47 protein-coding genes, 10 pseudogenes and 1 other annotated feature (1 of these 58 running past the window's edge) are annotated in these 56864 nt (G+C 59.9%); of the genes and pseudogenes, 29 read left to right on the top strand and 28 right to left on the bottom strand.

The genetic code is table 11. From position 1 onward, the window contains the following. Window positions 1–1389, top strand: partial view of a phage integrase family protein gene (locus ABQJ48_RS13680; protein ID WP_367838543.1) — the 3' portion only. The gene continues 381 nt to the left of window position 1, outside the view; only the last 1389 of its 1770 coding nucleotides appear in the window; its start codon lies off the left edge, out of view; it ends in the stop codon at window positions 1387–1389. A gap of 535 nt (window positions 1390–1924) precedes the next feature. On the opposite strand, the gene ABQJ48_RS13675 is transcribed toward ABQJ48_RS13680, so the two are convergent. The 3 genes from ABQJ48_RS13675 to ABQJ48_RS13665 form a co-directional block, all read right to left on the bottom strand. After that, window positions 1925–2704, bottom strand: coding sequence for a hypothetical protein (locus tag ABQJ48_RS13675; RefSeq protein WP_367838542.1), 780 nt, complete (start codon window positions 2702–2704; stop codon window positions 1925–1927). Next, complete coding sequence (locus ABQJ48_RS13670; protein WP_367838541.1) at window positions 2667–4031, bottom strand: MFS transporter; 1365 nt, start codon at window positions 4029–4031, stop codon at window positions 2667–2669. Before ABQJ48_RS13670 ends, ABQJ48_RS13675 begins: the two co-directional genes overlap by 38 nt. Window positions 4032–4191: 160 nt before the next feature. Further along, window positions 4192–5007: an IclR family transcriptional regulator gene (locus ABQJ48_RS13665; protein WP_367838540.1), complete on the bottom strand. Its 816-nt coding sequence runs from the start codon at window positions 5005–5007 to the stop codon at window positions 4192–4194. A gap of 268 nt (window positions 5008–5275) precedes the next feature. On the opposite strand from ABQJ48_RS13665, the pseudogene ABQJ48_RS13660 reads away from it, so the two are divergent. Further along, window positions 5276–5980, top strand: a pseudogene (locus ABQJ48_RS13660) (IS30 family transposase); the annotation flags it as partial. A 126-nt stretch (window positions 5981–6106) separates the two neighbouring features. Here ABQJ48_RS13660 and ABQJ48_RS13655 read toward each other — a convergent pair. Together ABQJ48_RS13655 and ABQJ48_RS13650 are read right to left on the bottom strand one after the other, a co-directional pair. Further along, on the bottom strand, window positions 6107–6865 hold the full coding sequence (locus tag ABQJ48_RS13655) for a reverse transcriptase domain-containing protein (protein WP_367838539.1): 759 nt from the start codon (window positions 6863–6865) through the stop codon (window positions 6107–6109). Window positions 6866–7139: 274 nt separating this feature from the next. Next, a pseudogene (locus tag ABQJ48_RS13650) lies at window positions 7140–7382 on the bottom strand (IS110 family transposase); the annotation flags it as partial. Window positions 7383–7402: 20 nt separating this feature from the next. Between ABQJ48_RS13650 and ABQJ48_RS13645 the strand changes: the two are divergent. Continuing rightward, window positions 7403–7579 (top strand): annotated as a pseudogene (locus tag ABQJ48_RS13645) (Rid family hydrolase); the annotation flags it as partial. Between the two features lie 327 nt (window positions 7580–7906). After that, window positions 7907–8368: an ABC transporter permease subunit gene (locus tag ABQJ48_RS13640; protein ID WP_367838538.1), complete on the top strand. Its 462-nt coding sequence runs from the start codon at window positions 7907–7909 to the stop codon at window positions 8366–8368. A gap of 140 nt (window positions 8369–8508) precedes the next feature. Here ABQJ48_RS13640 and ABQJ48_RS13635 read toward each other — a convergent pair whose 3' ends face one another. Continuing rightward, window positions 8509–9582 carry a LysR family transcriptional regulator gene (locus tag ABQJ48_RS13635; RefSeq protein WP_367838537.1) on the bottom strand — a complete coding sequence of 358 codons (1074 nt, stop codon included), beginning with the start codon at window positions 9580–9582 and terminating at the stop codon, window positions 8509–8511. 63 nt (window positions 9583–9645) lie between these two features. On the opposite strand from ABQJ48_RS13635, the gene ABQJ48_RS13630 reads away from it, so the two are divergent. The 4 genes from ABQJ48_RS13630 to ABQJ48_RS13615 all read left to right on the top strand — a co-directional run bounded on the left by ABQJ48_RS13630 (window position 9646) and on the right by ABQJ48_RS13615 (window position 15076). Beyond that, window positions 9646–11001, top strand: coding sequence for an MFS transporter (locus ABQJ48_RS13630; protein ID WP_367838536.1), 1356 nt, complete (start codon window positions 9646–9648; stop codon window positions 10999–11001). Window positions 11002–11029: 28 nt separating this feature from the next. After that, the gene (locus ABQJ48_RS13625; RefSeq protein WP_367838535.1) at window positions 11030–12445 is read left to right on the top strand and encodes a lyase family protein; all 1416 of its coding nucleotides are present in this window, start codon (window positions 11030–11032) and stop codon (window positions 12443–12445) included. Between the two features lie 21 nt (window positions 12446–12466). After that, complete coding sequence (locus ABQJ48_RS13620) at window positions 12467–13975, top strand: aspartate ammonia-lyase (RefSeq protein WP_367838705.1); 1509 nt, start codon at window positions 12467–12469, stop codon at window positions 13973–13975. Between the two features lie 381 nt (window positions 13976–14356). Next, window positions 14357–15076, top strand: a complete 720-nt coding sequence (locus ABQJ48_RS13615) for an IS6 family transposase (RefSeq protein WP_367838534.1) — start codon at window positions 14357–14359, stop codon at window positions 15074–15076. 68 nt (window positions 15077–15144) lie between these two features. Here the strand turns inward: ABQJ48_RS13615 and ABQJ48_RS13610 are convergent, their stop codons facing one another. From ABQJ48_RS13610 to ABQJ48_RS13600, 3 genes are all read right to left on the bottom strand, one after another. Then, window positions 15145–16881 carry a ClcB-like voltage-gated chloride channel protein gene (locus tag ABQJ48_RS13610; protein ID WP_367838533.1) on the bottom strand — a complete coding sequence of 579 codons (1737 nt, stop codon included), beginning with the start codon at window positions 16879–16881 and terminating at the stop codon, window positions 15145–15147. Between the two features lie 53 nt (window positions 16882–16934). Beyond that, the gene (locus tag ABQJ48_RS13605; protein WP_367838532.1) at window positions 16935–17669 is read right to left on the bottom strand and encodes a GntR family transcriptional regulator; all 735 of its coding nucleotides are present in this window, start codon (window positions 17667–17669) and stop codon (window positions 16935–16937) included. Between the two features lie 268 nt (window positions 17670–17937). Continuing rightward, entirely contained in the window at window positions 17938–18909 is a 972-nt protein-coding gene (locus ABQJ48_RS13600; protein WP_367838531.1) for a hydroxyacid dehydrogenase, read from the bottom strand. A 227-nt stretch (window positions 18910–19136) separates the two neighbouring features. Here ABQJ48_RS13600 and ABQJ48_RS13595 point away from each other — a divergent pair, with 227 nt between their 5' ends. From ABQJ48_RS13595 to ABQJ48_RS13585, 3 genes are all read left to right on the top strand, one after another. Beyond that, window positions 19137–20330: a mandelate racemase/muconate lactonizing enzyme family protein gene (locus ABQJ48_RS13595; protein WP_367838530.1), complete on the top strand. Its 1194-nt coding sequence runs from the start codon at window positions 19137–19139 to the stop codon at window positions 20328–20330. A gap of 89 nt (window positions 20331–20419) precedes the next feature. Further along, the gene (locus tag ABQJ48_RS13590) at window positions 20420–21733 is read left to right on the top strand and encodes an MFS transporter (protein ID WP_367838529.1); all 1314 of its coding nucleotides are present in this window, start codon (window positions 20420–20422) and stop codon (window positions 21731–21733) included. Between the two features lie 172 nt (window positions 21734–21905). After that, window positions 21906–23609, top strand: a complete 1704-nt coding sequence (locus ABQJ48_RS13585) for a methyl-accepting chemotaxis protein (protein WP_367838528.1) — start codon at window positions 21906–21908, stop codon at window positions 23607–23609. Between the two features lie 140 nt (window positions 23610–23749). Here ABQJ48_RS13585 and ABQJ48_RS13580 read toward each other — a convergent pair. Then, window positions 23750–24467: pseudogene (locus tag ABQJ48_RS13580) on the bottom strand (IS6 family transposase). 343 nt (window positions 24468–24810) lie between these two features. On the opposite strand from ABQJ48_RS13580, the gene ABQJ48_RS13575 reads away from it, so the two are divergent. The 3 genes and pseudogenes from ABQJ48_RS13575 to ABQJ48_RS13565 all read left to right on the top strand — a co-directional run bounded on the left by ABQJ48_RS13575 (window position 24811) and on the right by ABQJ48_RS13565 (window position 27181). Continuing rightward, window positions 24811–25707: a GntR family transcriptional regulator gene (locus ABQJ48_RS13575; protein WP_367838527.1), complete on the top strand. Its 897-nt coding sequence runs from the start codon at window positions 24811–24813 to the stop codon at window positions 25705–25707. Between the two features lie 149 nt (window positions 25708–25856). Further along, a pseudogene (locus tag ABQJ48_RS13570) lies at window positions 25857–26943 on the top strand (IS630 family transposase). Then, window positions 26940–27181, top strand: a pseudogene (locus tag ABQJ48_RS13565) (DUF6429 family protein). Before ABQJ48_RS13570 ends, ABQJ48_RS13565 begins: the two co-directional pseudogenes overlap by 4 nt. 25 nt (window positions 27182–27206) lie before the next feature. Here ABQJ48_RS13565 and ABQJ48_RS13560 read toward each other — a convergent pair. Continuing rightward, window positions 27207–27701, bottom strand: coding sequence for an aconitase X swivel domain-containing protein (locus ABQJ48_RS13560; RefSeq protein ID WP_367838526.1), 495 nt, complete (start codon window positions 27699–27701; stop codon window positions 27207–27209). Beyond that, entirely contained in the window at window positions 27698–28933 is a 1236-nt protein-coding gene (locus ABQJ48_RS13555) for an aconitase X (protein WP_367838525.1), read from the bottom strand. Before ABQJ48_RS13555 ends, ABQJ48_RS13560 begins: the two co-directional genes overlap by 4 nt. 492 nt (window positions 28934–29425) lie before the next feature. On the opposite strand from ABQJ48_RS13555, the gene ABQJ48_RS13550 reads away from it, so the two are divergent. Both ABQJ48_RS13550 and ABQJ48_RS13545 read left to right on the top strand, forming a co-directional pair. After that, the gene (locus ABQJ48_RS13550) at window positions 29426–29983 is read left to right on the top strand and encodes an SLC13 family permease (RefSeq protein ID WP_367838524.1); all 558 of its coding nucleotides are present in this window, start codon (window positions 29426–29428) and stop codon (window positions 29981–29983) included. Then, entirely contained in the window at window positions 29980–30699 is a 720-nt protein-coding gene (locus tag ABQJ48_RS13545) for an IS6 family transposase (RefSeq protein ID WP_367838523.1), read from the top strand. The genes ABQJ48_RS13550 and ABQJ48_RS13545 overlap by 4 nt, the downstream gene beginning before the upstream one ends. Before the next feature lie 53 nt (window positions 30700–30752). Here ABQJ48_RS13545 and ABQJ48_RS13540 read toward each other — a convergent pair. Then, a pseudogene (locus ABQJ48_RS13540) lies at window positions 30753–30864 on the bottom strand (IS6 family transposase); the annotation flags it as partial. Between the two features lie 128 nt (window positions 30865–30992). Here ABQJ48_RS13540 and ABQJ48_RS13535 point away from each other — a divergent pair. Next, window positions 30993–31232, top strand: a pseudogene (locus ABQJ48_RS13535) (IS6 family transposase); the annotation flags it as partial. A gap of 229 nt (window positions 31233–31461) precedes the next feature. On the opposite strand, the gene ABQJ48_RS13530 reads toward ABQJ48_RS13535, so the two are convergent. Next, window positions 31462–32699, bottom strand: a protein-coding gene (locus ABQJ48_RS13530; protein WP_367838522.1) for an IS3 family transposase whose coding sequence is annotated in 2 segments (ribosomal slippage) — window positions 31462–32408 and window positions 32408–32699 — 1239 coding nt in all. Because the reading frame shifts where the segments join, the coding sequence is not laid out codon by codon here. Next, window positions 32302–32418: a sequence feature (AL1L pseudoknot), on the bottom strand. Its footprint overlaps the gene before it by 117 nt. Before the next feature lie 353 nt (window positions 32700–33052). Between ABQJ48_RS13530 and ABQJ48_RS13525 the strand changes: the two genes are divergently transcribed. The 3 genes from ABQJ48_RS13525 (at window position 33053) to ABQJ48_RS13515 (ending at window position 36116) form a co-directional block, all read left to right on the top strand. After that, window positions 33053–34018 (top strand): acetaldehyde dehydrogenase (acetylating), encoded by a 966-nt coding sequence (locus ABQJ48_RS13525; RefSeq protein ID WP_367838521.1) that lies wholly within the window; start codon window positions 33053–33055, stop codon window positions 34016–34018. A 19-nt stretch (window positions 34019–34037) separates the two neighbouring features. Further along, a complete protein-coding gene (dmpG, locus tag ABQJ48_RS13520) occupies window positions 34038–35081 on the top strand; it encodes a 4-hydroxy-2-oxovalerate aldolase (protein WP_473094136.1) in 1044 nt (347 codons plus the stop codon). Window positions 35082–35159: 78 nt separating this feature from the next. Then, window positions 35160–36116 (top strand): transcriptional regulator GcvA, encoded by a 957-nt coding sequence (locus ABQJ48_RS13515; RefSeq protein ID WP_367838520.1) that lies wholly within the window; start codon window positions 35160–35162, stop codon window positions 36114–36116. A 55-nt stretch (window positions 36117–36171) separates the two neighbouring features. Here the strand turns inward: ABQJ48_RS13515 and ABQJ48_RS13510 are convergent, their stop codons facing one another. From ABQJ48_RS13510 to ABQJ48_RS13460, 11 genes are all read right to left on the bottom strand, one after another. Continuing rightward, window positions 36172–37200: a branched-chain amino acid ABC transporter permease gene (locus ABQJ48_RS13510; protein ID WP_367838519.1), complete on the bottom strand. Its 1029-nt coding sequence runs from the start codon at window positions 37198–37200 to the stop codon at window positions 36172–36174. A 12-nt stretch (window positions 37201–37212) separates the two neighbouring features. Beyond that, complete coding sequence (locus ABQJ48_RS13505) at window positions 37213–38091, bottom strand: branched-chain amino acid ABC transporter permease (RefSeq protein ID WP_367838518.1); 879 nt, start codon at window positions 38089–38091, stop codon at window positions 37213–37215. Between the two features lie 14 nt (window positions 38092–38105). Then, window positions 38106–38864, bottom strand: coding sequence for an ABC transporter ATP-binding protein (locus ABQJ48_RS13500; RefSeq protein WP_367838517.1), 759 nt, complete (start codon window positions 38862–38864; stop codon window positions 38106–38108). Next, entirely contained in the window at window positions 38864–39634 is a 771-nt protein-coding gene (locus tag ABQJ48_RS13495; RefSeq protein ID WP_367838516.1) for an ABC transporter ATP-binding protein, read from the bottom strand. Before ABQJ48_RS13495 ends, ABQJ48_RS13500 begins: the two co-directional genes overlap by 1 nt. A gap of 98 nt (window positions 39635–39732) precedes the next feature. Beyond that, on the bottom strand, window positions 39733–40587 hold the full coding sequence (locus tag ABQJ48_RS13490) for a phytanoyl-CoA dioxygenase family protein (RefSeq protein WP_367838515.1): 855 nt from the start codon (window positions 40585–40587) through the stop codon (window positions 39733–39735). 61 nt (window positions 40588–40648) lie between these two features. Then, entirely contained in the window at window positions 40649–41878 is a 1230-nt protein-coding gene (locus ABQJ48_RS13485) for a CaiB/BaiF CoA transferase family protein (RefSeq protein WP_367838514.1), read from the bottom strand. A 23-nt stretch (window positions 41879–41901) separates the two neighbouring features. Then, window positions 41902–42681: an enoyl-CoA hydratase/isomerase family protein gene (locus ABQJ48_RS13480; RefSeq protein WP_367838513.1), complete on the bottom strand. Its 780-nt coding sequence runs from the start codon at window positions 42679–42681 to the stop codon at window positions 41902–41904. Between the two features lie 78 nt (window positions 42682–42759). After that, entirely contained in the window at window positions 42760–43536 is a 777-nt protein-coding gene (locus tag ABQJ48_RS13475; RefSeq protein ID WP_367838512.1) for an SDR family NAD(P)-dependent oxidoreductase, read from the bottom strand. A 56-nt stretch (window positions 43537–43592) separates the two neighbouring features. After that, window positions 43593–44510, bottom strand: a complete 918-nt coding sequence (locus ABQJ48_RS13470; protein WP_367838511.1) for an amidohydrolase family protein — start codon at window positions 44508–44510, stop codon at window positions 43593–43595. Window positions 44511–44572: 62 nt separating this feature from the next. Continuing rightward, complete coding sequence (locus ABQJ48_RS13465) at window positions 44573–45781, bottom strand: ABC transporter substrate-binding protein (RefSeq protein ID WP_367838510.1); 1209 nt, start codon at window positions 45779–45781, stop codon at window positions 44573–44575. A gap of 129 nt (window positions 45782–45910) precedes the next feature. Next, window positions 45911–47056: an alpha-hydroxy acid oxidase gene (locus tag ABQJ48_RS13460; RefSeq protein ID WP_367838509.1), complete on the bottom strand. Its 1146-nt coding sequence runs from the start codon at window positions 47054–47056 to the stop codon at window positions 45911–45913. 267 nt (window positions 47057–47323) lie between these two features. Between ABQJ48_RS13460 and ABQJ48_RS37840 the strand changes: the two genes are divergently transcribed. Further along, complete coding sequence (locus tag ABQJ48_RS37840) at window positions 47324–47605, top strand: LysR family transcriptional regulator (protein WP_473094135.1); 282 nt, start codon at window positions 47324–47326, stop codon at window positions 47603–47605. Here ABQJ48_RS37840 and ABQJ48_RS13450 read toward each other — a convergent pair. After that, window positions 47529–48239 (bottom strand): annotated as a pseudogene (locus ABQJ48_RS13450) (IS6 family transposase). The gene ABQJ48_RS37840 and the pseudogene ABQJ48_RS13450 sit on opposite strands and share 77 nt — an antisense overlap. 60 nt (window positions 48240–48299) lie before the next feature. Then, window positions 48300–48554, bottom strand: a complete 255-nt coding sequence (locus tag ABQJ48_RS13445; protein WP_367838508.1) for a reverse transcriptase N-terminal domain-containing protein — start codon at window positions 48552–48554, stop codon at window positions 48300–48302. 31 nt (window positions 48555–48585) lie between these two features. Between ABQJ48_RS13445 and ABQJ48_RS13440 the strand changes: the two are divergent. Next, window positions 48586–48717 (top strand): annotated as a pseudogene (locus ABQJ48_RS13440) (IS6 family transposase); the annotation flags it as partial. A gap of 110 nt (window positions 48718–48827) precedes the next feature. Here ABQJ48_RS13440 and ABQJ48_RS13435 read toward each other — a convergent pair. Next, entirely contained in the window at window positions 48828–49601 is a 774-nt protein-coding gene (locus tag ABQJ48_RS13435) for a GntR family transcriptional regulator (protein WP_367838507.1), read from the bottom strand. 171 nt (window positions 49602–49772) lie between these two features. On the opposite strand from ABQJ48_RS13435, the gene ABQJ48_RS13430 reads away from it, so the two are divergent. From ABQJ48_RS13430 to ABQJ48_RS13400, 7 genes are read left to right on the top strand one after another with little or no spacing between them, the layout of a single operon-like run. After that, window positions 49773–50117 (top strand): NIPSNAP family protein, encoded by a 345-nt coding sequence (locus ABQJ48_RS13430; protein WP_367838506.1) that lies wholly within the window; start codon window positions 49773–49775, stop codon window positions 50115–50117. A gap of 17 nt (window positions 50118–50134) precedes the next feature. Then, entirely contained in the window at window positions 50135–51274 is a 1140-nt protein-coding gene (locus ABQJ48_RS13425) for a mandelate racemase/muconate lactonizing enzyme family protein (protein WP_367838505.1), read from the top strand. After that, window positions 51271–52299, top strand: a complete 1029-nt coding sequence (locus ABQJ48_RS13420; RefSeq protein WP_367838504.1) for a hydroxyacid dehydrogenase — start codon at window positions 51271–51273, stop codon at window positions 52297–52299. The genes ABQJ48_RS13425 and ABQJ48_RS13420 overlap by 4 nt, the downstream gene beginning before the upstream one ends. After that, complete coding sequence (locus tag ABQJ48_RS13415; protein WP_367838503.1) at window positions 52296–53450, top strand: mandelate racemase/muconate lactonizing enzyme family protein; 1155 nt, start codon at window positions 52296–52298, stop codon at window positions 53448–53450. The genes ABQJ48_RS13420 and ABQJ48_RS13415 overlap by 4 nt, the downstream gene beginning before the upstream one ends. Before the next feature lie 48 nt (window positions 53451–53498). Continuing rightward, window positions 53499–54482: a Bug family tripartite tricarboxylate transporter substrate binding protein gene (locus ABQJ48_RS13410; protein WP_367838502.1), complete on the top strand. Its 984-nt coding sequence runs from the start codon at window positions 53499–53501 to the stop codon at window positions 54480–54482. Window positions 54483–54523: 41 nt separating this feature from the next. Then, window positions 54524–54991, top strand: a complete 468-nt coding sequence (locus tag ABQJ48_RS13405) for a tripartite tricarboxylate transporter TctB family protein (protein ID WP_367838501.1) — start codon at window positions 54524–54526, stop codon at window positions 54989–54991. Between the two features lie 3 nt (window positions 54992–54994). Further along, the gene (locus ABQJ48_RS13400; protein WP_367838500.1) at window positions 54995–56572 is read left to right on the top strand and encodes a tripartite tricarboxylate transporter permease; all 1578 of its coding nucleotides are present in this window, start codon (window positions 54995–54997) and stop codon (window positions 56570–56572) included. Window positions 56573–56864: the final 292 nt, after the last annotated feature.

Genomic DNA, 56864 nt, shown 5'->3' with positions numbered 1-56864 from the left:
ATCGGCACGCTCGGAGAACTGCTGCTCGTCATGCCGCGCCGCCAGCGCTGGTGGGCGACGGTCAAGGGGCTCGGCGCCACCGGCGCACGCGGGGCCGCCGCGTTCGTCGCGGCGCACCCGGACCTCAGCAGGCGTGCCGCAGCACTCGTCGAGCGAGACCGCACCGAAGACCAGTTACTCGCGCCGTGGTCGCTGGCCGCGCTGCCCGCCGCGCTCGACGGCTCGCAGGGGCGCTTCCGCGCGCCGCCGCAGACGTGCGGGCTCGACGCGACGAACGATGTCGAGGCGATCCACGCGTGGCTCGCGCTGCACGAGGCGCCGCAGACCGCGCGCGCGTACCGCCGCGAGGCGGAGCGGCTGCTGCTGTGGGCCCTCGTCGAGCGCCGCGCCCCGCTCTCGTCACTGACGACCGACGACGCGATCGCCTACCGGGCGTTCCTGCGGCGGCCGGCCCCCGCCGCGCGCTGGACGGGACCGCCGCGGCCGCGCCGCTCGGTCGAGTGGCGGCCGTTCGCGAGGGGCCTGACGGCGCGCTCGGCGGCCTATGCACTGGCCGTGCTGCGCGCGCTCTTCGCGTGGCTCGTGGGACAGCACTACGTGGTCCTCAACCCGTTCGCCGGCGTCACGGTGCGCGGCGGCACCCCGCGTACCCCGTTCGACGCGGCACGCGCGCTCACCGGCCGCGAGTGGACGAGCGTGCGTGCCATCGCCGACCGGCTCGAACGCAGCGGCTGGCCGGCGCCGGCCGCGCAGCGCCTGCGCTTCGTGCTGGATTTCGGCTATGCAACCGGGCTGCGTGCGCACGAGCTGGTGGCCGCGACGCTTGGCGACATAGCGGCCGATGCGCGTGGCATGGGGTGGCTCACGGTGACCGGCAAGGGCGCGAAGCCGGGGCGCGTCGCGCTGCCGCCACTCGCCCGCGACGCGCTGCGTTCGTATCTGAAGGCACGCGGCCTGCCGGTCACGCGTTCGCGTTGGCAGCCGGCCACGCCGCTGGTCGGTGCCCTCGTGAAAGCACACGATGCGCGGCCGCCGGAGGCACCGGGCCGCCCGGGCCCCGGCATCAGCGCGACGCGGCTGCGGCAGGTGCTGGGGGCATTTTTTGAGGCGGCGGCCGGGCGCATCGAAGCGCGCGACCCGGCGCTCGCCCAGAAACTGCGGCACGCAAGCCCGCACTGGCTGCGGCATACGCACGCGACCCACGCGCTGGACGCGGGGGTCGAACTCGTCGCGGTGCGCGACAACCTGCGTCATGCGTCGGTTGCGACGACCTCGACTTACCTGCACGGGGAAGAGGCCAGACGCGCCCGCCAGTTTGGCGCGGCGTTCCGGCGTCGGCCAGCGCGGCCGGCTTCAACCCGTGAGCCCGCATCGCGCCCTGCCCGGTAGCCGCACTCCGCGACGCGACGAACTGGCGGCAACAGCCCAGTCACCTGCGCCATCGGTGAACGGCACGGCACCCGCGCATGCCGGGCGTGCCGATACCGACTTTTCCAACTCTGGCCGGACCACGTGATGAGCGTCCGGCACCCCGGTCTGGATTCGACGCCGGGGACTTTCTTCCTCCCACCCCTACCGCCACGCCTTGGCGACCGGACTGGCATGAACAGAGGTGACCGTTGCAAACGCACGGCGGCCCTTCGCTGTCCGGCGGCCGGCCAGTCCTCGGCCTGAGCCGTCATTGGAATAGGCTGGGTTCTAGGTCAGCAATGCGGCAGAGTGCTGACTGTCACAGCGTCAGGCAGGCGGACGGCAGCTTTCTCCATAGGTGAACTCACACTCCCGACCCAAAGCGGACCGCCGCATAAATTGACCGAATGACCGTTACAGACATTGTCACGGACATACGATGCGACGTCTCGCCTCGGCCGGACCGCTTCCCTCTCTGAATTATTCCAGGCATCAGATGCCCTTGTGCAGTTACCTAACTGTAATGGCAGACGAAGACGAGGTCGTATAAATCGAACAAATCAGGATTGGTCCGGGCCGCCTTGCTCGCCTTCATGATCGCCCGGTCAAGCGAGCCATTATCGAGCGACTCCACGAGAAGCAGTCCCGCGAATTCACCTTCTGAACTTCGCCGCATCGACTTTTCCTGCGTGGCAATGGCTGTCGCCTCGTTTTTCACGGCCATGATCTGCGCGTTCACCATCCAGTCTTCTTTCGCGAGCGCATCGACGATTGCCTGCCCTTGCAGGGCCGTCAGGCATTCCGGTAATGCGTCTTCAAATCTTGCGATGGCGAGGTGACCGCCGTGTCCGCCTGAGTTCGCACCTTGGGCGAGGATGGTTCCACCGCCTCTGCGAAACTGCTCGAGCGTCGGCATGATCCGGCGTGTCCACGCAGTGGGGTTATTCAACCGTTCCAGATAGCCAGAACTCCCCATCACGTCCGCGCTGTCCAGTTCGTACAGCATCACGTACTCCGAGGGTCGGCTGTTGCGTCGCTTGAAGACTCGCCCTGACCGAAAACCCGGTATGCCTACACGTTCAAAAATGTGCTCCCGGGTGAGCCAGTGCATATAGTCAGTTTCCGATTCGGAAGCGATCGTGCTCCAGATCGCGAGTAGGCCAGTGTTTTCGTTGTCCATTTGTGTTTGCTCCATCTGCTGTCGAGTGCTTAAAGGCTGTGCTTCTTCCAGTGCAAAGCGAAGGCGCAGCGCGAGATCAGTAAGTCGCCTGCCCGGAGACACGTTGATGCTCACCGGTGATCTCGGCCGCTGAGTCGAGGCGGTTCATGTCGATGCCCGCGGTCTCTGGCCCGATAGCAATCATGCAGAACGACAGGATATTGAGCGCGCCGACCAATGCGACGAGCGGCCACGGGGAGCCGTTGGCAAGGTGTAACAACCACGCGGCGACCACCGGAATCGGGCCGCCAGCGAACAGGCTCGCACCGGTGAATGCGAGGGCCGAACCGGAATAGCGAACATTGGTGGGAAACGCCTCAGCGAACGCGACCGGTTGTATCCCCGTTTGGACCTGCGTGAATGCCATGAAAAGCCCCATGGCTATCGCCATCGGGACGAAGCTTCGAGTCGCCAGGACCTGAAAATAAAACAGCATGATCACAAAGGTCGCGGCGGACGCGAACAGCAATGCGCGCTTACGGCCAATCCGGTCACTCAGCAGGCCACCAAAGATCGAACCTGCGATGGCACAGGCATTGGCGATCATCAGCAACATGAAGCCAGTCTGCTTGGGCACGCCGAGCGTATTCGTCAGATAGCTCAAGGTGAACACGACAGCAAGATAGAAAAGTGCAGTCGGTCCGCAGAAAAACAGCATCATGCGAATGATCGTCTTGTAGTGAAGACGGAACGCATCCCTTAAAGGGCTTCCGACTTTGGCAACAGCGGACTGCTGCATCTTGACGAAGGCCGGCGTCTCCGCCACGCGCAGTCGGATGTAAATGCCGACGAACACTAGCACGAAGCTCAGCACAAACGGAATTCGCCAGCCATAGCTGATGAAAGCACCCGCGCTCATCGTTGAGGAAAGTAGCAGAAGCACCGCGTTAGCAACTATCTGGCTCAGCGGAGCGCACATGCCGATCAGACCGGAGTATTTGCCTCGGCGGTCTGCTGGAGCATGCTCTAGCGCCATCAGTTGGCCACCAGTAGACTCGCCGCCAAGTGCGAAACCCTGAATAATGCGGAGAATGACAAGCAGCAGAGGCGCATAAACACCAATCTGCGCATACGTCGGCAGCAAACCCATCAGTACCGACGTCAGACCCATCACCGACACCGTACCGAGCATGAGGTTGCGACGTCCAATCTTGTCGCCAAAGTATCCGCAGATGATCGCGCCGAGTGGACGCGCGGCCAGTCCGACGCTGAAAGTTGCCAACGAAGCAAGCATGGCGGAACTCGAATCCATCGCAGGGAAGAACAGCTTTGGTAACACGGTGGCCGCGACTGATCCGTACAGCGTAAAGTCAAACCATTCAAGCGCGGTGCCAAGCGTGGCAGCGCTCACCGCCCTGTTCGCCATGGAATGTGAGTTAGGTTGCTCTGAAACATCGTTCATGCGTGTCTCCTGTCTTAAAAAGAGTCTGTACCGCGCTCGCGTCAATCGCTTATTTTAATTTCTACTACTAAGTATCAAATCTGAGGCATTGGCGAATTTAAATTCGCCACGTCGCTGCATCAAGTTACGACGGATAATGTCCAGCAATAAACGCCTTGGCTTAGCGTTCGGCGCTTGCTGTGCGGCCAGCGCCTTGCAGCGCTTGTTTAAGCATGGGTGACACACCGCTTGCATCGGACAATTCAGTCGCCGTCGCCAGGAGCGCCGGAGCGAGCTCTTTCATTCTCTCTTCTGTCAGCCGTGACATTGGTCCGGCGATGATCAGGATTGCGCGCACTTCGCCATTGCTCATATGCACCGGCGTAGCCATAGAACTCATGGCCGGTAGAAACATGTCTTGCGTCGTTGCGTACCCCTTCTTGCGCGCGAGCTCGATCATTGGCAGCAGCGCTTTGAACGTGGTCGGAGCAAGCGGACCAAAGTCTGATGGCATGCCAAACCCCTGCTTTGACACAAGCCGAATGGCATCTTCTTCGCTCTTGCCAGCAAGCCAGATCATTCCAGCTGCGCTGCATGAAAGCGTCACCGGCCGGCCCATCTCAGGGTCGTAGCGGATGCCTTGTCGCGCGCCTTGCGCCTTGGCAACGTAAATCAGCTGCTCGCCGTCGACGATTGCAAGCCGGACCAATTCGCCCGAGGTAGCCGCAAGTCGTTCCAGAATGGGTTGGGCGACGTCAACGACCCCACCTGCGCTGAGAAATCGCAGTCCCAGCGAAGGAAGTTTCATGGTCAGCGAAAATTCGCCGCGCCGTTCGTCTTTGCGCACATAACCCTGCTCGACCAGATCCGCAAGAAGACGATGAGTAGCGCTGATCGGCAGATTGAGCTTGGCGGAAAGTTCTGAAAGCGTCTTGCCTTCTGGCGCACTGGCGAGCTCTTCCAGTACACGGAGGATGCGGTCAGCTACAGCACTCATGATGATTACCCGACTTCAGTCATTCGACGTGAGAGTCATGATAGTGGAAAGTCTTTCCAAAAAGCAAATACTTTTCAAAATCCCTCCATGAGGCCTTGTTTCCTCCGAGGAATAGTGGAGAAATAGTTACGAAAAGGAGTCAGCGTCCGGTGTCAGTGGGCGGATTCAACCGGTGGATGCAACACACTTAAGACTGCACAAGCAGCTGGGAGTGTTGCAAATGAAATAGCGACGGCGGATTTATTACAGCGAGAAGCAGAAAGCGCTGATGTGGGAACGTTGACGGAAGGGAGAATCTCTCCAGAAGATCGCGCAGCTTTTTGACCGGAACCACTCGTCAGTGCAAGGGATTCTGGCTGAGACAGGCGGGATCCAGCCACCACAGAGGCATCGATCGAGATTGGCGTTGACGCTGGCTGAGCGCGAAGAGATATCGCGGGCGCTTGTGGCTGACGACTCGATCCAGTCGATCGCCATGCGACTGGATCGAGCTCCCTCCACGATATGCCGGGAGATCAAGCGTAACAGCGGACCAGATGGCTACCGGGCAAGCCACGCCGATCAGCTTGCCTGGGCTCGGGCACAGCGTCCCAAAGCCTGTAAACTGGTTGAACACCGAACGCTGGCGCACATCGTGGCAGGCAAGCTCCAGTTGCAGTGGTCACCGCAGCAGATTGCCGGATGGCTCAGGCGTGCGTACCCAGACAACGAGGACTACCACGTGTCCCACGAGACCATCTATCGCAGTCTCTTCATACAGGCCCGTGGCGCCTTGAAGAAGGAATTGCTGGAACACTTGCGGCGCACCCGCGTCATGCGTCGTTCGCGCCACCACACGCAGAAGACTGACGATCACGGCAGAATTCGCGACACGGTATCGATCAGCGAACGCCCTGCGACCGTTGAAGACCGGGCCGTACCGGGCCACTGGGAAGGTGATCTGCTGTGCGGTAGTGGCAGCAGCCAGATTGCAATGGTCAACCTCAAGACCGCGCTCAGCCATCATCTCTATATGAACGCCTCTAGGTGAGTAGCCCACGGGAATCGCACCCGCAGGCCCTCGCAGAACCGGACGTGAATCTCTCTATTCATCCGGCTCCTATTGCCCACCGTGTTGCGCCAGAATCCAGTGAGCGAACAGGCCCGGCCGCTGATGTCTTATCTTGACCACCAGCTCCCGTGCCCGACTCACTTTATGCTTTAGGCGCTTGTATTTCCTGCGCACCCACCGCACCAGATACTGATCCAACGAATCGAACACCGCGTACAACGCCGAACGATAGAAGCGGCCGTAGTATTGCAGCCACCCTTTGAGGACAGGGTTGATCTCCTGGGCCAAGTCCGTCAAGTCCACGGTGTGTCGGCAATGCAGTCGCCATCGACGCACTGTCTGGCGAATGACTTTGGCTGCCGTCGGGCTGATCGCAGGCAGGAAGCTCACGAACACCGAACCGGCGCGCGATCTTGCGAACCGCGGTCGGAAGCAGAAGCCCAGGAAGTCACACTGATGAACGCTAAAGCGCTCCCTCCGGTTGTCATCGCGACAGTAGACAACTTTCGTCTTCTGCGGATGCAAGGCAAGTGAGCACTGCGCCATCCGCTGCTCCAGAGCTGCCTTAAGCGCCTCCGCCTCCGCCAAGGTGCGACAGTGGCAAACTACATCATCGGCATAACGTTCGAACGGCACACCCGGGTAGTTGCGGCGCATCCATTCGTCGAACACGTAGTGCAGAAACAGATTGGCCAGCAGCGGACTGATGACCCCGCCTTGCGGCGTGCCAGCGTCCCGCTGCTGCGTGGTGCCGTCCGGCAGACTGACCGGCGCCCGAAGCCACCGCTCAATGTACAGAAGCGTCAACCGCTGCGCTCGCATTCGTAGCACACTATGAACGCCTCCCGTTTGAGGCGGTTTTTCGTGTGTTCCGACGGACAGGATAGGTTGCAGCTCTATATCCGGCCCACTATGAAATCCGCTGACTCACACCTCATTCCTCAAGCGAGCTCGAAGCTCGAGAGATGATTCAGGTTTAGCGAGTCCCGGTCCGACCTGTGTTGTCATCACATACGATTGCCAGCGCAACCTTTCGAGGTGTCATCTTGTAAAAGGTGATTCTCTACTGCGCGGGTGTCAGTCAGACAGGCTTCACGCTCACGTAACCCCTGTCATACGGCCTGTCGTGCGCCAGGATGGCCCAGATCATCCGGGCCATCTTGTTGGCCTGCGCCACAATCGCCACATTTAGTGGTCGCCGCTTTTTGAGCTGCTCGATCCATGGCCCCGGATCTTTCGCGTGGAAGAGCACACTGCGTGCGCCGTGAATCAGCAACGTACGCAGATACGTGTCGCCACGCCTGCTGATTCCCAGCAACTGGACCCCTTAGCGCGACACAACCGACGCAGCTGCTGTCGGCACAGATCTGGCTGCAAGATATCGATCGAGATTTCGCAGGCATGAATGCCGCGTGGGAAGCCTGGATTCCACACGATGCGGTGCCCACACGCGCGACCTGCGAAGCAAAGCTCGCGGCCCCGGATATCCGCGTGGAAATCATCGTGACCGCCGCGCTTTGATCGTCTGGGGCGAAACATCCAAACGCTGGTGTCGCGTTGTGCGAAACTGCCGTTTCGTCGTCGACGATCAGCGTCGCGACCGTCAACGCGCTCCTGCTCTTCTGCTGGCTGTCGACCGGTCGCGGCTCGATCCCGCTGCGTTTCCTGCCGCCTCCCGGGTGACGCGCTAAACCAGTTCTGGGTCGTGAGCACTCGCGGCTACATGGACGCGACGCCCGGGCAGTACCTGTGGGGCGAGCCTGCAGCGGATCCTCGTCGCGCTTGCGACGTCGATCAGGACCGCAATGTCGTCCGGCCTGCTGATCGGCCGCAGCCGGAACGCCCGGTGTGCTCGATCCGCTAATCGAATTCTACCGGCCCATTCCGCCGCTCGCCTGCTTGCCGTTGATTGTGATCTTGTTCGACATCGACGAGTTCGGAAAGGTGCTCCTCGCCTATCTAGCGATCTTCGCGCCGATCGCGATATCGACGGCGAACGGCGGGTGCAACGTTGACACCACGAACTTCCGCGCAACCCAAGCGCTCGGTGCGACCGGCCGGCAGACAATCTGCCAGGTCGTGCTGCCCCACGCGCTGCCCCGACATCCTGTCCGGGATACGAATCGGCCTCGGCGTCGGTTGGTCTACGCTCGTGGCGGCGGAGCTTGTCGCCGCGGCGCGCGGCCTCCGCTTCATGGTGAAGTCGCAACACCTCCCCACCGACGTCATCCTTGTTGGCATTTTGGTCGGACATCGCGACTGCGAGCGCTTCACCGGCGCCTCGTCCCCTGGTGCGAGAAAGGCAACTGATACGGGCGCGGCGGGCCTTCACAATCTGGCGCGGCAAAACCCTCGAAATGGGCTTGAGTGGCGTGGATGAATCAGCGTCCGATGACGAATGATCCGGGTGGGTCAATTCTCAGTGAACATCAACACGGCGCGGGACGAAGTTAGCTCTCCGTCGGGACGAACTGTTGTAGTTTGAAATGTGAGCTTAGCAATGTCCACAAGGATTCCTTTACCATCCCGGCAATATCCTTGGATAGAGCAGGAAACTCACCGCGCCTACCGACCAGAAATATCGAACGCGCCGAGTTTCCGATCTCGATCGGGATGAGCTCGATGTTGTCAACGAATCGGGCCCCGGTCTGCAGCAGGCACGTCGGTGTAGTAATGGCCCAACCCAGCCCCTGGGCCACTAGCATCGTCAATGTATCGGCATGATCGACCTCAAGTCTTCTCGGAGGACTGAGCTCGTTGTATCTCAGGATTCTCTCTACACGGATGCCAAGCGTCGAGGTACGCCTGAAACTAATGAATGGGACGTCCGCAAGCATTCGAAGTGTAGTGGACCGCCCGTCGCAGCTCGCATCCCGGCTTGCGATGGCGACAAAGTGCTCCTCGTAAAGAAGCTGGTGATCAAAGACAGGGTTGTCGACGAATGCGTTCGTCGAAATGATCAGGTCGAGTTCACGATTGACCAATGCTTCTTCCTGAGCGATCGCCATGCCGATCTGCACCGACAGCCCGCTCGTTCGCTCGACCAGTTGCTTGATGAGCGACGGGCCGATGGTATTGGCCACGGAATCTATCATCCCGATGCGCAAGTACGCACGCTCGTTCTTCGATGCCTCCGTTGCGTGAGCCTTTAACTGCCGCGCAAGCGCAATCAGCGGCGCTGCATTCTGCGTCACGTAAAGGCCGCCGGATGTCAACGAAAGCGGACGTCGCGCGCGGTCGATCAACACCAGGCCGAGGGACTGCTCAAGCTGTGCAATGCCCTGGGAGACGGCGGATTGGCTGATTCCGAATGCCGTTGCCGCCGCCGACATGCTCCCCATGGAGGCCGTCGTCAGGAATAAGTCAAGTTGGTAAAGGTCGACCGGCCGGTCCTGTTGCTTGCTCACGCCTTCTTCACCGCTTTTGTTCCGGCCGCGAACGCATGGAGGGGTCGCATGAATCGGGTTTTGGAAAAGTGGCCATAAGAATTCCTTATTCAGCGCCTGCCGCGTGACGCGCTTCATGAGCGAACCTAGAATTGCGAACACAATTCTACACATGACGACCAAAAAAGGAGACCACTGACCATGAATATGTCCCCACCGGGAAGCTACGAGACGACGGCGACCCTCGCGCCATCCTCCATTGCGTTTGAAGATGCACCCCTCACCGCTTTTCATAGGCGCGTAACGTTCGCTGGGACAGGCGGACAGTTCAGCGACGGCTTCGTACTCGGCATCATCGGCATCGCGCTCACCATTGCCACGCCGCAACTGCATTTGAATTCGGTCTGGCTTGGAACCCTGGGCGCGGCATCGTTGGCGGGCCTCTTCGCGGGTAGCCTGTTCGCCGGGCCATTCGTTGACCGTGTCGGCCGCCGCACGCTGTTCAACTATGACATGGCGCTCTTCGCCATCATCTCGCTCGCCCAGTTCTGGGTCACCAGCCCGGCGCAACTTTTGGTCCTGCGTCTGCTGCTCGGCATCACGCTCGGATTCGACTACGTAGTGAGCAAGGCGCTGGTGGTCGAATATTCCCCTCGCCGCTTACGCGGGCGACTGCTCAGTTGGCTCGCTATTGCATGGGCGCTCGGTTACACGAGTGCCTACGTGGTCGGCTATCTGCTGAAGGACCGCGGCCCCGATGTCTGGCGTCTGATGCTGCTTTCCAGCGCTGTGCCATCTGCCGTTGTGTTCCTGTTTCGTGTCGGGATTCCCGAGTCGCCGCTGTGGCTGCAGCGCAAGGGGCGAACCAGGGAAGCGCTCGCGATCATTCACAACAATATAGGTCCGAACGTCTTTCTGAGTGTTCCTGCGGAGCCCGCGCGGCAAGCCGCCAACACCACCCCGAAGACTGAAAGCCTGATCTCGGCGAAGTGGCGACTGCGGCTTTTTATCGCGTGTTTCTTTTACATGTGTCTCGTCATTCCGTACTTTTCGCTTGGCACCTTTTCGCCGATGGTGTTCGACTCGCTGCACATCAAGGACAAGTTTCTTGCCGGCCTCATCTACAACATCTTCCTGCTGCTCGGCACTGTCGCTGGGGCGTTGGTCGTGGACCGAATCAGCCGGCGTGCTTTCCTGCTGCATGGCTTCTTTGTTTCCGCGATCGTGCTCGCATGCCTGTCGGTGGGCGCCCATTTGCCGGGCAGCGTGGTCGTCGGCCTGTTCGCGGTATTTGCCTGCGTACTGAGTGGGGCAAACAACCTCTGCTTTCTCTATCCGCAGGAATTGTTTCCGACCGACCTTCGGGCCACGGGGCTCGGCTTCGCAGTTGCCGCGAGCAGAATCGGATCCGCTGCGACGACATTCCTTTTTCCGAGCATCGTGGCGATTTATGGCGGCCAGGCCGCGGTATACCTGTGTATTGCCGTGCTCGCGGTTGGTGGCACCGCTTGTGCTCTGTGGGCGCCCGAGACGCGTCATACGTCACTTGAGGGTTGATCCTGCAAAGTTTATGAAAGGCAAGCCGATGGAAGTTCAACGAATCGAAGCGGACGGGCTGGGCGAGCAGAGCCTTCCCGCCGACGCACTGTTCGGCATTCACTCACTACGCGGCAAGACAAACTTTCCCTATACGGGGGAGACCCTTGCGAATTACCCCCGCTTCGTTGCGTGGCTTGCGCGCACGAAGATGGCGACTGCTCTTGTCAACACGCGCAACGGCAAGCTGACCAGCGAGCAAGGCGAGGCCGTTGCCAAGGCATGCGTAGAACTGGCAGACGGACAGCATGCGCAAGCGTTGATTGTCGATCCGCTCGAAGGCTCGTGCGGGACGTCGATCAACATGAATATCAATGAGGTGCTGACAAATCGGGCACTTCAGCTAATGGGCCATCGACCGGGTCAATACGAGTTCCTGCACCCGCTTGATCATGTCAACTATGCCCAGTCGACCAGCGACGTATTGCTGACCGCGGTCAGGTTGACACTGCTCACCGAGGTAAAGGGACTTGCGGCGACCATTGGTCAACTCGCGATTTCCCTGCAGGGAAAACAGCGCCAGTATGATCGCGTATTGCGTATCGGACGGACGTGCCTGCAGGATGCATTGCCGATGCGGCTCGGCCAGGCGTTGGGCGGGTATGCGTCGCTCTCGCAAAGGATGGCGCAAGCGCTGATTGCGCACGTACCGGCTTTATGCACAATTGCGCTGGGGGCAACCGCAGTCGGTACGGGGCTGGGCACATACGCCGGTTACCGGAAGGCTGTGATCGCGGCGCTGTCGGAACTGGCTGGGCATCCACTGACTGAAAGCGGCGACCTGTTCGACGCCGTCCAGAACATGGACGAATTTGCGGCACTCTCCGCCACAGTGAAGACTGCCGCGTTATCGCTCGCTAAAGTGGCGAACGACTTCGTATTGCTCAGTTCGGGACCACGTGGCGGACTCGGTGAACTTCAGTTGGCGCCCCAACAGGCCGGCTCGTCGATGATGCCCGGCAAGGTCAACCCCGTACATGCAATGGGCCTGACCCAGATCGCGTATTTCGTGGCCGGCACGGATCAAAGCGTTGCGCTCGCCGCTGCCAATGGACAACTCGAGACGAACAATTACATGCCGCTCATCGCGGTGTCCCTGTTCAAAGCTATCGAGACGATGCGACGAGCGATATCGATGTTCGACGTGCATTGTGTGCAATCGATGGTCGCGAATCAGGAGACCAGTGAACGTAATCTGCTCGAATCGACCGCAATCGCTCCCGCGTTAAAGGAGGCGATCGGTTACGAGCGTACCGCCGCGCTGGTGGAGACGGCCAGCGCGTCTGGCCGACCGCTGATCGAGGCGGCCGTGGCGAATGGTGTAATGAGCCGCGAGCGCCTTATCGATCTGCTGCGCGAAAGCAGCGGACATCCCGACGCATACAGAAATTCGTGGTCGGCGTGATCTATTGATACCGTGGCGGCCATGCCCTGCAACGCAGGGCGGGACCTGATCAATGCCAGCGACCCGTCGATCAGTGCAGTTCAGTCTCTTAATACTCGCGATGAAAGGAACGCAGTGAACAACTTGACTAACGATGGTTCGCGTACCGAGCGCGACTATATCGGTGAGGTTCGCATTCCGGCGAACAAGCTATATGGCGTGAATACCGTACGGGGCGTCGAAAACCTGACAGTCTCGTCTCTCAGCATCGCTCATTATCATGCATTCACTACGGCGTTTACCCAGTGCAAGTGGGCAGCAGCACTCGCAAATCACGATAACGGACTGCTGACAGCCCGGCAGTGCGACGCAATTGTCCGGGCCTGCGGCGAGTTGATCGACGGGCGGTTTCAGGAATCGCTCGTGGTCGATCTGCTTGAGGGGTCGGGGGGCACGTCGACGAATATGAACTTTAACGAAGTGATCGCGAATCGGGCACAACAGCATCTCGGCGGTGAGCCCGGGTCCTATGATCTGATTCACCCCAACGATCACGTGAACCGTTCGCAATCGACCAACGACGTGTATCCCGCAGCGTTAAAAATAGCGACGTACGCGATGCTTGGGCCTCTCATCGCTGAAGTCGAAGCTCTCGCCGATGCGTTTGAGGGCAAGGCGGAAGACTTCTCAGACGTCCTTCATCTGGGCCGCACCTGTTTGCAAGACGCTCAGCCTATGCGGCTGGGACAAGTGTTCGGCGGCTACGCGGCATTGACGCACCGGCTGGCCGACGCGCTGGGGACGGTTCGCGACCAGCTCCGGACCCTGCCGCTGGGTGGGACCGCAATCGGCACGGGTTTTGGCGCGCCGGCCGGTTATCGCAAGTCCGTCTATACGCATCTATCTCGTATTAGCGGTATCCAGCTCTTGGCGCCATCGAATTCGTTCGATGCAATGCAGAACATGGACGTGTTCGCGCGGGTGTCGGGTGAGTTGCGGACTTGCGCGACTTCATTGGCCAAAGTCGCGTCGGACCTGATGCTGCTCTCTTCCGGTCCAGTTGGAGGGTTGGGCGAACTGCGTTTGCCGATGGTTCAGGCGGGCTCCTCGATCATGCCAGGCAAGATTAACCCGGTCCTGCCAATGGCGATGATCCAGATCAGCTTCGCCGTCGTCGGCAATGACGTAAGCGTGGCGCAGGCTGTGCAGTATGGCCAGTTGGAGATCAACCATTTCGAGCAGATCGTCGCTCAACGAATTTTCGACAGCGTCACGCTCCTCGCGAACGGTATCAAACGGCTTCGCGAAAAATGCGTAGCCGGCATCGAAGCCGACGTCGCTCGCAACGAGCAGCACCTGCTGGGCTCGATGGCGGTCGCGACTGCGCTAGTGCCAACGCTCGGGTACGAAAGTGTCAGCAAACTGGCGCGTCGGTCCGTCGAGGAAAATCGGCCGTTGCTAGATATTCTCGACGAATCGGGTTTGCACAAGCGTGCAGATGCATTGTCGGTCATCCGGCAGGCCACCGTGCCAGTCTTCGAGTCGCCGTAGACCAACGAGTCGCGCTGGAAGGCTGTCCAGGAAGAGTACGAAGAGCGCGGCTATGCTGCGCTACAAGGACCGTTTTACATCGGTTGCTATCAAAACTGCTCTGTCAAGTTGACGGGCGTAGAGTACCTGTGGGGCCTACGCCTAGTTATCCTTATTAGATAACCTTATCGCCTGCGGCAATGACAGTTCAATCATGCCATGTGGCGAAACGTTCCTGAAGTACGGCACGATGACATGCCGCGTTCATCCGATGTCTGGGGGCTCTGGTGCAAATATGAAGGCCAATGGGTTAGGCTCAGGGTTTTGACGCACGCAGGGCGGTTGTGGTGCAATTTCGGCGCGTCAGTCTGTTACCCTTGAACTTTTGACGACCACGAGCCAATGAGCAAGCTGAAAGATCTCGAAGGGTTGTTCAACGGGCGTCATTTCCACCGCGAAGTCATCGTCCTTTGCGTGCGTTGGTATCTGCGCTACAAGCTGCGCCTGCGCGACCTTGCCGAAATGATGGCTGAACGCGGCCTGTCCCTCGCCCACACTACGATCCTGCGTTGGGTGCAGCGCTACACGCCGGAGTTCGTCAAACGCTGGAATCGGTTGGCTACGACAGCCGGTCAGTCGTGGCGGGTCGACGAGACCTACGTGAAGATTCGCGGCAAATGGGCCTATCTCTACCGCGCCGTTGACCGGGCGGCAAAGACGATCGATTTTCGCCTCAGCGCCAGGCGCGACGTGGCGGCAGCAAAGGCGTTCTTCGCGAAGGCAATCAGGACTCAGGGACGCGCTCCTGAGACGATCACGCTGGACGGCTGCGCGGCATCTCATCGGGCGGTCCGCGAGATGAAGGCCGACGGGTCGCTACCCAGGCGAACGGAATTGCGATCCTCGAAGTACCTGAATAACCTGATTGAGCAGGATCACCGCCACATCAAAGCGCGGGCGAACGTGATGCTCGGGTTCAAGCGGTTCGGCAGCGCCGCCGTTATCCTCTCCGGCATCGAACTGATGCATCGCATTCGCAAGGGCCAGTTCGATCTCACCAGCATACACCTCAAAGACACCACTTTGCCCTCGATCTGGATGGCGGTTCTTTCAGCTCGTTGAGGTATCCGAAATATGGGCGATTTCTCGGTCGCCTACCGAGATTGCACCACTACCCCGGTGGGCAAGGTTCAGTGTATTGCGGGGTTCATCCGCACATAGGCGTCGAGCAGCGACGTCTTGTGAACAACTCCGAGAATTGGAGCGGACTTGGATTTCGGGTCAATGACGGGCAGGCGTTCGCCGCGGAAATTGAGGAAAAGCTGCAGGGCCTGGCCTAGCGTCATGTCCGGAGTCAGCACATGGAAGTCGGGAAGCAGATAGTCGGCCGCGGTCATCCGCCTCGTGCTCCGGGGCGAAGCAAGGTCGGATGCGAGGTCCTCGAGGGCCACCACGCCGCAAAAGCGCTGCTGTTCGTCCACCACATACAGGTACTTCACCGGATGGTCGAGGAACATGCGGGTCAGCTCTTCAACGCTCGCCTGGAGCGTAACGACTGTCTCGGCAGGCTTCAGGAGTTCCCGCATCCGTGTAGCCGCGAGGCGCAGCCTGTCCTTCTGCGCACGGTTGCGTCGGACGGTGACTTCGTACATCGAAGTGTGCTCCGCGTTGCGCGCGGCGAAGTAAGCGATGACGCAGGAAAGCATGAGCGGCAGCACGACCTCGTAGGACAGCGTCATCTCGAAAATCATCAGGATGGCCATCAACGGAGCGTTGGAGGCTGCCGCGAGAAATGCGCCCATCCCCACGATTGCATAGGCGAAAGGCTCGGAGGTCATGTGCGGCCAGATTCCATGAACGCCTACCCCGAAGAGGCATCCCACCACGGCTCCAACGAACAGGGTCGGCGTGAATACGCCACCCACTGCTCCGGTGCCGACCGTTGCCAGCGTCGCAATCACCTTGAGGACGAGCACGATAAGAAGCGCCGTCCACGTCCAGGGCTGATGCAGCAGGGAGTCCACCACCTCGTACCCATTACCCCAGACCTCTGGCGCCCAGATGGAGACGACGCCGACAATAAGGCCGCCGAGTCCAAGCTTCAGCGGCAGAGGCAACGGTACCTTGCCGAAGCCCTCCTTCGACGCGGAAAGCAACAGAAGAAAACGCGGCGCCAGTACCCCGCACAGGAGCCCCAGCACAATGAAGGGCAGCACTTCGATGCCGGTGATGGTTGGAAAAATTGGCATCTGGTACGGCGGCCGGTAACCGGCGAACTCGCGCATCGTGATGTTGGCCACGACCGACGAGACCAGAATCGGGCCAAACCATTCCATCGCCATGCAACCGAGCACCAGTTCCGTCACGAAAAAGGCGCCGGCGATAGGTGCGTTATATGCAGAGGTGATGCCCGCAGCCGCACCGCATGCGACGAGCATGCGCAAACGTGCCGGATCTAAGCGCACCCGGCGTCCTATGATGGACGAGCAGAGAGCGGCCAGTTGAACCATCGAGCCTTCGCGGCCAATCGAGCCGCCAGTCGCGATGGTGCAAAGTGAGGAGATGCTGCGCCACATGCTTTGCCAGACGGGCACAACACCGTCACCCATCGTGACGGCCTCCATATAGTCGGCACTGGACTTTGAAGAACAGCGGCGCGCCAGTACGAGACAGGTGCCAGCAATCATTCCGCCAACCGTTGGCAACGCAACCCGGGCGGGCCAGGGCATCTGCCGGGCCATCTCGACAAAATTCCCAGGCTCACCGCCAAAGCACTTCTGCAGCAGGTCGATACCTTCCCGGAAAGCAGCAGTGGCAGACGCGCCCGCAACGCCAGCGACGACCGCCCAGAGCAGCATGGCGTACCCGTCCGGCTGTCGCAGTGTTTTCCAGATGAAGGTCGAAGACGCGAAGGGGTTCTTGTTCATTTTGTTGTGTAGCAGTCGGAGGTTTCCTTCGCCCTCATTTCGATACGTCGAGCTTAGGAAGGCAGACTTCCCAGATCCATTTCGACCTTGACTGCGTCACCCCTATAGACGACATCTGCGTAGTAGATAACGACGTTATCGGCGTCGTTGAAAACCCGCTGGACCCGGGCTACGGGCGCATCAGTCGGTACACGAAGCAAACGCGCAGTCGCTGCGTCGGCGCTGCCGATAGTCAGCGTCTGCCGGGCCTTCGCAATGGGCTGCGGAGAGAGGGACACCAGAATCGGGATAACAAGTTCGTTGCGGAACCTGTCAGGCGCCATTGAAAAAATGTTCTCTTCCAGATAGAGCGAGATGACGCAGTAGGGCAGACCATCCGAGGAATGCACCCGTTTCATGTACATGTACTCTTCCGCGAGTTTTCCATCAGTCGCGGTGACGGGTGGTTTCCTTCTGCTCTCCTCCACCGTGAGAGGCTGCTGACTGGTCGCCTGATACATCTCGACCAGCGCCTTCAGGGTGGTGACGACCTGCACCGGCTTCATTATTGGCGGTGTCGCGGAGACGAAGGTTCCCCTTCCCCGTTGAGGAATGAGTGCCCCCTCGCTCATCAGTAATTGCACGGCTTGACGGGCTGTCACCCGCGCGACATCGAACTCGGCTGCAATCTGCTCGAGCGTCGGAATGACCTCGCCCTGCTGCCAGACCCCGCGACCAATCCGGTCGCGAAGCGAGTCAGCAATCTGCAGATACAGTGGAACCGGACTTGACAACGAAGCGCGCGACATTATCGATACTTATGGACTTTAGAACCTATACTATAGAGCGTCTCCCGCATCTCAAGACGAATTGTCGCTCGGCCTACGCTATCGGCCAGCAAGCATCACCTTCCAGAAGACCAGATTACAGTCTCCCAAACGAATAACGGGAGACCGCGAACGCTGAGTGCGGTTCCAGTAACGGTCAACGTTTTCCGGAACACGGGTCCCGGAGCGCGAATCGTCCCCGAAATTTATGTCCGTCTGATTGCGGTCAACCGCGCTTCCGTACGCGGTGTCAGTCGTTGTTCTGGTGCAGAGCTTTTGTCACCTGCGCGGCAATCAGCGTGCTAACCCGCTCGTTGGACTGAAGCGTCAATCCTGCAACGTGTGGCGTCAGTATCACGTTAGGCAAACCTGCAAAGATGGAACCGTCGCGCATGGGCTCTTCCTCGAACACATCCAGTGCGGCTCCGCCCAAACGCCCTTCACGCAATGCGGCTGCGAGCGCTGACTCGTCCAGAATTCCTCCCCGTGCCGCGTTAATCACAACGGCGTGGCGCTTCATGCTGTCCAGTTGAGCCTTGCCCAGCATGTTGCGCGTCTCTTCGCGAAGCGGAACGTGCAGCGTCAATACATCAGCCTCGGCGACGGCTTCCTCAAAGGTGACACGCTGCGCACCCGTCAGTTGCCATGCCTGAGCGTCCTCGGCCAAACACGGGTCAAATGCGATAACCCGAACACCGAGCCCAGTCGCCAGAGCCGCAACCAGCTGACCGATGCCACCAAAACCGACTATTGCCAACGTGCTACCGGCGAACTCGCGGCCATTTGAGAGCTGCGCCCGCGGCCATACTCCAGATACTAAGTCGGCGGACGACATGTAGACGCCGCGCAGAAGCAGCATTGCCGTCGAAATCACGTATTCAGCGACTGCTTGAGCGTTGGCACCGGTCGCTGGAATGACGCTGACCTGCCGCTGCTCGCAGGCCTTCAGGTCGATGTTGTCCAACCCCACACCGAGACGGCCCACGACAGACAGACGCTGCGCGCATTCGAGCAGTGCCGAATTTATCTGCGTCCGGTTCCTGATGATGATTGCATCGGCGTCTTGCACGGCCCCGAAAAGGCGTTCGGGATCGTCGACGAGCGTGCGGTCGTCCAGCACATCGAAATGCTCTCGCAATGAATCAACAGCGAGTGAATCCATGAACTCGCTGACTACCACTTTTTTTCGCAATGCATTCATTTCCAGGCTTTCCTCATTCATCGATACGTCGTAGAGACAGGCTTTAATGGAGTGTGCTGTTACAGGAGCCCAGGGCGTCAGTCAAAAGCGCTTCGGCAGACATAGGCTCACCGTCGGACCGCTCCATCCTCGCTGGTGGTAAACCCTGAGAGCACGACATAGAAGGTTGAGCAGTTCAATGTCTTATAGTACGGTAAACGATACTTTAGTAACAAATCAAATTTGGCATGCCCAGAGGCCTACGTCACATGAAGCGAATTAATGAAATCGAAGTTGAGGGTGGGCCGTTGACGATCGGGCGTGTGGAAGTTCACGTTCTGCGCTGTCCAATTTCCACTCCAGTGCGCACGTCGTTCGGCACGATGTACGACCGTCCTGCCGTCCTTGTTTCCGTGACGGATTCGGATGGCTGCACTGGATGGGGCGAAATCTGGTCGAATTTTCCGGCGTGCGGTGCCGAGCACCGCGCGGCCATCGTGTCGACCGTATTGGCGCCGATGCTCACCGGCCGGCTCGTCGCACATCCCGCCGACGTTTTCCGTGACCTGACCGAAGGCACGGCGGTGCTTGCGTTGCAATCCGCCGAACCTGGCCCTTTTGCGCAGGCAATCGCAGGGATTGACCTCGCTCTCTGGGACCTGCGCGCCCGTAGGGCAGGCCTTCCGCTTTGGAAGCTGCTCGGTGGTTCCGCCGACAACATCCCTGTGTACGCCAGCGGCCTTAATCCGGTCGGGTCTGCGGAGCTTGTTGCCGAGAAGCTCGAGCGAGGATACGAGGCGTTCAAACTGAAAGTTGGGTTTGGCGTTGACCAGGACGTGAACAACCTGAAAATACTTCGGGAAATAATCGGCCCGAATCGTCGGCTCATGGTCGATGCGAATCAGGCGTGGGCGCTGTCCGAAGCACTCACAATGGCACCTCTGCTGGCGCCCTTCAATCTTGGCTGGCTGGAAGAACCGCTGCGCTGCGACCGTCCGTTGAACGAGTGGCAAACGCTGGCAGGTAACTCTCCCGTGCCGCTCGCCGGAGGTGAAAACATCGCCGGCGATGATGAATTCGACGCTGCAATCGCGTCGCGTGCGTTCGCGGTCATCCAGCCGGACGCCGCCAAGTGGGGCGGCATTTCTGGCTGTCTGAGGGTCGTCCGGGCAACCCAGGCGGCCGGGCTTACGTACTGTCCGCACTACCTGGGCGGTGGCGTCGGTCTTCTTGCTTCCGCACATCTGCTCGCGGCGACCGGCGCGGACGGGATGCTGGAAATTGATTCGAATCCGAATCCGCTTCGAACCCTACTGCACGGTCCGCTCGACACGCTCGTCAACGGTCGGGTGAGTCTCGGAAACGCTCCGGGAATCGGCATTGAACCGAACGTGACCGAATTGCGGGAGCGCATTCGCGAGGCGGCAGCGTCCGTAGACGTTTTCCGCAAAGCGGCGCAATAGGACTTTGATACGCCAGCATAGCCGCCCCGGAAAGGCATTTGCGCTGGCACGATTGAACCCGAATGAATCAATCCAATAACGAGAGAGACATGGCAACTAGCGCTTACTCACCTGCGACCGCAGAAGCCGTCGATGTAACAAGAAACAAGCTGTACCGGAAACTGATTCTGAGGCTTGCGCCCTTTATTTTTGTGGCGTACGCCATCAACCAGCTTAACCGGTTCAACATCAGTTTTGCAAAACTCCAGTTCATGAAAGACCTTGCGCTGAGCGACTTCTCGTTCGCACTCGGTGCGGGGCTGTTCTTCATCGGATACGTCATCTTCGAGGTCCCGAGCAGCCTCTATTTGCAAAAGGTAGGTGCGCGCGCGACGTTCATTCGAATCATGGTTCTCTGGGGCTTACTGTCTGGATTGACTGCTTTCGTCCATACGCCGACCCAGTTTTATCTGGTCCGCTTTCTTCTTGGGGCGGCCGAGGCGGGATTCATGCCCGGGGTCATTCTGTATCTAACCTACTGGTTCCCCGCGAATCGGCGTGCCCGAATCACGTCGCTGTTCTATCTCGCCGCGACCGCTTCCGGAGTCATCGGCGGCCCCATCTCCGGACTGATTTTGAAGTATTCGCAAGCCTGGGGGCTGATGAGCAGTTGGCAATGGCTCTTCGTGGTTGAAGGGGTGCCCACTGTCCTTCTCGGTGTGTTCGCCTATTTCTACCTCCAGGATTACCCCAAGGACGCAAAGTGGCTCAGCAGGGAGGAAAAGGACATCCTCGCGCTAGACCTGAAGGAGGACCAGGCGAGCGCAAATCACAATGCCGTCGGACTGCGTGACGTTATCAAGCTTCCCCGCATTTATGCGTTCGGGCTGGCTTACTTCGCGGTTGTCGCCGCCAACAATACGCTGGCGGTCTGGGCACCGACCTTGATTAAGGATACGGGAATTCGCGACGTCTTCAATGTCGGCATACTGTCAGCCATCCCGTACGTCGTCGGGGCAATTGGGATGCTGACTATCGCGGGTCACTCGGACAAGATGCGCGAACGGCGCTGGCACTTCGCGCTTCCTTTCGGTCTGACTGCAATTGGCTTTGCGCTTATTGGTCTGTTCTACGCCAACATCTACGGAACACTATTTCTTCTGTCGCTCGCCTCCATTGGTATCTTCACGGCGTTTGCGATTTTCTGGACCATGCCGACCCAGTATCTGTCGACGTCAGCGAGAGCTGCAGGTATCGGCTACACCAGTACCATCGGTATGTTCGGAGGGTTCTTCAGCCCCATCATCCTTGGTTATGCCAAGACGGTCACCGGGACATTCGTTGGAGGCTTCGTGGCAATGGCCGTGATATCAGTCATCGGCGTGCTCCTGATTTTCGTTGCGGCACCAAAGACTTCAACGTAATGACCAACCCGAACCTTTTGCCTGACACTGTCAATAGAAATGGTGTCGCGCGCCGCGTCGTGCATCAAAGACTCGCCGCCGGACAGCACTCATCTCGGGGCGCGCCCAATCTCGAGTAGAGGCTCGCCACAGCTAAGCCGACTCTCTCGCAAGTTCGAAACAGGTGTGAATAATGAAATTGAAAATTGGCGCACGACTGCTGGGTACATTTGGTGTTGTCCTGGCTTTCCTGTTGACGATCTGCTTGACCGCCCATATGCAGATGGCGCGTATGAATGCGACCACGCAAACTATAGTCGGTGTTCGCGCCGAGGAACTGAGGCTCATAAACAGGATCCAGGTGGCGACGCTCCGGGAAGCAGTCATGACCTATGCGGCGCTCGAGGAACCAACGCCCGAAGCGCAACGGGACAGGGTCGAACATGCCCGAGCTTTTACGAATAACGAGTCGGACTATCAGGCCATCCCTCCTCTAATCACCACGGCGAGGGGCCGCGCTCTCTTCGACCGGGTGCTGCAAGCACGTGCGACTTACGAGGGGACCCTGAAGCCCGCGTACGATCAATTGGCGGCGCATGACAACGATACGGCACGCGCAACGCTCCTGAAGGCGGGGCTGCTGCGAACCACCCTTATCCAGCAGCAAGACGGGTTCAAGAGTCTGGTTCAGAGCATGATGGACACCGATGTGAAGGACAGCAACGACGTCTATGACATGGCGCGCTCAGTCCTGTGGGGAACGGCGGTGCTGGCGCTGCTGGTGACGCTGATATTTTGCGCGGTGGTGACACGTTCGATCGTCCGTCCTTTGCACCGTGTTGTCGAGGGTGCCAATGCCCTGGCGCAGGGCGACCTGCGCGTCCAGGTGCACGTCGAGAGCCACGACGAGCTCGGCAACCTGGCCGACTCAGTGAACCGGGCGATTGGCAACCTGGCTGGCATCGTCGGCGGCGTCAAGCAGGCAAGCGTTGCGATTTCGTCCGCCACCGAACAGGTGGCGGCGGGAAATACCGATCTGTCGCAGCGCACGGAGGAGCAGGCTGCGTCGCTTGAGGAGACAGCCTCGAGCATGGAAGAGCTGACCGCGACGGTCCGTCACAACGCGGACAACGCCCAGCAGGCCAGCACACTGGCGAGCAACGCATCGGAGGTCGCGCAGCGTGGCGGAGACGAGGTTGGCCGTGTGGTCGAGACCATGCAGGAGATCTCCGATAGCTCCGCCAAGGTTGCCGAGATCATCGGCGTGATCGAAAGCATCGCGTTTCAGACCAACATTCTCGCGCTCAATGCGGCGGTCGAAGCGGCCCGGGCCGGTGAGCAGGGCCGCGGCTTCGCGGTGGTGGCGAGCGAAGTCCGCACGCTCGCGCAACGCAGTGCGACCGCCGCTCGGGAAATCAAGGAGCTGATTGGCGAGTCGGTGGGTCGCGTGAATGTCGGTTCGCAACTCGTCGAGCAGGCTGGCGACACGATCCGGGAGATCGTGCAGTCGGTGAAGCGCGTGACCGACATCATGAGTGAGATCTCCGCAGCTTCCCATGAGCAAAGTACCGGTATCGAACAGGTCAACCGGGCTGTCAGCCAGATGGACCAGGTTACCCAGCAGAACGCCGCGCTGGTCGAAGAAGCCGCGGCCGCAGCGCAATCGATGGCTGAACAGGCCCAGGCGCTACGTGACTCGGTAGCGATATTCAAACTCGACGACCGGGACGCTACAAACCCGTCATTGGGCGCGATAGCGCGCCCGACACCGACGAAGGCAGCCTTGCAAAAATCCCTTAAAGCCCTGCCCGCCTCCGCCGCACCGCGACTCTTCACCACCTCCTCCACGACTGGCGCCTCGAGTCCGGCCACCGCGCCGGACTGGCAGACGTTCTAGCCGCTATGATTTCGCGGGATTGCCGGTGGCCATCAGTGATGGATATGCCTTCCTTTTGTGCTGGTTACGGGGTTGTCCATCTCTCCGCGGCTCTGGTGCAACTTCAGCGGCGAGCGAAAAGCGGCGTAGTCGCCGCTCCCTCATCGAGCGGAAAGGACTGCGTTCCAAACAGCCGGCGCGGTGGTACCTTTGAGGCGCATGTTCGCGAAATCGAACTGACCTTTTCGAATGCGATGCATCAGTTCGATACCGGCGATCGTAGTGGCTGTACTTCCGAAGCGTTTGAAGCCGAGCATTGCATTGATCCTGGACTTGATGTTGCGATGATCCTGCTGGATCAGGTTGTTCAAATACTTCGACGATCGCAAAGTCGTCTCCTTCGGCAGCGCCTCGTCAGCCTTCATTTCGCGCACTGCGCGATGAGACGCCGCGTAACCGTCCAGTGTGACGGTTTTCGGAGCGAGCCCTTAACGCTTGATCGCCTTCGCGAAGAGGGCTTTCGTCGCGGCAACCTCGCGCGTGCGCTGAGCCGGAAGTCGACCGTCTTTCCCGCTCGATCAACGGCACGGTAGAGAGAGACCCGTTTGCCACGGATCTTCACATACGTCTCGTTGACTCGCCAGGCGCGACCAGCGGACCTCGCAAACCGATCCCACCGCTTAACGAACTCCGCGTGAAGCGTCTGACGCAGCGCATGATTGTCGTATGCGCCCGCGACAGACCGCGCTCGGCCATCATTTCAACCAGGTCTCGAAGGCTGAGTTTGTAACGCAGGTACCAACGTACACACAGGACAATGACTTCGCGGTCGAAGTGACGGCCATGGAACCACCAGTGGATGTCTCTCAGCGTGCTCATTGCGGGCTCGTGCTCCTCAAAAGCCCCAGGGTAACCCGCCGGCCTTTCCGATTTGCACCGGAGCCAGAAATAGGGCCATCCAACAATTTAACGTAACAGAGGCCACTAGACGCCTGCCACTGGTGGTCCAGACGGCGCGCCCCCGACCGTCCGCGTGGGGGCGGGCCCTATTACCTCAGTCAGGCGGCCGCGGCGTAAACGTCAGCCAATTGCAACTTGTATGAAGATGTCTTACTATTTCAATACAAGCACGTCGCATGTCTCCATCACGGGGCGCATGGTGAAAAACAACGAAGACACGGGTTCAAAGGCAGTTCGACAGCCGCCTGCGGCAAACCATCCTATGCCAGCCAATTCCAGAAAACGCAGCACCGCCCAGCAACGCTCCACGCCGGGCACCGCCAAGCAAGAATCTACCGCCGGGCAGGCTGCCGCTTCGGCTGCCCACCCACTACTCAACCGCGACAGCGCCACCGCGCTTTATATGCAGATCGCCGATCGTCTGCGCACGCAAATCGACGAGGGGACTTTCGCGACTGACAGCAAGCTGCCAGCCGAAAGCGAACTGACGCGACGTTTCGACGTGAGCCGCGTCACGGTGCGGCAGGCCATCGCGCAGCTACTTGCCGAAGGGTACGTGGTCAGCAAGCAGGGCAAAGGCACGTTTGTCTCACGCAATAAGTTCGTGCACGACCTCAAGCCGATGCGCGGCTTCTACGATGCACTCGTTGCGCAAGGCGTCGAACCGAAAACGAAGTTGCTCGAGTTCAGTCCGGTGGCGACGCCGGAGGCGATCAGGCAAGCCTTCGGCACCGACGAAGGCGAAGGCGAATGCTTCCGGCTCAAACGGCTGTATCTCGTCGACGGTGAGCCGATCGCGCTCGTCGACTCGTATCTCCCGCCGCAGGCGCGCAGACTCACCTGGGAGCAGGTCAACCGCAACCCGATCTACGTGCTGCTCGAAAGTCTGCTCTCCATCCCGGTCGCCAAAGCGGAGATCCATATCCGGGCGCGCTCGGCAGGTGCATCGGTCGGTCAGGCGCTCGGCTTGTCGCCGCGTGCCGCTATGCTCGTGATGGATCGCGAATCGTTCGGCGAGAACGGGATGCTGTGTGAGCGAACGTCGTTTTATATTCGCCCGGAAAACTACGAGTTCACGCTGAGCGTGCAGGGACCGCTGCCGGTCGGCTCGTCAATCAAGAACGTCAACGGCACCGCTGCGCACGCTCACACGAAGTGACCGCGCGCAGCGGGTTGCCACGCGAACACCTGCGCGCCAAGCCTGCAGCGACCACGCCAGACACCTAGTGTCCTGAGTTGAAAATTCATTGAATGATGCCGACCACGTACTAAAGTGTTCTGTGTGGCACTTGATACGAGGAGGCAGCGATGAGCGGACGGCCCAAAGGCGAGCTGGTGCTGAGCGAATCGGAGCGCGAAGAACTTCAAGTGCTGACGATGCGACGCAAGACCGCGCAGGCCTTGGCATTGCGGGCGCGCATCGTGTTGGCCTGTGCCGATGGCATGGACAACAAGACAGTTGCGGTGAAACTTCGGGTCACTCAGCAAACAGTTTCGAAGTGGCGGGCGCGGTTCGTGATCCATCGTCTGGACGGACTGCTCGATGCACCACGGCCCGGCGCCCCGAGGACGATTGACGACGCGCGGGTCGATGCGCTCATTGCGAAGACGCTCGAGTCCGTGCCTGTCGGAGCGACTCACTGGAGCACGCGCACGATGGCTCGCGAGATGAAACTGTCGCAAACGGCGGTCACGCGGATCTGGCGTGCTTTTGGCTTGCAGCCGCATCGGCAGGAAACGTTCAAGCTCTCCAGCGATCCGTTGTTCGTCGACAAGGTACGCGATATCGTCGGGCTTTACCTGGACCCGCCACTCAAGGCCATGGTGCTGTGCGTGGAGCCAGATTCAGGCCCTCGATCGTACGCAACCCGTATTGCCGTTGGCACCCGGCATCGCTGAGCGACGCACCCACGATTACATGCGCCACGGCACAACCACCCTGTTCGCGGCGCTGGATATCGCTACTGGAGAATTGATCGGTGAGGTACATCGGCGCCATCGCAGCAGCGAATTCGTGCGCTTTCTGCGCACCATCGACGCCAGCGTGCCGTCTTACCTGGATGTGCATCTGGTGATGGACAACTATGGCACGCACAAAACGCCCTCGATCAAAGCCTGGTTCGCTCGTCATCCTCGCTTCCATGTTCACTTCACACCCACCTCGGCGTCGTGGCTTAACCAGGTCGAACGATGGTTTGCCGCGCTCACTGAAAAGTACCTTCGACGCGGCACGCACCGGTCAACACGTCAACTCGAAGACGCGATCCGTCATTACCTGGACGTCTATAACGCGAACCCCAAACCGTTGGTCTGGAGCAAGTCGGCGGATGAGATCCTGGCCAGCCTCGAACGGTTTTGTGTGCGGGTCCGGAAGGCTGTGGCAGGAGCATCATGAATATTAATACCGACGCAGTGATGAAGTTTCCCTGGCGCTTCTCTACCTGACCCTGCATGACCGATACCGTGCATGGAAGGGTTTCGACTGGGATGTTCTGAACCGACTCCATGAACGAGGCTTCATCGAAGACCCTGTCAACAAGACGAAGTCCGTGATCTTTACGGAAGAAGGACTGCGCGAGTCCGAGCGACTCTTTAACCAGCACTTCGTCATCCCGGAAAGAACGGGAAGTTGATTCAACGAACTTCTAACTCACGACACTAGCGATGCGCAGGCTTCACATGTACCGTCGACGTACCTGGCTGCCCTTGCGCGAATGTGCCGGACACGGGTTCACCGGCCGCGGCGCGCAGCACGGTCAAGGTCTTCGCTTGAGGATCGATCTCGACGAACGCGCCCTGCGGCACGACGTCCGTCACGTCGCAATCGAAACCCGCCAGCATCGAGATGTTGCCGAGCGCCGCGCCTTGCGCCAGGATCGGGTTCACGGTATTGAATACGATCGCCACCGGCGCCATGTTGCGCGACTGCATCTCGTGCAGCATCCACGCGCTTGCCACGCCGCCCTTTGCGGTATCCAGCACCAGTATCCGGCCGATGTACGACTGCCCCACGAGCTTGTGCGACGGGCGCGAAAACACCCCTTCCAGACGGTTCAGATCGTAACGGGCCGAAAAGCCGTCCTTGGCAACCAGCGCCTCGGCCGACACTTTGTTCCCGAGCGCGTGGCGCGCGGTCAACACGATTCTGTTCATGAGAGTTCTCCTGTCTCGGCTGCGTTCACGCACGCCTGCATCGAGGCGAGCATCGGGGTATAGCCGTAGCCGCCGAGAATGTTCACCAGCTTCGCGCTGTTGGTGGCGAGATTTTTCCAACCCTTCGCTTCGGACATCTCGCGCGCATACGACTGGTAGAAGCACATGCCCGCGAGCACCGTGCCTCCCGCGCTTTCGATGCGGCGTGTGTAGCCGAACCGTTCGGCGTCGGGCGCCACCTGCGGACTGGTAATGGCCAGCATGGGCACCTTGAACGTGCGGCCGTCGCAGATCTCGGCGAGCGCGCGCAGTTCGTAGAGGCTCAGTTGCGGCGCGGAAAACACCACGACGTCCACCTTCTTCGTGACCGCATAGCTGGCGGTGAGCGCCTCGATCTCCGCGCGGCCGACCCGATGATGCACCGGCAAGCTGTCGCCGCCGACGTCCGCGCGACGCATCGCTTCCGGCGTGACGCCGATCATGTGGAAGAGCGCGATCGAGCCGAAGCTCGCCATCGCGGCGCCGAAATGCTTCAGCTCGTCCGAGGTCGGCGCGACTTCGATGCCTTCGATAACGGGCACCTGCCAATAGTTGCCGGCGAGGCGGCCGATCACGCCGCCGAGCGCGCCCCATTCGTTGAGCGAGCGTGGCGTGAAATCGACACGAAAGCGCATCGTCGCGCGGCGCTTTTCGTCGAGGTGATAGCCATAGCGCGGCGTGCGCCCTGTGAGACCCGCGGAGAGCGCGGACGGACCGCCTTCGAAATTCGTGCGAGCGCCGCTCACCGAGTTCGAGTAGATCACCACGCCGGTGTCGCCGAAAGCGACGTGTTCGCCGCGCGTAGCCGCGAGCACAGTCTGATAGTTGATGCAGGTGTCGGTCATGCTGACGCCGAGCCGTTCGAACGCGTGAATCGTGCGGCGCTCCAGTTCGATCATCCAGTCACGCTGGCCGAGCTCGTTGGCCTTCGCGAAATCGGTGCCGCGCGGATCGGTGATGGTAGGAATACACACGGTGTGGCGGCCGTCACTGAGTTCGGAAAGCCGCTCGAGCCACATGACACCCGCCTGACCGAGGCTTTCGGTATCGGCCATGATGTGCGCCTGGGTGACCGGCACCAGATCGTGGGCGCCAAAAAATTCGCCGACCTGCACTTGATGGCGCATGGCCATTTGCAGGACCTTGCCTTGCTCACCGTTGAGCATGGCTGTCTCTTCATCGTTCAGCAGCATGGGCAGTCTCCGTACAGATTTCATCACCGGGGCAAGGCGTGGGCATCGAGACCTGGCGCGGTGCAGGTCCGTGCGCGTGCGAACGTGTATTATCTTGTATTAATACAACAAGAACGAATACTAGCGACCTCCTTTGTCGATGTCAACATGGACGCACGGAGATTTCTGGAGGGATTCTCAACTGACAACTTTCTGTGCCGGCGTATAGCCTTATAAGACTCATCGCCATGCGGTTTCCAGCACCGTCTTCGCGATTACGCTAGTTGACACGCGCAGAAGCCCAGCGATAGCATGCCTCTCAATGTATTGATACATGCCAATACAACATTCTAGCCACTTGTCTGGCGGGGAGGGCAGCATCCATGGCATTTCCCCTCGAAAACAAGCTATGGCGGGACCGTTGCCACGCGCGTCCGCTCCCATCGTTGCCGATGGCGTGAATGCGCCTGCGCTCGTCGTTCACGACGAAAGACAAATAAAGGAGACACCGGTATGACCACCATCCATATCGTTGTGCTTGTCCTGATGGTCGTCATTTTCGCAATCAGCCTGTGGCGCGGCATCAACCTCGGAGTGGTGGCCATTCCCGCGAGTTTCCTGCTGGTGGAGATTGCGGGCGTACCGCAAAAGCGGGTATTTGCCGCCTTCCCGACGGATCTGGTTTTGCTGATTCTCGGCGTGATGTACCTGTGGAACCTCGTGCGCGATAGCGGTCTCGCCGAGCTGATCGTGCACCGTGCCGTCGCACTCTCGCGCGGGCGCCCCTGGCTGCTGCCGTGGACCACCTGCACCCTCACTGCATTGATCTGCGCACTCGGTGCGCTGCCGATCGCCGCGCTCGTCATCACGTTGCCGGTCGCGCTGGAGACTGCGCGGCGCGAAAACATCCGTCCCGCGTTAATGGGTATCGTGACCATACAGGGAGGCTGCATTGGCGGACTATCGCCGTTCAATCCATGGGCCAAGGTGGTCATTGCGCAAGCGGGTTGTGGTGCAATTTCGGCGCGTCGGTCTGTTACTCTTGAGCTTTTGACGACCACGAGCCAATGAGCAAGCTGAAAGATCTCGAAGGGTTGTTCAACGGGCGTCATTTCGACCGCGAAGTCATCGTCCTTTGCGTGCGTTGGTATCTGCGCTACAAGCTGCGCCTGCGCGACCTTGCCGAAATGATGGCTGAACGCGGCCTGTCCCTCGCCCACACTACGATCCTGCGTTGGGTGCAGCGCTACACGCCGGAGTTCGTCAAACGCTGGAATCGGTTGGCTACGACAGCCGGTCAGTCGTGGCGGGTCGACGAGACCTACGTGAAGATTCGCGGCAAATGGGCCTATCTCTACCGCGCCGTTGACCGGGCGGCAAAGACGATCGATTTTCGCCTCAGCGCCAGGCGCGACGTGGCGGCAGCAAAGGCGTTCTTCGCGAAGGCAATCAGGACTCAGGGACGCGCTCCTGAGACGATCACGCTGGACGGCTGCGCGGCATCTCATCGGGCGGTCCGCGAGATGAAGGCCGACGGGTCGCTACCCAGGCGAACGGAATTGCGATCCTCGAAGTACCTGAATAACCTGATTGAGCAGGATCACCGCCACATCGAAGCGCGGGCGAACGTGATGCTCGGGTTCAAGCGGTTCGGCAGCGCCGCCGTTATCCTCTCCGGCATCGAACTGATGCATCGCATTCGCAAGGGCCAGTTCGATCTCACCAGCATACACCTCAAAGACACCACTTTGCCCTCGATCTGGATGGCGGTTATTTCAGCTCGTTGAGGTATCCGAAATATGGGCGATTTCTCGGTCGCCTACCGAGATTGCACCACTACCGTCTCGAAAGCTAAGCTTGTAACGCAGGTACCAACGCACACACAGGACGATGACTTCGCGGTCAAAGTGACGGCCGTTGAACAGCCTGTCGATGTCTGTCAGCTTACTCATAGCCCGCTCGCGCTCGTCAAATCCCCAGCTTACCCTATCCTCCGATTTGCACCGGAGCCTTCCGGCCGAAGCGAGAGTTGGCCGGTCGGATTTGCACCGACCAATCGATCGTGCCTTTGCAAGGCACACTGAACAACCGTGCCGAGAACAGCCACCAGCCGACCCGCAGGCGCGAACGCCAGATGTGCGGCTTTCGCGATGCGCGTCGCACGCAGGCGTTTCTTTCATGCTTCGGCGTGATCCGGCAGCACTTCGCGTTGCCCCGACATCAAATGAGCGCGGCATGCCATCGCGCCGTACTCCAGGAACGCTTCGCCATATGGCATGGATGGACTGTCACTGCAGCAGCAAAGAAAGTTATCTGGTAAGGATAACTACTCTTGATCCACACAGGTAGCCTGCGCCCGCCAACTTGACAGAGCCCCCAAGCATTGTCTCTCGTCTGGGCGCAACAACCGGTCAACCGGTCGAAGCCCTAACCGTGGTCGTCAAGTCATTCCAGACACCGTCGAACCAATCGACTTGCTGTTGAGGCACTCCCTTCGACTCGCCATATTGTCGCTTGAATCGCAGCGGAAATCGTGGAGGCCGGTTGGTTTAAGTTAATGCGGTGACGTCGGCGGCATTTCTGAATTGCCTGTAGTAGTTTGCCTCAGCCTCGGCAGGAGGGATATAGTCCAGCGGTTCCATCAACCGATGATGGTTGTACCAGGCCACCCATTCCAGTGTCGCAAGCTCGATGGATTCCCTCGTTTTCCACGGGGCGCGCCGATGAATCAGCTCCGTCTTGTACAGACCATTGATGGTTTCAGCCAGCGCGTTATCGTAGCTGTCGCCACGGCTGCCGACGGAAGGCTCGATGCCTGCTTCGGCCAGACGCTCGCTGTAGCGAATGCCGACGTATTGCGATCCTCTGTCCGAATGATGAATCAGTGTCCCGTCGTCGCCCGGTTGCCGCGCATACAGCGCCTGCTCAAGTGCGTCCAGAACGAAGTCCGTGGTCATCGACGAACTGACGCGCCAGCCAACGATACGGCGAGCAAACACGTCGATCACGAATGCGACGTAAAGCCAACCCTGCCATGTCGAGGCATAGGTGAAGTCCGACACCCAGAGCTGATTCGGTCGCTGCGCCTTGAATTGCCGGTTGACCCGGTCCAGCGGGCGAGGTGCGCTCGCATCGGCAATCGTCGTGCGAACCCGCTTGCCGCGAACCGCGCCACGCAGACCTTGCAGTTTCATCAGGCGCGCGACCGTACAGCGGGCTACCGAAATACCTTCCCGATTCATCTGCTTCCAGACCTTCCGCACGCCATAGACCTGCATGCTGGCCTGCCAGACGCGCTTGATCTCCGGTTGCAAAATCTCATCGCGTTTCGCGCGGGCGCAGCGTCTGGATGGATCTCGAAGCTGTGCCGCATGTCGCCGGTAGCCCGACGGGGCAATCCGCAAGACCTTGCAGATCGGCTCGACCCCGAAGGTGTCGCGATACTGATCAATGAAGGCCTTCAGGATTTGAAACGGCGGTCGAGCTCCGCCTGGGCGAAAAACGCGCTCGCTACCTTGAGAATCTCGTTGGCACGAAGCAGTTCCTTGACCTCGCGCTCCAGGGCCTTGAGGCGTTCGCGCTCCTCTGTGGTCACGCCATCGCGCTCACCTTGGTCAACCTGGTCACGCTTGACCCACTCATGCAACGTCTGCGGTGTGCAGCCGATCATTGGCGCAATCGATTCGACTGCCGCCCACATCGATGAATGTTCGCTACGCTGCTCGCGCACCAGGCGCACTGCACGCTCGCGCACTTCCGGGGAAAACTTGGTTGCCTTCTTGTTCATGGCTCCATTCTCTCAAGAGTTGGCGCCTCCACAAAATCCGGTGCGGTTCACGCTCGACATTTGCCTTTGCAAAGAGCAGCTCCGTTCTTTGCCGCGTATCGCGTTGCCCTGGCGTCGAGCGTGGACTCGACGCGACAGGCTTCCTGCGCTTTCGCAGTGGGCTTAGAAATACTTTATCCGCTCCGAAGAAAAACTCGCTTGTTGCGCTACCTGCTCGGGCCTAGTCTGCTGGACTAGGGGACAGATACGCCGTTGACCATGGTCGCGAATCAATCGAGGTTGGCGCGACGGAGATGGCTTCTCGCATGAGAGATACGTAATCCCGCTTCGCCATCCATTCTTTTGGGGAACACATGTCAAAAACAAAAGTCGCCATTATTGGTTCTGGAAATATCGGCACCGATCTGATGGTCAAGATCCGCAGGTACGGCCAGGATCTCGTTATGAGCGTGATGGTCGGCATCGATCCCGACTCGGACGGACTGGCCCGCGCCGCTCGCATGGGCGTGAGCACCACGTCGGCCGGCGTCGAAGGTCTCGTTCGCATGCCCGAGTTCAATGATATCGGCATCGTGCTCGATGCGACCAGCGCGTCGGCTCATATCAGGAACGAAGCATGCCTGAGAAGCCACAAGCCCGATATCCGTATCATCGATCTCACGCCGGCGGCTGTCGGTCCGTATTGTGTGCCGGTAGTCAATCTCGATACGCACGTGCATCACCCCAACCTCAATATGGTCACATGCGGCGGGCAAGCGACGATTCCTGTCATCTGGGCGGTCTCGCGCGTGACGCCAGTTCACTATGGCGAGATCGTCGCCTCGATCGCGAGCAAGTCGGCAGGACCGGGCACCCGGGCCAACATCGACGAATTTACCGAAACCACCTCACGAGCAATCGAAATAGTCGGTGGTGCGCGGCGGGGTAAAGCCATCATTATTCTCAACCCGGCCGAGCCGCCGCTGATTATGCGCGACACGGTATTTTGCCTCGCGGAGCCAGGTGACGACATCGCGCGCACCCAGGCCCGCATCGCGGATTCGATCGCGCAGACGGTTCGCGATGTACAGGCCTATGTGCCGGGCTACCGCCTCAATCAACAGGTGCAGTTCGCGTTGATCGATGCGGCGAAACCCGTCAACGTTCCGGGCATCGGACCGCTTTCCGGCCTGAAAGTCAGCGTATTTCTCGAAGTGGAAGGCGCCGCGCACTATCTGCCCGCCTACGCCGGAAATCTCGACATCATGACCAGCGCGGCACTCGCCACTGCGGAGCGCGTCGCGAGCGGCATTGCACGCACCGGCACGGCAATCGCATGACAGGAATGGGAAATCAATCGTGAAGCACAAAAAACTCTATATTTCCGACGTCACCTTGCGCGACGGCAGTCACGCTATTCGTCACCAATACAGCCTGAAGCAGGTCAGGGATATTGCCCGCGCTCTCGATGAGGCGAAAGTCGACTCCATCGAAGTCGCACACGGCGACGGCCTGGCAGGCTCGAGTTTCAATTACGGGTTCGGCGCGCATACGGATCTCGCCTGGATCGAGGCGGTGGCGGAAACCGTCAAACACGCAACGGTCGCTACCCTGCTTCTGCCAGGCGTCGGCACCGTGCACGACCTGAAGTCCGCCTACGCGGCAGGCGCGCGCGTGGTGCGCGTCGCCACTCACTGCACCGAGGCCGATGTCAGCAGGCAGCATATCGAAACGGCCAGAAATCTCGGTATGGACACCGTTGGCTTTCTGATGATGAGTCACATGAACACACCGCAGGGTCTCGCGCAACAGGCCAAGCTCATGGAGAAATATGGCGCGACTTGCATCTACGTAGTGGATTCGGGCGGGGCGCTCAGCATGAACGACGTGCGCGAAAGATTCATTGCGTTCAAGGACGTACTCGAGCCCGAGACGGTGACCGGCATGCACGCTCATCATAATCTGAGCCTTGGGGTCGCGAACTCGATTGTGGCGGTCGAAGAAGGATGCCTGCGCGTCGATGCAAGTCTGGCAGGCATGGGTGCCGGCGCCGGCAACGCGCCGATCGAGGTGTTCATTGCCGCCGCCGAGCGGCTCGGCTGGAATCACGGCTGCGACCTTTACAAGCTGATGGACGCTGCCGACGACATCGTGCGCCCGCTGCAGGACCGGCCAGTCCGCGTCGACCGCGAGACATTGGCGCTCGGCTATGCGGGCGTGTACTCTTCCTTCCTGCGGCACGCCGAGTCCGCCGCCGCGACGTATGGTCTGAAAACCGTCGATATCCTCGTGGAATTGGGCCGCCGCCGCATGGTCGGAGGGCAGGAAGACATGATCGTCGACGTCGCACTCGACCTGCTGAAGCACGGCCCGGTTTCGGGGGACCCGCGCCCATCCGCCTGAGGCGGAGCCCGCTTCGTTTCTCCAGACGTTACGTGCTGCGATTGCGTGCTGCGCCGCGCGCTTTACTGCATATGCATTATGATAATGTCACGCTTGGAACGAAACGAAGAGATGATTTCAATGTCACGGCCGCTCCCTCCTCTTAACGCGCTTAGAGCGTTTGAAGTCGCCGCCCGGCATCTCAGTTTTACGCGAGCGGGGGAGGAGCTTTGCGTGACCGCTGCGGCCGTCGGCCAGCAGATCAAGCTCCTTGAAGATGCACTGGGTTTTCCGCTGTTTCACCGCAGGCCGAAATCGCTTGAATTGACCGATGCGGGCAAAGGCTATCTTCCTGCAATCCAAGGTGCTTTCCAGCAGATCGCCGAAGCAACGCATCTGCTTCATCAAAAACGGAAACGGCCGACACTGAAGATCAGCATGCCGCCTACGTTCGCGGTGAAATGGTTTTTGCCTCGCCTTGAGCGGCTGCTGAAGGCATGCCCCGACTTCGACACGAAAGTCACGACATCCGCCGAGCCTATCGATTTCGCCAGGGTCGATTTCGACCTCGCCATCCGGTTCGGCAAGGGCGTCTATCCGGGTTTCCATTCCGAGCGATGCCTTTCCGTCGAGGTTTTCCCTGTCTGTAGCCGCGCGCTACTGGAAGGGGAACATCCTCTGCGCACGCCCGAGGACCTGAAACATCACACTCTGCTGCACGACGAAAGCACGTACAGCGACGGCAGCACCAACCCGGACTGGGCCACCTGGCTGCGCTCGGCTGGCGTGGAAGGCGTGGATGCCACCCGCGGCCCATCCTTTTCGCCCAGCCATCTGGTCATCAACGCAGCGATTGACGGGCGTGGTGTGGCATTGGTCAAGAACAGCTGGGTAACGGACGACCTCGCTAGCGGAGTTCTGGTCAGGCCGTTTGAGCGCAGCCTGCCGGTCGAGTTTGCGTACTACGTCATTTACCCCGAGTCACGGATGGCCGACACTTCGATTCTCCAGTTCGTGGCCTGGCTCCATCACGAGGTCGCGGCAGACAACAGCTAGTCTTGTGTGCCGCCGAGCCGAACAATCCCGCGCTGGGCGCAGTCCCCGTCTGCCTTCACCGTCGCTGCGGCTCCTGCATGGACAGCTTCGAGCGCTGCGCGCGCCCGCGCCTGGTGTTGCCATGCAAGCGCCGCATCAGCGCAGCGCCTTCGCCTACTATCCCGCGCCTGAATGCCAGCACGCAGACCACGAAGAGAAAGCCGGTGACGATAGTGACCGACTCGCCGAGCGACCTGAGCCAGTCGATATTTGTCAGCATCGATAGCCAGTTGCCGAGACTGTCCAGTTTGTTCTGAAGTGCGACGATGAGCACCGCGCCGATGATCGGACCGTCCATCGTGCCGACCCCGCCGATCAGCGTCATCAGCAGCACGAGACCCGAGGTGCCCCAATGCACGTCTGTTAGCGTTTCCAAACCCAGCACTTCCGCCTGCAATGCGCCAGCAAGACCCGACAACGCAGCGGAAAGAACAAACGCGAGCAGCTTGTACCGGTCGACGTCATAACCCAGCGAGATGGCACGCGGCTCGTTCTCTTTGACGGCCTTCAAAACCTTGCCGAACGGCGAATGCACAATCCGAAAGATCAACGCGAAGGCGCCTGCCGTGAACGCCAGCACCACGTAATAATAAATCGTGTCGTTCGACAGGTCTATCAGGCCGAGAAAATGTCCGCGCGGCACACCCTGCATGCCCTCTTCTCCACCGGTTGCAGGCGCATGCAGGCACGCGAAATACACCAGTTGGGCGAGTGCCAGCGTAATCATCGTGAAATAGATGCCCTGCCGGCGGATCGCCAGCACGCCCATTACAGCGCCAATCGCGGCCGCGCCGCCGACCGCCGCGAGCAGTGCCGCTTCGAGCGGCCAACCCCTCGGGCCGACCAGATAGCCGAACACATAACCGGCGACCCCGAAAAATGCAGCATGACCAAAAGACAGCAGGCCTGCAAATCCGAGCAACAGATTGAACGCGCACGCAAATAACGCGAAACACAGCATTTTCATCAGTAGCACAGGATAAACTACCGCCGGCGCGGCCAACGCGATTGCCAGCATGATCGCGTACTTGAACTTCATATCCATTTCGCGCCTCTCCTAGTTTCTTTTTCCGAACAGGCCTGCAGGCCGGAAAATCAGCACAATCGCCATGACGATAAACACCACCACATCTGATAACGGCGGGTAGACAAGACGTGTCAGACCCTCGATCACGCCCAGACCGAGTCCCGTCACGATGGCGCCAACGATCGAGCCCATTCCGCCGATAACGACGACCGCAAAAACAATAACGATGAGGTTCGAGCCCATCAACGGAGAGACCTGGACCACCGGCGCCGCGAGCACACCGGAAAACGCTGCCAGCAATGCACCGAATCCGTAGGTGAGCGTCACCATGCGGGGCACGTTGATACCGAACGCTTGCACCAGCTTGGGGTTCTCCGTGCCCGCGCGCAAACGGCCACCGAGGCGCGTTTTCTCGATCAGGAACCAGCTGCCGAAGCAAACGAACAGGGATGCAGCGACAACCCATGCACGGTAGACCGGCAGGATCATGAAGCCGATATCGAATACGCCAGACAGTGACGGCGGAACCGCGTAGCGCTCTCCAGACACGCCATAGACCGACCGGAACAGCCCTTCCACCATGAGCGAGAGACCGAACGTCAGCAGCAACCCGTAAAGCGGATCGAGCTTGTTGAGCCGCCGTAACAGCACACGCTCCACGATCATCCCCAAAGCGGCCACAAGTATTGGCGCGACGAACAACATTGTCCAATAGCCCACACCCACATAATTGAGACCCATCCATGCCACGAACGCGCCCAGCATATACAACGCCCCGTGCGCAAAGTTGATGACATTCAGCAGCCCGAAGATAACTGCAAGTCCCAACGCGAGTACTACGTAAAACGAGCCATTCACCAGTCCAAGGAGCAACTGGCTCAAAATCACCGGTAGCGGCATGCCGAACATATTCGTCCTTTCATTTATACGCCGAGTAATGTGTGCAACGCGGATATCTTCGACGGAAGATCCGACGCATCAAACGACTCCACGATCTCCCCGTGCTCCATGACGTAGAACCGGTCGGTCAACGGCGCCGCGAAGCGGAAGTTCTGCTCCACCAGCAAAATGGTGTAGCCAGCACACTTGAGCGTGACGATCATTCGCGCGAGCGCTTGCACGATAACCGGCGCCAAACCCTCGGAGATTTCGTCGAGCAACAGCAGTCTCGCGCCAGTGCGAAGGATCCGCGCAACCGCCAGCATCTGCTGCTCGCCACCGGAGAGAAGCGTTCCCCGGCTCGCTCTTCTCTCCGCGAGGTTCGGGAACATTGCGTAGATTTCCTCGAGCGTCATGCCCGCATGGACTTTGGAAAGCGGCGGTGGCAACATCACGTTCTCTTCTGTCGACAGTCCCGAGAAGATGCCTCGTTCCTCCGGGCAATAGCCGACGCCCAGATGTGCAATGCTGTAGGTCGGAAGATTGATTGCCTCCGTGCCGTTGATCCGGATCGAACCCTCGCGAGCTCCCGTCAGCCCCATGATGGCCCGCAGCAGCGTGGTGCGACCAGCGCCATTACGTCCAAGCAGCGCGACCACTTCGCCATGCTTCACCTGCATGCGGACGTTATGCAGGATGTGCGACTCAGCGTACCAGGCATCGAGATTCGATACGTCGAGCGCATAGTCCGAAACTCGAGTCGCACCGCGCGATGCGGCCGAACGGACATCGATATCCAGCATCAGTGCACCCCCAAGAGCGTCTGTGGGCCGCTCCCCATATAAGCTTCAATCACGCGCTCGTCCGCGGAAACTTCGGCATAGGTGCCTTCGGCCAGCACGCTGCCGCGTTGCAGCACCGAGATCCTGTCGCAAATGCCCGCGACGACCGTGAGATTGTGTTCGACCATCAGGATCGTGCGGTCCGCAGAAATTTTTTTGACCAGCTCGGCAATCCGGTCCACGTCTTCGTGTCCCATTCCCTGGGTCGGCTCGTCCAGAAGCATCAGTTCCGGGTCCATGGCGAGGGTCGTCGCAATTTCGAGCGCACGCTTGCGGCCGTACGGCAAATCAGCGGCGATATCGTGCGCGAACGCGACCAGATTCACCGACGCAAGCAGGTCCATGGCGCGATCGTTCAGACAAGCGATGCTGCGTTCGCTGCGCCAGAAATGAAACGACGTGCCGAGCGCGCGCTGCAAGCCAATGCGCACGTTGTCGAGAACCGACAGATGCGGGAAGACCGCGGAGATCTGAAACGAGCGAATGACGCCTTGTCGAGCGACCTGCGCGGGTGTGGCAGCCGTGATGTCGCGCCCTTTGAATACAATTGCGCCGGAGCTCGGGGTAAGGAATTTGGTCAGTAAATTGAAGAACGTCGTTTTGCCGGCGCCGTTCGGACCGATCAGGGCATGAATATGTCCGCGCCGGACCTTGACGCTGACATCATTCACGGCAGTAAATCCGTTGAAATGCCGGGTCAGGTTTCGCGTCTCGAGAATGATGTCGACCACTGGTTGCTCCAGTTGTTCGTTTATACCGTGTGGCGTCGGCGACGTCGCCCCGTTGCGCTGCATTGCGTTGCGTTTAGACGCCGCCTGCGGCGGACCGGCTATTGCGCCGGTGCGGTCGCGCGCTTGCCCGCTTCGGCCGCGCCTGCATACAGAATCTGCAGCTGCATATCGACAGCAGCGGCGTGGCGCGCCATCGCGTCCGGATGAAAGTCGGATTCCGGCGCCGGCGCGAGGACGAAATTACCGTGCCTGTCTTCGCCGCGCACCAACGTCGCGCTGTCGGGCAAACCAGTAGTCTGGTAAGCGTGCGCGGGGATATAGCGGATCGCAAAGCCGACTCGGGGAAAGTCGGCTTTGTTAGGCTCGGAGCCGTGAAAGAGCCGCACATTGTGAATCGACGCTTCGCCCGGCTGCAGGATGACGTCCACCACATCGTCTTCGTTGACCTCGACAGCGATTTCCTGGCCACGGGTCAGGAAATTGTTTTCGTCGAAGGTATCGATATGCGGCACCTGCGTTTTATGACTGCCGGGCACCACGCGCAGACAGCCGTTCTCGACCACGCTTGGCGTCAGCGCGAGCCATACGGTCAGCACTTCGTTGGTCGACATGCCGTAGTAGGTGGAGTCCTGATGCCAGGACACGAAGCGCGGATCGTGGGGCTTCTTGGCAAAGAACTGCGAGTTCCAGCACAGAATGTCCGGACCGAGAATATCTTCGACCGCGTCGAGGATTGTCGGATGGCGTACGAGTTCCGCAAGCCAGGTCACCAGCATGTGCGAGTTGTGCAACTGATTGTTGTTGCGCGACATCTTCGCGCCATAGCGCTCCTGCAGATCCATGAAGCGCGTAAGAAGATTGCCCGCATCGGCCGGCGTCATAGCCTTCACCGGAAAATGCACCCCTTCTTCCTTATAACGGTCGATCTCCGTCTGGCTCAATAGTTTTGGCATACGTCCTCCTAATTAATTCAAACAGGTACCCATCCACATCGCTGACCGCGCAACGCGTTTTTCAGGTCGTCAACGCGGCCGCCTCCTCCACGACGCCGTCAGCCACGAAAGCGTCGATTTCGTCATCGGTATAGTTGTATTCGCGCAGCAGTTCACGCGTGTGTTCGCCGAGCAACGGCGACGGACGAGTGATCTGCGTCGGTGTTTCCGAAAAGTGGACCGGGCAGCCCAGCGCGCGCGTCGGTCCGGCCTGCGGATGCACCAGGTTGACCACCATGTTGCGCGCCAGCGTTTGCGGATGCTCGAGCGCTTCTTCCACCGTATGCACGGGACCGACCGGCACACCCGCCTTATCGAAAGCCGCGATCCATTCGTCGCGGGTACGCGTGACAAGAACGCCCGTCATCTCGGCAACCAGCACCTCGAGATTTTCCATTCGCGCCATATTGGTGGCGAACCGGGGATCGGCTCGCCATTGCGGACGCTCAAGCACATCGGCAATACGCTCCCAATTCGCCTGATTTGCCCCACCGATGTTGATCCATCCGTCGCTTGCACGAAACGCCTGATACGGTGCGGTCAGCAGATGAGCCGAACCCGTCGGACCGGCCGACTTGCCGGTGGCAAAGTAGATCGCCGCATGCCAGTACATTTGCTGGAGTGCCGCCTCGATCAGCGAGGTGTCGACGATTTGCCCCTGGCCGGTCTTCAGCTTATGCGCGTAGGCGGCCGCGATGCCGACCACGCTAAGCACGCCGGCATTGATATCCGCGATCGAATTACCGGTTTTGGCCGGCGGTCTGCCGAGCTCGCCGGTTACCGACATGAGGCCGGAGAAGCCTTGCGCCACCAGGTCGAAGCCGCCTTTATCTCCGTATGGCCCGTCCCGTCCATAGCCCGAGATCGCGCAATAGATCAGGCCGCTATTGATTTTGGACAGTACGTCGTATCCAAGCCCGAACTTCTCGAGCGTGCCGCGCCGGTAGTTTTCGATCAACACGTCTGTGTCGGCCACCATTCGCTTCAGGATCTCTTTGCCTTGCGCGTGCTTCAGGTTGACAGCCACGCCGCGCTTGTTCCGGTTCAGCACCATGAAGGCCGCCGACACGCCGTTCACGCGCGGTTCGCCATAGCCACGCGAGTCGTCGCCGCCAGGCAGCTTTTCGACCTTGATGACGTCAGCGCCCATATCCGCCAGCATCATTCCGCAGGTGGGCCCCGCCATGATCTGGGCCAGCTCTAGCACCCGCATTCCGGCAAGCGGTCCGGGGTGTGAGGAATTCGTTGTCATGGTTTCCTTCGTTCCATTAGGGGTTATCTACCGACAAAGTCGGGACGCTGCTTGGCGAGAAACGCCCGATAGCCGATGCGAAAGTCCTCCGTGTCGAAGCAGACGAAGCATTCGTCGTATTCGGCATCGGAGATGGCCACGGGCGCCGCCAAACGGCGCACGAATTTCTTGTGCCAGCGCGCGGCCAGGGGCGCCCCTTCCGCCACCCGCTGCGCCGTTGCCCACGCTTCCTCTGCGACCCGGTCGTCGGCGACCACGCGCGACACCAGTCGCTTCTCTTTTGCCTCGGCGGCGCCGAACACACGGCCCTCCAGCAGGATTTCTAGTCCGACATCGGGACCCGTGAGGCGGATCATCGGCGCCATCTCCGCGTACGCTTCGACCAACCCGAGGTTTTTTACCGGCGCGCCGAAGCGGCTCGACTCCCCGCAGATGCGGATGTCGCATAGCGCGGCGAGCACCAGGCCGCCGCCAACGCACACGCCGTGAATCTGCGCGACGATCGGATGACGGCAGTTTTCCATCGCGGCGACCGCTGCGTGAACCACACGGCCGTATTCAGCGGCACGAGCCTTGTCGCATCGATCGGTTTCAAACTCCGAGATATCGGCCCCGGCGCTGAACGCCTTGTCACCCGCGCCACGCACGATGATGCAGCGCAAAGAATCGTCGGACGACAACGCGGTAAAGGCCACGTCGATCGCTTTCCACATTGGCTTTGATACCGCGTTAAGCCTTTCGGGCCGGTTGAGCACGACCGTCGCCACTGCTCCGCTGCGTTCGACCTTGATGAAATCAGACATACCAGCTCCTCTGAAGACGGATCACGAGGCAATGACTGATGCACGTTCAGTTCATCGCCGCCACAGAATGCGTAGTCGCTAGACGACCGGACGGCCGCCGTCAACCATCAACGTGCTTGCGGTTATATACGAAGCCTCGTCCGACGCCAGCCAAAGAATCGGATAGGCAACCTCGCGCGGATCGGCCCAACGTCGCATCAGGCAACCGTCGATGTCAGCGGTACGCAAATCTTCAGCCGACTGCCCGTTGGCTTGCGCCTTCGCGACATGAAACGGCGTCAACGTGAAGCCTGGACATACGGCGTTGGCACGGATACCGTTAGATGTCTCCTCGAACGCGAGCGTCCGGGTCAAGGCCAGGATCGCAGCCTTCGTAGCATCGTATTGGCCCATGCGGGGCCGGCCGGTCACCGCATACGTCGAAGAAATATTGATGATGCTGCCTTGCCGAGCTGCGCGCATCGCCGCGATCACCGCCTTCGACATGAACGCATAACTCAGCAGGTTGACGCCGAGAATGTCCTGCCAGGATTGCTCCGATGCTTCCGCAAGTGGCAAGTATTTGCGGATGCCTGCGTTGTTCACGAGTACATCGATGCGCCCGAACTCGTCGAGTGTCTTTGCTGCGATATCCGCGGCCGATATCTCGTTAGCGACGTCGGCAATCACCGTGAGGACGGTTGCGCCGGGAACGGTGTCGCGGATCCTCGCCGCCGCGTCATCGAGTGCGGCTCCGTCGCGATCCACGAGTACGACTTTGCCGCCCTCCTCGCAGAAAAGCGTTGCCGTCGCTGAGCCGATCCCGCCTGCGGCGCCGGTCACGATGGCGACCTTGTCTTCAATTCGATTGCCCACTGCCATTCACTCCAATGTGAAAAAATCCCGTTTCAGCAGTCGTCGCGCGCGATTGTTTACGCGTCGATCCTGTAAAACCTGGCGGCGTTGCTGCAGAAGAATCGATCGAGATCGCTCTCCGAAAAATCGCTGAGAATAGTCAGGAGTCCGTCGACGATCGTTTCATAGGAAGCGCGCAACGTGGAAACCGGCCAGTTGCTACCGAACATACAGCGCTCGATGCCGAAGATCTCAATCGCCTCCCGCACCACTTGCCGGTTCCCTTCGATACTCCACGGCGCAGCAGGCAAACCCAGTTCGGAGACCTTCAGCCACACATTGGGATGGGCAGCGACCGCCTCCATGCCGCTGCGCCACGCGGCGATCCCTTCCGGGCTGCGGTCCCATGGAAATCCAGTGTGGTTCAACACGATCGCCGTCGCTGGGAAGTCGCGCGCCACGGCCGCCGCCTCGTGCAGATGCCAGCACGGCACGCGCAGGTCCCATGAAAGCCCGTACTTTTCCAGCAGAGCAAATCCCCGTATCCATCGTTCGTCCTGCATCGAGCCCGGTCGCCCCGGCGACATCTCTTCCCGGCTCGGCGCGCAGACCGGCTTCGAGCGAACGCCGCGGAACAATGGCGATTCAAGATGCGCGAGCAACCGTTCTTCGCATTCGGGCTGATCGAACCAGACGTGACCGACGATGGCACTCGGCAATCCCGTGGTGCGATTCAATTCGGTCAGCCAGCGCGTTTCCCCGACCTGATCGGTACGCTCGCGCTCCGCTTCGATATGCACGGTCCCGACGACCGTGAACTTTGCCGATGCGGCGCGGTAATCATCCGGCAGATAGTTGCGGTCGCGAAGTGCGGAGTAGTCCGAAAGAAAAAAATGCGGATCGACCGCCGTCGACAGCCACGGATAGTGTGCGAACTCGAGATCCCAAAAGTGGTGATGGGCGTCTAGAATCCGCTGTTGACGCAAACGAATCATGTGGCACTCTCCGAAAATGAACGCGTGCTAGATCGCGATGCGAGCGTGGTCGCGCTGCTGGCTCACTTCCACAACGCGCACTTCGATTCGCCCTTGGAGATGAAGGCCTGATCGCCCGGAATCGTCTGCACCCACTTTTCGTAATCCCACGGATACCTGGACTCGGCCGGGGTTTTGACACGCATCAGATACATGTCGTGCACCATGCTGCCGTCGGGACGGATCACGCCATTGGTCGTGAAGAAGTCGTCGATCTTCGTTGCTCGCAGTTTCGCCAACACCTTGTCGGGATCGGTGCCCACCTGGCGGACCGCATTCAGATAGTTCGACGCCGCCGACGCGTCTCCCGCCTGAAACATGCCGGGCATCTTTTTCACCGTGGCAAAGTAACGGCGCGCCCATTTGCGCGATGCGTCGCTCTGATCCCAATACCATGCGTCGGTGAAATACATGTTCTGGGCGAGATCCAGTCCGAGCGAATTGATCTGACTGATCGGCATGACGATGCCCGCCAGCTTCATCGTCCTGTTGATCTGAAACTCGTGCGCGCCCTTGATCGCGTTGACGAAATCCGTACCGGAATTGGCGAGCCCGAGGACTTCAGCCTTCGAAGCCTGTGCTTGCAAAAGAAACGACGAGAAGTCCGATGCCCCTAGCGGATGTCGCGCCTCGCCGATAACTTTCCCGCCATTGGCCTTGATGGTCGCCGCCGCTTCTTTTTCTAGCGAAATACCGAATGCGAGGTCAGCCGTCAGAAAGTACCAGGACTTGCCGCCTTGCTTGACGAGTGCCGCACCCGTGCCCCGCGCGACTGCGGCGGTGTCGAATACATACTGGATGGTGTACGGATTGCATTCCTCGTTGGTCAGCTGCATCGTGCCGGAACCGACGGAGATAAAGACTTTTTTCTTTTGAGCGGCAATGCCCGCCATCGCAAGCGTAGCCGAAGAGTTGGTTCCGCCCACCAACAAGTCGATCCCCTGAACGTCGAACCATTCGCGCGCCTTGCTGGCCGCAATATCAGCCTTGTTCTGGTGGTCTGCCACGAGCAGTTCGATCTTCTTTCCGTTGACGCTGCCACCCGCATCCGCGATCGCCATCTTGATCGCTTCGACGCCGCCGGGGCCATCGAGGTCCGCATAGTCGCCCGACAGGTCGGTGATAAAGCCGATCTTGATGGTATTTCCCGCTGCAGCGGCGTAACTCGAACAACCAGCGGCCAGCAACGTGAAACTCGCAATAGCGAGTGCTTTTTTCAATTCTGTTTTCATTACTGCTATCTCCTGATTTTTTCGGTGCGTATCATTTTTGTGCTGCTCGCATCGTCTGCCGGACCTCTTGATCGGGTCGGCCAGTTGTCCTTCCGCTACTCGCCTACCTTAAGAATGCCTGACTCCGTTTCAATAGGTGCCTGCAACCAGGATGCTGGAATCTACGGCCTTTACGTCGTCAAGGCCGGCAAAGGCCAGCGTGAGATCCAGATCCTGGCGGATGATTTCAAGGCAACGCGTGACGCCGCTTTCACCGCGCGCGGCCAGTCCATAAAGAAACGATCGGCCGATATATCCCGCCTTCGCTCCCAGTGCGAGCGCTTTGAGCAGATCCTGACCGGAGCGGATTCCACCGTCGATATGAACCTCGGTCTTGCTCCCGACAGCATCGACGATGGCCGGCAGCGCCGATATGGTGGACGGCACGTGGTCCATCTGCCGCCCCCCATGGTTCGACACGACAATCGCGTCCGCGCCGCTGTCGACAGCGAGTCGCGCATCATCCGCGCACATGATTCCTTTAATGATCAATTTGCCCGGCCAGCGTCGCCTGATCCATTTCACGTCGTCCCAGGATAGCGTCGGATCGAATTGCTGCGACACCCACGAGGACATCGACGTAATGTCCTTGACGTTCGCCGCATGCCCGACGATATTGCCGAACGTGCGGCGCCTGGTCCCTGCCATATCCAAACACCATCGCGGCTTCGACAACAGGCCGGCGAGATTGGACAGGTTCATTTTTGGGGGCACCGACAGTCCGTTTCTGATCTCCTTGATTCGCACGCCGTGAAACTGCAAATCGACGGTTACTACAAGCGCCGCACATTTTGCGGCCGCGGCGCGCTCGATCAGGCGAACCATGAAGTTCCGGTCTCGCATCACATATAGCTGGAACCAGAAGGGTGCGGACGTGTGTTCCGCAATGTCTTCGATCGAGCAGACGCTCATTGTCGATAGAACGAATGGGATGCCGAACTTCTCGGCCGCTCTTGCACCTAATATTTCGCCGTCCGCCCGTTGCATGCCGGCAATGCCAGTGGGCGCGATCGCCAGGGGCATCGTCACTTCCTGGCCGGCCATTCGCGTTTTCAGATTGCGACGTTCGACGTTGACAGCAACGCGCTGCCTGAATTTCATGCGACCGAAGTCCGCTGTATTGGCGCGATACGTCGACTCGGACCAGGAGCCGGAATCGACGTATTCGTAGAACATCCGCGGCACCCTCTTCTTGGCGAGCACGCGCAAGTCTTCTATGGTGGCAATGACAGTCATGTTCTCAACTGTGGCGTGGTCAGCATGGCATCCCTACAGAACAGGTTGAAAACGAGTTTAGGGTTCGCCAATAGTCCGGTCAACGCACTATTTCTAACAGCGGGGAAAAGAAAACCTTTGGCCACTTGCCGCCCGCGGGCTCCATCGTTCTGGCCGGCGCCGGCGCCGGCGCAAGCGTTTGCGAGTTCGCGATTCGCGCTGCATTTGACATGCGCGGGTGCCGCCATATGCTTGAGATAATCTCAAGCATATGCCAGAATCCCCGCGATGGACCGATTGCCCCCTCTCACCGCCGTACGTGCCTTCGAGGCAGTGGGGCGACGCCTGAGCATCACTGTCGCCGCAGACGAACTTCATGTCACGCCGGGTGCCGTGAGCCGCCAGATCCGATCGCTAGAAGACGCGCTGGGCGTTCAGTGGTTCTGTCGCGGAAAGGAAAGCGGGTCAAGCAATGGGATATGCGAAGGATACCTTACGAAACCAACGAGTAAAATAGCTGGGCGGCAGACAGCGAAGTTCTGCCCGAACATTTCACCTGCCCTTTCTTGATCATGTGCATCAATTCGATGCCACTCAGAATGACGCGCGCGCAGTTGAAATCCTTGAACCCGAGCATCGGTCGGGTTCGTCGTTTGATGGCTCGATGGTCCTGCTCCACGATGTTGTTCAAATACTTGATCTGACGAACCTTGATGGACGTCTCGCGCTCGGCGTTTACCGCGTTAAGCGCGGCCAGATTGGCGCCGCTTTTGTCGATGGTTACAGTCTCGGGCGAGCCGTTCTGTCCAATTGCCTTTTCGAAGAAGCGCCGCGCAGCAGCCTTGTCCCGCTTGGCCCGGAACAGAAAATCGATGGTGTTGCCCGCCTTATCCACTGCCCGGTAAAGGTACTTCAACGCGCCCTTGACTTTGATATAGGTTTCGTCAACACGCCAGCTCTTGCCGACCGGACGCTTGTGCTGACGAAATGTCTTTTCGAACAGTGGCACCACCTTGATGACCCAGCGATGCACCGTCGAATGATCGACACAAATGTCGCGCTCGGCCATCATTTCCTCGAGATTGCGAAGACTCAGCGAGTAGGCAACGTATCATCGCACGCACAGCAGAATTACTTCAAGCGGACAGTGCAGCCGCTTCAGAACCTTGGCGATGTCCGGAGCAAGCGTCGTTCGTGGCGTCATTGTCTTTTTCATCGTGTGGACAGAGCGTTTTCGTTCGCCTCGAATTTTACCGCGCCCGCGTTAATGCGACAGAGCCTTCTTACCTCGATTTTCCGTCACTCGCTTCACGGCCAACATCTTGCCGCTATGTGAGCGGGTCAGCAGATGTTGCATGGCTTTCATATTGCCCCATCGGCCTTCCCGGACTGCCTTGGCGATACGCATCTGAAGCCGCTTCACCTCCGCCTCGATATGTGACCAGTTTGCCTGTTCCCACATAGGTGCGGCGTGCGAGGGTGCACCAGTGTCCGACACCTTCGTATCGTTCGCCGTCATCTGCTCTCCCTCGTACAACGGTTAGTCAAGATTCTCTCGTTTCCGGTGTGCGCGCATCATCCTGTCCGGCATCGAGATCGCGCATATGATCCGCAAGGGACAGATGTGTGACGATGACGTTGCTTCGACTGCTGCCGAGCAGTTCTATTCTCTCTCGATGTAAGCAGTCCTCTTCAACATAGGTCCTTGCTCACCTTATCCTTCTTAACGCGACACAACCTTACGAAGCGCCGGTCGCTGCGGCTCGTTCGTTGCCACTAGTCGACGCCGGACTCAGCTGATCTGTAGCGGACGGCTGTTGGGCGGAATATAAAGGTCCTGAAAATACACGACCTCGCCACGTCGGTCGTATGCGAAGATTTCCAGTACGGCACCCGAAGTCCCCGCCTTCAGACGCAAGGCCTTGCACACGTATGCCGGGAAGACCCGTACCGCAAGTTGCTCGCTGAACTTCGTGAGTGGGTGATGAAACTCGCGAGCAAGCAAATCCTTGAAATTCGCGCCGTTCAGTTTTTCCGTATCGAGGGTCGCCAGTTCGGGAAACACGTCGGCGTCGAAGTACAGGTGGGTGTAGATCGTGAATTCATTGGCAATCGAAAACAGCCGCTCAACGCACATCGGCCTCGCAGCCAGCAAACGCGTAGACCAGAGGCCGCGCTCTTTCACCGCGCGCCGCCGCACGACTTTGGAAAAGATCGGCAACAGCTGACCCGTCGCTTCGTCAATGAATCGGCAGTGCTGAAACGGCGCATGCATCATGGTCGATCCATCCGCGACGAAAGTGCCTGTACCGTGCTTGCGCACCAGCTTGCCCTCGTCGACGAGCATGCGCAGTGAGCGTTGCACGGTGCCAAGACTCAGCTCCATCATGTCCGCAAGCGCATCTTCCGGAGGAAGCTTTGCGCCGGACTCCAGCCGGCCGCTCGCGATCTCGTCGGACAGATAGTTACGCAGCAGCAGATATTTCGGCACTCCGTTTTGCTGCGGCAATCGCAGCGCCGGAACCGTCGTTTGATCGTTGATGTTGTCCATATCCGTCTCTTTCATGCGCCCAACCGTCAGCGGGCATTGCCCACTTTACTGGGCGCATCAGATTCCCGGGAGCCTGGTGATTACCCTCGATTGACATCGCATCACCGGCTCCATAGTATGTCCTATATAGGACTATAGCTCTATAGTTCTCTGGATTATAGCAAAGTCACGCCCTGGAGACGACGGATGATCATTGAAGAGCGCATCTATACCTGCTACTGCGGCAAAGCCCAGCAGTACGTGCGGATGTATCAGGAAGAAGGCCTTGCCATCCAGCGGCCGATTCTCGGCAATCTGGTGGGCTATTTCACCAGCGAACTCGGCGTGCTGAATCAGGTGGTCCATCTGTGGGCCTACGAAGACCTCCAGGACCGCGCCGCGCGCCGCTCACGACTCCTCGCGCATCCTGACTGGAGGGCATACGCCGCGAAAGTCCAGCCGCTCGTGCTCAATCAGGAAAACAAGATTCTCATCCCTGCGCCGTTCTCGCCGTGGTCGAATGGCGCACCCTACCCGTCAGTCAATCAGTAACGTTCGAACACGCAACCATGAAGATTACAGAAGTCATCGCCCATCAGTTGCTCGTCAATGTCGACGAGCCGTTCACATCGTCCCGCGGATGGATCTATAAGACCAAGGGCGCGCTGGTCGTCGAGATCCGCACCGACGACGGAGTCGTCGGCTGGGGCGATTGCTACGGGCCAGCGGCCGTCAACCGGTCCATCGTCGAATCTCTGCTGCGGCCCTCGCTGATCGGACGCGACCCGTTCGACGTCGAAGTGCTGTGGGAGGAGCTGTATAACAAGGTCAAGGACTACGGCCTGAGCGGCATGACCATTTCGTCTATCAGCGGCGTCGATATCGCGCTGTGGGACATCATCGGCAAGGCTACCGGGCAGCCCATCCACAAGCTGATCGGCGGCAGCTTCCGGAATTCGTTGCAGGCGTACGCAACCGGGCTGTACTTCAGGAACATGGACCGCCTCAACGAAGAAGCGGTCGAAGAGGCGCTCGGCTACAAGTCGCAAGGCTTCAAGGCGATCAAGATGAAGATCGGCCTCGGCTCGCTGAAAAAGGATATCGAGCGCGTGGCAGCCGTGCGCGATGCAATCGGCTCGGACATCGCGCTCATGGTCGACGCCAACCATTGCTTCAACGTTCCGCAAGCGATCAATATCGGCCGCGAGCTGGAAAAGCTGGACGTGCATTGGTTCGAAGAACCCATTTCCCCCGAAGACCTGGATGGCTATGTCGAAGTGTCGCGAAGTCTCGACATGGCCATCGCCGGCGGCGAAAACGAATTCACCAAATTCGGCTTCCGCCGAATCCTCGAACGGCGCGCGATGGACATCGTGCAACCCGACGTCTGCGCAGCGGGCGGCATCACCGAATGCAAGAAGATCGCTGCGCTCGCGCAGGCAAATTCGGTTCAATGCGTACCGCACGCATGGGGCACGGCGATCGGCCTCGCAGCCACGATGCACTTCCTCGCATCGCTACCATTCACACCTCCTTGCCTGGTGCCGACGCCACCCATGCTCGAATACGAACAGACGTTCAACCCGTTCCGCGATGAACTGAGCTCGGCTGACCTGACGCATCGCGAAGGCATGGTCAAGGTGCCGACGGGCGCCGGCCTCGGCATTGAAATCAATCGCGAAGTGCTCGAACGCTACAAAATCGCATGAACATGACCGCGCCCAATCTGCCTGTCGTCCTGTGCACGCTGCCGCTCGATGCTGCGGGACTCTCGCTGCTCGAAGGCGTTGCGCAAGTGGTGGTCGCGCCCGACCCGTCGGCCGACACGTTGCGGAAAATGATAGGCGGCGCCGACGTGCTGGTCGTGCGCACGCAACTGCCCGCCGATCTGTTCGAACAGCCGAACCGGCTTCGCGGCGTAGTGCGCAACGGCACCGGCCTCGATTTCATTCCCGTAGCATCAGCGAGCTCGCATGGCATTCCCGTCGCGAACGTGCCGGGCGCCAACGCGCAGGCTGTCGTCGAATACTGTATCGGCGGATTCCTGCTGCTGTCACGCCGCTTTGCAGAGATGGACAGCGGATTGCGCCGGGACGGCTGGACCGCGGCGCGCGCGCTGTCTGCGAGCACGTCGGAGCTGTCGGGAAAGACAGTCGGCATCGTCGGCGTGGGAACGATCGGTGCGTCACTCGCACACGCCTGCCACTATGGTTTCGGGATGCGCGTGATTGGCTCGCAGCCGCGCCTCGACGCACTGCCGGCCTTCGTCGAGCCCGTGGATATCGACACTCTGTTTGCGCGCAGCGATTTCATTTCGCTGAACTGCCCGCTCACCGACGTGACCCGTCATCTCGTCAACGCCCAACGCCTCGAACTGATGAAGCCGCATGCGGTGCTCGTCAACGCGTCGCGCGGTGCTGTGATCGACGATGCCGCACTCGTCGACGCGCTATGCCGGCGCGCGATCAAGGGTGCAATGCTCGACGTGTTCACCGAGCAACCTTTGCCGACCGGCCATCCGTTCCACCAACTCGACAATGTCGTGCTCACGCCGCACGCCGCTGCGCTCACGCAGGAGAGCTCGGCGCGCATGAGTCTGGGTGCGGCACGCCAGGTCGTGCAGTTGCTGAAGGGCGAGCGGCCCGAACATCTGGTCAACCCCGAGGTCTGGGGCAAGCATTTTGCACGCTCCGATGCGGGCAGCGCGGTAACTGATTCCGGAGTGTCCGTATGAGCCAATTCGACGCAAACCTCCGCATCGAGCGGATCCACGCTTATGCCGCGTCAGTGCCCGTCAAAAACGGCGTGACGCTCGGCATCGGCCGCGCGGTGAAGCGTGACTGCGTGATCGTCAAGGTCGAGACGGTCGGTGGTGTGACGGGCTGGGGCGAGGCGCATCATGGGCGTTGCCCGGGCGCCATCGCGCACCTGATCAACACGACGCTGAGCCAGCTCGTCGTCGGCATGGATGCCGCCGATGTGGTCGGCGTCTGGTCGCGCATCTACTCCCGCCAGCTCGCCAGTCACGGCATGGCCGGCGCGGCTGCGCTGGCGATGAGCGGCATTGACCTCGCCCTGTGGGACATTCGTGGCAAGGCCGTCGGCTGGCCGGTCTACAAGCTGCTTGGCGGATCGCGCAGCCCGATCCGGGCGTACGCGGGCGGCATCTCGCTCGGCTTCCAGCCTGCCGAGGAACTCGTCGAGGAGGCACGCGCACTCGTCGCGCAAGGCTATCGCGCCCTCAAGCTGCGCTTCGGCGATACCGTACGGCGCGATGTCGAACGACTGGAAGCGGTGCGCAAAGCATTCGGCGACGACATCGATATCATGGTCGACGCGAATACGGGCTACAGCATGGACGACGTGCGTCTCGCGATGCCCGCGCTCGAAGCGAATCGCGTCCTGTGGCTCGAAGAGCCGTTCCCGCCGCACGATCACCGAAGCTACCGGGAAGCGAGCCAGTTCGGACACGTTCCGCTTGCCGCCGGCGAAAACCACTTTACGCGCTTCGAGTTCAATCGCGTGATCGAAGATGGCGTGATTCGTATCTTGCAACCGGATCTTTCGAAGACGGGCGGGATCACCGAAGGGGTTCGCATTGCCGCAATGGCATCGGCGTACAAGCTGCGAATCCATCCGCACACATCCGCAAGCGGGCTCAACATGGCGGCCAGCATCCACATGCTGAGCGCGATCGACAACGGCGGTTTCTTCGAAGCCGACGTGGCGCGCGAAAACGCGTTCCGCGACAGCCTGACGAATCGCCCCGACCGCCTCGACGCCAACGGCTGCGTGGTGGTTAGCGACGCGCCGGGACTGGGAATCGAATTGGACGAAGCGTTTCTTGCGGCTCATCCGGTAATCGACGGTCCCGCGTACGTTTAAGAGTCGCGACATCGACCGGCCAATATCAGATAAAAACAGGAGACAAACATGCAATTCCTTCGGCGCGCTTTCGCTGCATTCGCTGCATTGGCACTTTCCACGCTCTGCGCGACGTCCGTCGCGCATGCGGACACTTTTCCCGACAAACCGATCCGCATCATCGTGCCGTACGTACCGGGCGGCTCGACGGATTTGCTTGCACGCGTCGTCGCGAAGCAATTGACCGCGCAATGGGGGCAGCCCGTTATCGTTGAGAATCACCCGGGAGCCAACGGGATCATCGGTGCCGATCTGGTCGCAAAGGCACCTGCCGATGGCTACGTGATCGGCATTGCGTCTCCCGGCACGCACGCGGCCAACGCGAGCCTCTACACGCATCTGCCCTACGACACGGTCAGGAGCTTCACGCCGATCACGTTAGCCGTGAACGCGCCGCTCGTGCTGGTTGCGCATCCGTCGTTGCAGGTCAAGACCGTGCAGGAGTTGATCGCGAAGGCGAAAGCCAATCCTGGAAAGATCAGCTATGCATCGGGCGGCATCGGCTCATCGCAGCATCTGGCGATGGAACTGTTCGATCACATGGCCGATCTTTCAATGACGCATGTGCCGTACAAGGGTTCGGCGAACTCGTACACGGATCTGCTGGGCGGCCGCGTGAAAGTCGAATTCGATGCCTTCACGGCTGCCATGCCGTACATCAAATCCGGCCAGTTGATCGCACTCGGCGTCGCGGCCTCCAAACGCGTGCCCGCCTTCCCGAACCTGCCGACCGTGGCCGAGTCCGGTGTTCCGGGTTTCGAGGCGTCGTCGTGGTACGGTTTCGTCGCCCCCGCGAATCTGCAGAAGGAGGTGCTCGCGAAGCTGAACGCCGGCATTGTCAAGGCACTGCAGACGCCGGCCGCTCACGACACGCTGACCGACGTCGGCCTCGTCGTGGTTGGCAATACGCCCGACCAGTTCGCGCAGTTCATCAAGGACCAGATGGCGCTGGCGGGCAAGGTCGTCAAATGGGCTGCGATCAAGCCGCAATAACACGCATTCGGCCTAAACAGCAACCGCAGGAGGAAACAGACATGCAAGGTCTGCACAACCCACGCACTCGCGACTATGTCGGTGGCGCGTTGATGTTTCTGCTGGGCATGGCGGCGACGGTGCGCGGTACAAGCTACGGTGTCGGCGACCTTGCCGATATGGGACCAGGCTTCATCCCCGCCGCGATCGGCGTCATTCTCGCCATGACGGGCATCGCGATCGCGTTCACGGGCCAGTCGGCGGGCGCGGCATCGCGCGCAAGGGGCGATGCCGCGCCGCAATGGCGCGGATGGATCTGCATCGTGCTTGGCATCGCCCTCTTCATCGTTTGTGCCGCCTACATTGGGCTGTTGCCCGCGACCTTCGCGATTGTCTTCGTATCGGCGCTGGGCGACCAACGCAACATGGTGAAAAACGCTTTCTGGCTGGCGATTGCGGTCTGCGTCGTGTGCGTGATCGTGTTCTGGTGGGGATTGAAGATCCAGTTGCCGCTCGTTCATTGGGGTTGAGACATGCTTTATCAATCGTTGGTGGATCTATGGCAGGGGTTCGGGGTTGCGCTCGAACCGCACAACCTGATGTGGTCGTTTTTCGGCGTGCTGGTCGGCAACCTGATCGGTGTGCTGCCCGGCATGGGGGCGCTGTCGGCCATCTCGATGCTGCTGCCGCTCACCTATGCGCTGCATCCCATTCCTGCGATCCTGATGCTGGCCGGCATCTTCTACGGGTCCCAGTATGGCGGTGCGATCGGAGCGATTCTGCTGAACCTGCCCTGCCACCCGCCGCATGCCGTCACCTGCCTCGACGGCTATCCGATGACCCGGCAAGGCCGCGGCGGAGCGGCGCTCGGCATTACGATGATCGCGTCGTTCTTTGCTGCGTCGTTCGGCATCATGGTCATGGTGTTCGCGTCGCCCGTACTCGTTCGCTTCGCATTTCAGTTCGGCCCGACTGACATCTTTTCGATCATGCTGCTCGGCCTGCTGGTCGGCGCGACGATGAGCAAGGGCTCGAAGCTCAAGGGCGTCGCCATGACCGCGGTCGGGCTATTGGTCGGCGTGGCGGGCACCGATGTCAACACGGGCGTGGCACGCTTCACATTCGGGTTTACAGAGCTCTCCGACAAAGTGGAACTCGTCGCACTCGCCATGGGACTATTCGGAGTCGGCGAGTTCCTGCGCGGCGTCAACCGGATGGATGTAGTGGGAAGCGCCGCCAAGGTAAGGTTGCGCGACATGCGGCCCGATCGCCAGGATCTCAAGCGCGCCTTCTTTCCGATGCTGCGCGGTACGATCATCGGCAGCCTGTTCGGCGCCCTGCCCGGCACTGGGCCGACCATTACGACCTTCATTGCGTACGCGTTCGAAAAGAAAATATCGAAGACGCCGGAGCGCTTCGGACATGGTGCGCTGGAAGGCGTCGCCGCGCCGGAGGCGGCATCGCACTCGAAGACTCAGGTCGATTTCATTCCGACCATGAGTCTGGGGATTCCGGGCGATGCCGTCATGGCGCTGCTGCTCGGCGCATTGCTGATCCAGGGCATTCAGCCTGGACCGCAGCTTATTACCGAACACGCGGATCTTTTCTGGGGATTGATCGCCAGCTTCTGGGTCGGCAACGTGCTGTTGATACTGCTGAACGTTCCACTGATCGGTGTCTGGGTCAAGCTACTGCGCGTACCGTATCGTTACCTCTTTCCAACGGCGCTGTTTTTTATTGCGGTGGGGGTCTACAGCACTAACAATAGCCTTTTCGAAGTGGGCGAAGTACTCGTGTTCGGCGTAGCGGGTGCAATCTTCCTGGCACTCGACTTTCCCATTGCGCCGATTCTTCTTGGTTATGTCCTGGGTCCGATGGCCGAAGAAGATTTCCGTCGCTCTCTTTTGCTGTCGCATGGGGACCTTGCCGTCTTCGTGCACAAGCCGATCAGCGCAGCGTTCCTCGGCGTTTTCCTGCTGCTGATACTCGCGCAGCTTGCACTGGCGCTGCGTCGAAGCTGGACCAGCAGGAAGCAGCGTGAAGAAAGCAGACTACGAAATTCGTTGAACGGGACCGAACCCCTGCACACGCACTCGTCGACTCGTGGCTGAAGCGGGCGGAATTCGGTCCATTCGCCAACTCGATGACATCAGCCGCCGAGAAGCGACGCCGCTTTGCGTGAGCCGGGGCCACCCGGCTCACGATCTCGCGGCATCAGAAGCGATGCCGCATGCCAATTCGCAGGACGCCCTGATGGTTTGAATCCGACGGTGTGATCGTCTAGGGAAGGTCTGCAAAAGTCCTGGCGTCGACGTACGGGTGGACTATCCTGGGAGATAGGAAAGTTTAGGGGTATCTTCGATGACGCAACTTGGTCTTGGTCTGGATCTGTCAACGAAACGT

The sequence above is a fragment of the Paraburkholderia suaedae genome, from assembly GCF_040812055.1.
Lineage (GTDB): Bacteria > Pseudomonadota > Gammaproteobacteria > Burkholderiales > Burkholderiaceae > Paraburkholderia.
This window is presented reverse-complemented; position numbering and strand designations above follow the sequence as displayed.

Coding starts and splice junctions, on each gene's coding strand:
- ABQJ48_RS13620 (WP_367838705.1), top strand. CDS start 12,467: ATGCCCTGCAACGCAGGGCGGGACCTGATCAATGCCAGCGACCCGTCG.
- ABQJ48_RS13670 (WP_367838541.1), bottom strand. CDS start 4,031: ATGAACGATGTTTCAGAGCAACCTAACTCACATTCCATGGCGAACAGG.
- ABQJ48_RS13445 (WP_367838508.1), bottom strand. CDS start 48,554: ATGACGGCGAACGATACGAAGGTGTCGGACACTGGTGCACCCTCGCAC.
- ABQJ48_RS13425 (WP_367838505.1), top strand. CDS start 50,135: ATGAAGATTACAGAAGTCATCGCCCATCAGTTGCTCGTCAATGTCGAC.
- ABQJ48_RS13430 (WP_367838506.1), top strand. CDS start 49,773: ATGATCATTGAAGAGCGCATCTATACCTGCTACTGCGGCAAAGCCCAG.
- ABQJ48_RS13400 (WP_367838500.1), top strand. CDS start 54,995: ATGCTTTATCAATCGTTGGTGGATCTATGGCAGGGGTTCGGGGTTGCG.
- ABQJ48_RS13460 (WP_367838509.1), bottom strand. CDS start 47,056: ATGACTGTCATTGCCACCATAGAAGACTTGCGCGTGCTCGCCAAGAAG.
- ABQJ48_RS13420 (WP_367838504.1), top strand. CDS start 51,271: ATGAACATGACCGCGCCCAATCTGCCTGTCGTCCTGTGCACGCTGCCG.
- ABQJ48_RS13615 (WP_367838534.1), top strand. CDS start 14,357: ATGAGCAAGCTGAAAGATCTCGAAGGGTTGTTCAACGGGCGTCATTTC.
- ABQJ48_RS13550 (WP_367838524.1), top strand. CDS start 29,426: ATGACCACCATCCATATCGTTGTGCTTGTCCTGATGGTCGTCATTTTC.
- ABQJ48_RS13470 (WP_367838511.1), bottom strand. CDS start 44,510: ATGATTCGTTTGCGTCAACAGCGGATTCTAGACGCCCATCACCACTTT.
- ABQJ48_RS13510 (WP_367838519.1), bottom strand. CDS start 37,200: ATGGATATGAAGTTCAAGTACGCGATCATGCTGGCAATCGCGTTGGCC.
- ABQJ48_RS13500 (WP_367838517.1), bottom strand. CDS start 38,864: ATGCTGGATATCGATGTCCGTTCGGCCGCATCGCGCGGTGCGACTCGA.
- ABQJ48_RS13515 (WP_367838520.1), top strand. CDS start 35,160: ATGATAATGTCACGCTTGGAACGAAACGAAGAGATGATTTCAATGTCA.
- ABQJ48_RS13630 (WP_367838536.1), top strand. CDS start 9,646: ATGAATATGTCCCCACCGGGAAGCTACGAGACGACGGCGACCCTCGCG.
- ABQJ48_RS13600 (WP_367838531.1), bottom strand. CDS start 18,909: ATGAATGAGGAAAGCCTGGAAATGAATGCATTGCGAAAAAAAGTGGTA.
- ABQJ48_RS13635 (WP_367838537.1), bottom strand. CDS start 9,582: ATGAAGCGCGTCACGCGGCAGGCGCTGAATAAGGAATTCTTATGGCCA.
- ABQJ48_RS13590 (WP_367838529.1), top strand. CDS start 20,420: ATGGCAACTAGCGCTTACTCACCTGCGACCGCAGAAGCCGTCGATGTA.
- ABQJ48_RS13505 (WP_367838518.1), bottom strand. CDS start 38,091: ATGTTCGGCATGCCGCTACCGGTGATTTTGAGCCAGTTGCTCCTTGGA.
- ABQJ48_RS13485 (WP_367838514.1), bottom strand. CDS start 41,878: ATGACAACGAATTCCTCACACCCCGGACCGCTTGCCGGAATGCGGGTG.
- ABQJ48_RS13435 (WP_367838507.1), bottom strand. CDS start 49,601: ATGAAAGAGACGGATATGGACAACATCAACGATCAAACGACGGTTCCG.
- ABQJ48_RS13610 (WP_367838533.1), bottom strand. CDS start 16,881: ATGAACAAGAACCCCTTCGCGTCTTCGACCTTCATCTGGAAAACACTG.
- ABQJ48_RS13410 (WP_367838502.1), top strand. CDS start 53,499: ATGCAATTCCTTCGGCGCGCTTTCGCTGCATTCGCTGCATTGGCACTT.
- ABQJ48_RS13480 (WP_367838513.1), bottom strand. CDS start 42,681: ATGTCTGATTTCATCAAGGTCGAACGCAGCGGAGCAGTGGCGACGGTC.
- ABQJ48_RS13465 (WP_367838510.1), bottom strand. CDS start 45,781: ATGAAAACAGAATTGAAAAAAGCACTCGCTATTGCGAGTTTCACGTTG.
- ABQJ48_RS37840 (WP_473094135.1), top strand. CDS start 47,324: ATGGACCGATTGCCCCCTCTCACCGCCGTACGTGCCTTCGAGGCAGTG.
- ABQJ48_RS13545 (WP_367838523.1), top strand. CDS start 29,980: ATGAGCAAGCTGAAAGATCTCGAAGGGTTGTTCAACGGGCGTCATTTC.
- ABQJ48_RS13585 (WP_367838528.1), top strand. CDS start 21,906: ATGAAATTGAAAATTGGCGCACGACTGCTGGGTACATTTGGTGTTGTC.
- ABQJ48_RS13605 (WP_367838532.1), bottom strand. CDS start 17,669: ATGTCGCGCGCTTCGTTGTCAAGTCCGGTTCCACTGTATCTGCAGATT.
- ABQJ48_RS13405 (WP_367838501.1), top strand. CDS start 54,524: ATGCAAGGTCTGCACAACCCACGCACTCGCGACTATGTCGGTGGCGCG.
- ABQJ48_RS13625 (WP_367838535.1), top strand. CDS start 11,030: ATGGAAGTTCAACGAATCGAAGCGGACGGGCTGGGCGAGCAGAGCCTT.
- ABQJ48_RS13555 (WP_367838525.1), bottom strand. CDS start 28,933: ATGCTGCTGAACGATGAAGAGACAGCCATGCTCAACGGTGAGCAAGGC.
- ABQJ48_RS13595 (WP_367838530.1), top strand. CDS start 19,137: ATGAAGCGAATTAATGAAATCGAAGTTGAGGGTGGGCCGTTGACGATC.
- ABQJ48_RS13560 (WP_367838526.1), bottom strand. CDS start 27,701: ATGAACAGAATCGTGTTGACCGCGCGCCACGCGCTCGGGAACAAAGTG.
- ABQJ48_RS13415 (WP_367838503.1), top strand. CDS start 52,296: ATGAGCCAATTCGACGCAAACCTCCGCATCGAGCGGATCCACGCTTAT.
- ABQJ48_RS13490 (WP_367838515.1), bottom strand. CDS start 40,587: ATGCCAAAACTATTGAGCCAGACGGAGATCGACCGTTATAAGGAAGAA.
- ABQJ48_RS13665 (WP_367838540.1), bottom strand. CDS start 5,007: ATGAGTGCTGTAGCTGACCGCATCCTCCGTGTACTGGAAGAGCTCGCC.
- ABQJ48_RS13525 (WP_367838521.1), top strand. CDS start 33,053: ATGTCAAAAACAAAAGTCGCCATTATTGGTTCTGGAAATATCGGCACC.
- ABQJ48_RS13575 (WP_367838527.1), top strand. CDS start 24,811: ATGCCAGCCAATTCCAGAAAACGCAGCACCGCCCAGCAACGCTCCACG.